This is a genomic window from Achromobacter sp. FW305-C-28, assembly GCF_058783235.1.
The window spans coordinates 279,880-336,446 of record NZ_JBYSYL010000002.1 but is presented as its reverse complement, the minus strand read 5'-3'; the positions used below and the strand labels follow the sequence as shown (position 1 = coordinate 336,446).

Below are 56,567 nucleotides of genomic sequence, written 5' to 3'. Positions count from 1 at the left end.
TCTGGCCCCAATCGACCATGCCGTTCAGCGCCAGGGTGTACGAGCCGCCCAGCGGGATGAAGTACTGCTGCTGACCGGTCAGCATGTAGTACTTCAGGTCCACCGTCGACATATCGCTCTTCAGGCGGGTATACGAACCCTTGGTCGGCGCCAGGGCGCTGTCGCGGGTGTCGTTGGACCAGCCGGCAGTGAAGATGACCGAGTTGGTCGAGTCGCCGTATTGATTGACGAACTTCTGGTAGGCCAGCGGCGAATTCGAGAACAGATCGATCTGGTTGCGCTCGAGGTTGGCGCCCAGGAAGATCCGGTCATATTCAGAGATCGGCACACCGAAGTTCATGCCCAGGCCCATGGACTTCACGCGGTAGTCGCCGTCGTTGTTGTTCCAGGGCTCGGTCACGCGGTAGTACGCGGACGTGGTGCGGCTGATGCCGTCCTTGGTCCAGTACGGGTCGGTGTGCGACAGCACCACGGCGCGGTTGGACTTGCTGGTGTTCAGTTGCAGCGTCAGGTTGGTGCCGCTGCCGAAGACGTTGTCTTCGCTGATACCGGCCGACAGAATGGCCTTTTCGGACGAGCCGTAGCCCACGCCCAGGTTGATCATGCCGGTGGGCTTTTCCTTCACGTCGACGTTGACGTCGACCTGGTCGGGCGAACCCGGCACGGGATCGGTCTTGACGTTGACGTCGCTGAAGTAGCCCAGGCGGTCGACGCGATCGCGGGACGTCTTGATGTCCTTGGCGTCGTACCAGGCGGCTTCCTGCTGGCGCATTTCGCGGCGCACGACTTCGTCGCGCGTGCGGGTATTGCCGCCGATCTGGATGCGGCGCACGTACACACGGCGGCTCGGGTCGACGTAGAACGTCAGGTCGGCTTCGTGCTTGGCGCGGTCCAGCTGCGGGTTCGGGTTGACGTTGGCAAAGGCGTAGCCCAGTTCACCCAGGTAGTCGGTGATGGCCTTGGCCGAGTCGTTGGCCTTGGCGGCCGAGAACGTTTCGTCGGGCTTGACCTTGACCAGGGCGTTGATTTCCTTGTCCAGGCCGATCAGGTTGCCCGCCAGCTTGACGCTGCGAACCTTGTAGGGTTCGCCTTCGTGCACGGTGATCGTGATGCGGATGTCTTTGCGGTCCGGCGAAATCGTGACCTGCGGCGGCTCGACCGAGAATTCCAGGTAGCCGCGGTCGAGGTAGAACGAGCGCAGGCGCTCGAGATCGCCTTCGAGCTTTTCGCGGGAATACTTGTCGGTGTCGGTGTACCAGGTCAGCCAGCCGGGCGTGGTCAGCTTGAACTCGTCGAGCAGGTCGCTTTCGGAGAAGGCCTTGTTGCCGACGAAGCGGATTTCCTGGATGCGCGCGACCGAGCCTTCGAACACGTCGAAGCTCACGCCGACGCGATTGCGCGGCAGCGGCGTGACGGTGGAAGTCACTTCAACGCCGTACTTGCCCTTGGACAGGTACTGCTGCTTGAGTTCGTATTCGGCGCGTTCGAGCATCGAGCGGTCGAAAATACGGCCTTCGGCGAAACCCACCTGCCCCAGCGACTTGGTGATGGCCTTGGAGTCGAACTCGCGCATGCCGTTGAAATTCACGGAGGCGATCGTCGGACGTTCCTGCACCACCACGACCACGACATTATTGTCGGTCTGGATCTGCACGTCGGTGAAGAAACCCGTGCCATAAAGGCGACGGATGGCCTCGGTGGCTTCTTCTTCGGTGAATTTCTCGCCGACTTTAACGGGGAGATAACCGAAGACGGTGCCGGCGTCGGTTCGTTGAATACCCTCTACGCGGATATCCCGCACGACAAAAGGGTCGAAGGCGTGGGCCATGCCTGGAAGCAGCAATGCGGCGATCAGACTCGGCACTATGCCCGGCAGTACACCCTTTTTGTGATGAAACATCCGGCGAAAAGACATCCTTGAGTATCCTCGGTCGTGCAAATGGCGGGGGATTTTATGCTAATTGGCGTTCAAGTAAATAAACGCGTGAAATCATTAAACAGCGCAAGCCCCATCAGGCTTGCCAATAAACCAATGCCTGCGCGCTGTCCGATATCGATCCATCGTGCGGGCGGAGGACTGCCCCGCACAATTTCGACGAGATAGTACAGCAGATGGCCACCATCCAGCATAGGAATAGGCAGCAAATTTAGTACGCCCAGGCTGATACTGATCAACGCGATATAGGCGATGTACGCAACAATGCCGATGCGGGCGGTCTGGCCGGCGTAATCGGCGATGGTGACCGGGCCGCTGACATTGCGCCAGGAAACGTCGCCCGTGACCATGCGGCCCATCATGCGCAGCGAGAACAGCGCGGTGTCCCAGGTGCGGACCGCGCCGCGCCACAGACTGTCGAACACGCCGTAGCGCACCGTTACCATAGGCACGTCGCCGCCCAGCTGGACGCCCAGGCGGCCGATGACCTGGCCGTTGACGGTTTCGGCTCGCGGGGTGACGTTGACGGTGATGTTGGCGCCATCGCGCGCCAGGGTCAGGGCCAGGACCTTGCCTGCGCTTTCCTGGATCTGCTTGACCAGCGCGCCGGTATCCGGCGTGGGCTGGCCGTCGACGGCCAGGATCAGGTCGCCCTGGCGCAGGCCGGCGGCCTGCCCTTCGCCGCCGTCGTTGACGACGCGCACGGCGGGCTTGGGCTGGGCCAGCCGGATGCCGGCGGCGGCGAGCGGGTCGCCCCCCGCCGGATCCATGGCATTGGCCGGCAGGGTCAGTTCGCGTTGCTGCGAGCCGCCGTTGGCGGTGCCGACTTCGACCTGGGTGCGGCCACCCGTGGCCATCAGGTCCATCAGGCGCCAGCGGGCGTCGGACCACGACGCCACTTCCTGGCCGTCGATGGAAAGGATGCGGTCGCCGGCGGCGAGGCCCGCACGCGCAGCCGGCGTATCGGCGGCGGGTTGGGCGATGACGGCGACGGGCTCTTCGGTGCCCGCCATGTTCAGGCCGGCATACAGAAAAACCGCAAGGATGAGATTGAAGATGGGGCCGGCGGCGACGATGGCGATGCGCTTGCCGACGGACTTGTTGTTGAACGCGCCAGCCGCTTCGGACGGGCTGGCGCCGGTCGGGGCTTCGTCCTGCATCTTGACGTAGCCGCCGAGCGGCAAGGCCGACACGGCCCACTCGGTGCCGTGCTTGTCGACGCGGCGCAGGATGACCTTGCCGAATCCGACCGAGAATCGCAGCACCCTGACGCCGCAAAGCCGGGCCACCCAATAGTGTCCCAGTTCATGGAAGATGATCAGGGAGCCAAGCGCGACGGCAAAGGCCAGCAGGGTGAAAAGCATCGAGGTCGGAAAATCCAGGAATCAGGGATTGCTGTGCGGGGGGTGGCCGTATTACGCCAAGCCCAGGTTGCCCGCGTAGACGCGCGCCGCAGCGTCCAGCGCCAGCACATCGTCGAGACTGCTGAGCGTAACAGATGATTGCCCCCCCTGCCACTCCAGGGTCGCCTCGATAACCCGAGGAATCCAGGTATAGGCCAGGCGGCCGGTCAGAAAGGCATCCACGGCCACCTCGTTGGCGGCGTTCAGGGCGATGCAGGCCCCCTGCCCCGCACGCAACGCGGCGAACGACAGCGCCAGGCAAGGGAAACGCGCCAGATCGGGTTTTTCGAAGTCCAGCCGGCCCAGGCGGGTGAGATCCAGGGGACCGACCCCGCTATCGAGCCGCTCGGGAAAGCCCAGGCCATAGGCAATGGGCGTACGCATGTCGGGCTGGCCCAATTGCGCCAGGATCGAACCGTCGGTGTACTCCACCATGGAGTGCACCACGCTCTGCGGGTGCACCACGACTTCGATACGGTCGGCGGGCATGGCGAACAGCCAGTGCGCCTCGATGACCTCGAGGCCCTTGTTCAGCATCGTGGCCGAATCGACCGAAATCTTGCGGCCCATGCTCCAGTTGGGATGCGCGCACGCTTGCGCCGGCGTGACGTCGTGCAGGTCTTCAAGGTCGCGCCCGCGGAACGGACCACCGGACGCCGTCAGCAGCAAGCGTCGCACGCCGGGGGCCGGCGCATCCGGCGCCCCTGCCCGGCCGGCATGCGGCATGCATTGGAATATCGCATTGTGTTCGCTGTCGATAGGCAGCAATTCGGCGCCGTTGTCGCGTATAGCCTGCATGAACAGCGAGCCCGCAGCCACCAGGGCTTCTTTATTGGCCAACAGCACCCGCTTGCCCGATCGGGCGGCGGCCAGGGCGGCGGGCAGGCCCGCAGCGCCCACGATGGCGGCCATGACGGAATCGCATTGCGTATCTGCTGCCGTATCGGCCAGGGCTTGCGCCCCCACGCGGATCTCGGGCATGGCCTGCCCGGCAGGCCAAGCGGCGACAAACTGCTTGCGGGCCTGGTCGTGCGGCACCACCACGACCGCGGCGCGGCTGGCCAGGGCCTGTTCGGCGAGCCGCTCCATGCGGCTGTAGGCGGACAAGGCATAGACCGCCAGGCGATCCGGGTGGCGGGCAATCACATCCAGCGTGCTTTCGCCGATCGAGCCGGTCGACCCCAGCACGACGACGCGTTGAAAAGCCGTCAAAACAAGACTCCAGACAAAAGTAGCGCGAACGGCGCAACAGGCAGGATAGCGTCGATGCGATCATAGACCCCGCCGTGACCGGGCAACAGCGTGCTGGAATCCTTGCGGCCCGCGCGGCGCTTGAGCAGCGACTCGAACAGGTCTCCGACGATGGACAGCACGCCCAGCAGCGCCGCAATGGGCAAGGCCAGCCAGAACGTCCAGCGCACCACCAGGGCATGGCCGAAGGTGCCATCCCACAGGCTGGACAAGCCGATCCAGACAACGGCACCCAACACCCCGGCAACAGCGCCGGCAATGGTCTTGCCCGGACTGACGCGCGGAGCCAGTTTACGCTTGCCGAACGCACGGCCCGCAAAATAGGCGGCGATGTCGGCGACCCACACCAGGGCCAGCAGCGACACCACGAAAACGGCCCCATGCGCCATGAACAGCTGTGCGAGCACCGCCCAGGCGACAAACGCGGCCGGCACTGAAAACACGGACCAGCCCAGACTGGCGGGCGGCGCGTCGGCACGCCCGCGGACCACGGCCACCACGGCGCCGACAAGCCAAACCAGCGCGACGGCGGGGGTCAGATAGCGCAAGATCCAGTCGGGGCTGGCCAGACCAGCAGGGTTGCCGCCCAGCCAGGCGGATGCCAGGGCCAGCATGGCCACGAACAGCAACACGGGAACGCCAACGGCGACCAGGGGTGAAGGCGGTTGCGGCAGCGTCAGGCGCAGCCACTCCCAGTTGGCGCAGGCGGCGGCCAGCGCCAGCAGGGCCACGAACCACCAGGGATTTGCACTGGCCATCGCGGCTGCCAGGACGGCGAGCAGGATGACGGCGGTAACGATACGCTGGCCCAACATATGACGGTCTCCTCGAGGTCGACTCAGGACTGCCGCTTGCAGGTCGCCGCAAGCGGACACAGCCGCATTATTTTGTGCCGCCCTCGGCGAGCTGGGCGCTGGTGCGGCCGAAACGGCGTTCGCGCGTCTTGTACCACTCGAAGGCCTCACGCAATTCATCGGCGCCGAAGTCCGGCCAGTAGCGGTCGGTGAAGTAGAACTCCGCGTACGCCATCTGCCAGATCAGGAAATTCGAGATGCGCTGTTCGCCACCGGTGCGGATGAACAGGTCGGGCTCGGGGGCCCAAGCCATGGAAAGGTGCCGTGCCAGGCGCTCTTCGTCGACCAGTTGCGGCTGCGTCGCCAGGCCTGGCTCGGCAGCCAGCATGGCGCGGGTGGCCTGCAGGATGTCCCAGCGGCCACCGTAGTTGGCCGCCACCGTCAGGTGCAGGCGGTCGTTGTGGGCCGTGCGGGCCTGGGCGGCGAAGATCAGCTCCTGCAGCCGGGGCTCGAAGGCGGACAGGTCGCCGATGACGTGCAGGCGCACGCCCTGCTCTTCCAGCTTGCCAATTTCGCGTTCCAGCGCCTGCACGAACAGCCGCATCAGCAGGGACACTTCTTCGGCGGGACGGCGCCAGTTCTCGGAGCTGAAAGCGAACAGGGTCAGGTAGCGCACGCCGGCGCGGCCGCAGGCCTCGACCACGCGCCGCACTGCCTGCACCCCCTTGGCATGTCCCGCGGTACGCGGCAGCAACCGCCGCGTCGCCCATCTGCCGTTGCCGTCCATGATGATGGCCACGTGCTCAGGAATGTCGCGGATGTCGGGAACCGCCTGGGTAGAACTGGTTGCCATGGATCTGGGGGTGGGAATACGGGGGGAAAAACCCGCGCCGTCCAGCCACCGCGCTCGAGCGAGCGCTGCGAGGCGATGGATGGGACGGCGCGAAGGCAAGAATCCTGGCGTCGCGGCGGACCATCAGGCCCACCGCGGCGATGCCAAGGATTATACGGTCATGATTTCCGCTTCTTTCTGGACGACCATCTTGTCGATCTCGACCACGTTGCGGTCGGTCAGCTTCTGGATGTCGTCCTGGGCGCGACGCTCGTCGTCCTCGGAGATTTCCTTGTCCTTGACCAGCTTCTTGAGCGAATCGTTGGCTTCGCGGCGCAGGTTGCGCACGGCGATCTTGGCGTCTTCGCCTTCGCTGCGCACGACCTTGGTCAGGTCACGGCGGCGCTCTTCGGTCAGGGCGGGCATCGGCACGCGGATGTTGTCACCCATCGAGATGGGGTTCAGACCCAGGTCCGATTCACGGATGGCCTTTTCGATCGGGCCGGACATGTGCTTCTCGTAGGGCTGCACGCTCAGGGTGCGGGCATCGACGAGGTTGACGTTGGCGACCTGGCCAACCGGCACGGGCGAACCGTAATACTCGACCTGCACGTGATCCAGGATGCCGGTGTGGGCGCGACCCGTGCGGATCTTGCCCAGGTTGGCCTTGAGCGTGTCAAGCGACTTGGCCATCCTGGCTTCGGCGGATTTGCGGATTTCTGCGGCGCTCATGGATTTTCCTTTTCTTTAAACGTGTACCAACGTGCCTTCGTCTTCGCCGCTGACGACGCGCTTGAGCGCGCCCGACTTATTGATCGAAAACACCTTGATCGGCAGCTTCTGGTCGCGGCACAGCGCAAACGCGGTGGCGTCCATGATTTCCAGACGACGGACAATTGCCTCGTCGAAGCTGATACGCGCATAGCGCGTGGCGGAGGGATCCTTGTTGGGATCCGCGCTGTAGATGCCGTCGACCTTGGTGGCCTTCAGCACGATCTCTGCGCCGATCTCGGCGCCGCGCAAGGCGGCCGCGGTATCGGTCGTGAAGAACGGGTTGCCCGTGCCCGCGGCGAAGATGACGACCTTGCCTTCTTCGAGGTAACGCAGGGCCTTGGGACGGATGTAGGGTTCGACGACCTGGTCGATGTTCAGGGCCGACTGCACGCGGGTATCGATACCCTTGTGCTTGAGCGCGTCTTGCAGGGCAAGCGCGTTCATGATGGTGGCCATCATGCCCATGTAGTCGGCGGTTGCGCGGTCCATGCCCTGCGCACCCGGGGCGACGCCACGGAAGATGTTGCCCCCGCCGATGACGATGGCGAGTTCGACGCCGGTAGCGGCGACTTCGGCGATCTCATCGGTCATGCGGACGATGGTGGCGCGATTGATGCCGAATGCATCATCGCCCATCAGCGCCTCGCCGGAAAGTTTGAGAAGAACCCGTTTGTATGATCTGCTGCTCATAGGTGATATCCCGAAGAACAATCCGACGAAAGTTTAAGACAAGAAGGGGAAATCCCCCACGCCGCACCCGCCAGGCGGGTTGGCGGCCCCAGGGCCAAAGGCACCTTGGGGCCGCGCGGCGCTGAAAAAAGGCCGGTCTAGAATAATCTAGCCCCGGCCTCTAAGCACTACCCTGGGGTCAGGCGCGGCCGGCGGCGGCAGCGGCAACCTCAGCGGCGAAGTCGCTGGTCTTCTTCTCGATACCTTCGCCGACGACGAACAGCACGAACTTGCTGATCGACGCGCCCTTGGCCTTGAGCATCTGCTCGACCGTGTGCTTGTCGTCCTTGACGAACGGCTGCGACAGCAGGGTCACTTCCTTCAGGAACTTGGCAACCGAACCGTCGACCATCTTGGCGACGATGTCAGCCGGCTTGCCCGATTCGGCAGCCTTCTGCTCGGCGACCGAGCGCTCGGCAGCGATGTCGGCCGGGTTGACGCCGTCGGCGTTCAGGGCCTTCGGCTTGGTCGCGGCGATGTGCATCGCCAGGTCCTTGCCCACTTCTTCGGCGCCGGCGTATTCCACCAACACGCCGATCTTGCCGCCGTGCACGTAGCTGGCCAGCGCGTTCGGGGTCTCGATGCGCTCGAAGCGGCGGATCGAGATGTTTTCACCGATCTTGCCGATCAGGGTGGTGCGGGTCGATTCGATGGTGCCTTCGCCGTAGGGCAGCGCCGACAGCGCGGCCACGTCGGCCGGGTTCTGCGTGGCGACCAGTTCGGCCAGCTTGTTCACGAAGCCGACGAAGTCGTCGTTCTTGGCCACGAAGTCGGTTTCGCAGTTCACTTCGATGACGGCGCCCTTCTTGGCGTCGGCGGAAATGAACAGGCCGATCAGGCCCTCGGCGGTGACGCGGGCGGCAGCCTTGCTGGCCTTGTTGCCCAGCTTGACGCGCAGGATTTCCTCGGCACGAGCCAGGTCGCCTTCGGCTTCCGTCAAGGCCTTCTTGCACTCCATCATGGGCGCATCGGTCTTTTCGCGCAGTTCCTTGACCAGGGCGGCGGTAATTTCAGCCATGTTAGCTCCAAATTTTGCTAAGACATGCCCCGGCGGGCCGGGGCAATGGTGTGATTCGATGGGACGTCCGCGAGTTGCGGATCGGGAAGATGGGAGCCCACCTTCGCACAGCCGGCGAGGCGGGGGCGTACCGGTTTTACGGGCCGCCCCCAGACACTAACCGCCGGACATGACAGCAGGCTCAGGCCTGGCTGTCCTGCACTTCGACGAACTCTTCCTGACCTTCACCGATTTCTTCGACCAGACCGTTCAGGTTCTGTTCGCGGCCTTCCAGCACGGCGTCGGCGATACCCTTGGCGTACAGCGCGATGGCCTTGGCCGAGTCGTCGTTGCCGGGGATGACGTAGTCGATGCCGTCGGGCGAGTGGTTGGTGTCAACCACGGCGACGACGGGGATGCCCAGCGTCTTGGCTTCGGCGATGGCGATCTTGTGGTAGCCGACGTCGATGACGAACATGGCATCGGGCAGACCGTTCATGTCCTTGATGCCGCCGATCGACTTGTTCAGCTTTTCCAGTTCGCGCTGGAACAGCAGGCCTTCCTTCTTGATCATGCGCTCGGCGCCGCCTTCGGCGACCACGGCTTCCATGTCCTTCAGGCGCTTGACCGAGGTCTTGACCGTCTTGAAGTTGGTCAGCATGCCGCCGAGCCAGCGGGCGTCGACGAAGGGCATGCCGCAACGAGCGGCTTCGGAGGCGACCAGCTCACGCGCAGCGCGCTTGGTGCCGACGAACAGGATGCTGCCGCCGCGAGCAGCCAGCTGCTTCACGAACTTGGTGGCTTCCTGGTACTTATCAACCGTCTTTTCCAGGTTGATGATGTGAATCTTGTTGCGATGGCCGAAGATGTAAGGGGCCATCTTGGGGTTCCAGTAGCGGGTCTGGTGACCAAAGTGGACACCCGCTTCCAGCATTTCGCGCATCAAAGACATAACTTTCTCCAAGGGTTGATTTCTTGCGCCGCACCTGCATCAGCCTCTGGCTGACACCCTGGGTGGTGTTGCGCGCGATTTCCCGCACCTGCGGGATGGACATCATTTTAACCGGGCCGGCCGATCACTGCCGCAATACTACGGCGTGGCCAGTTGCGCCTTGCGACGCCGCCTGTTTCACGCCTTCTACTACGCTGCCGCGATAAACCCAGACGGCCGCCACGACGAAGAACCTTGCACCACATGCCTGCATTGCGCTTTCCGACCCGCCAGGAGATTCCTGGCAGTTTCTTCAAGGCGCGCCCGGACCTGTTTTGTTGGCAGCGAAATCCAGTTCCTCGCGCCCTGGCCTTTCAGCCTGGCCGCGCATCAGCCACCGGGGCATTTCTTCAAGAACCGCAGGCAAAAAGCCAACGTTTCCAAGAACTTAAGCCGGCACCCACACCGAACCTGCATCGCCGCTCGAAAACACGACCCGGGTTTGCGAACACGCCGTGCCCGACACCTGCCGGCTTTCGCATCCAGACAATTTCGCGCAGCCCCCGCTTCGCACCTGCCCCGCCCATCTCCAGGAACCTGGCGGCCTGACCGAATTCGTATCGCAACCTTCGCTTGCGGTAAAAATCCAGGCCTGCCACCGATCTCGCTGGCGACAGCAGATAGGTGAAAATCAAAGAAAGATCGAAATTTGTCCAGGCGCATCTTGCCCTGGCACTTGCCGGGCGGGCTCTTGCCGCTACCCAGATTGCTCCCCAAAATTTTAGGGAAGCCTATAATTCTACTATTCTTTCAAGTAGACATTCAAGCGAGATTCGCCAGTTACCACATGGGCACCATTACCAATCCGGCCGACCTGGCCAAGATGCGCGCCGCCTGCCAGGACGCCGCCAAAGTCCTCGACTTCATCACCCCCTACGTGAAGCCCGGCGTCACCACCGGTGAACTGGACCGCCTCTGCCTGGAATACCTGACCGACGAGCTGAAAGTGAAGTCGGCCACGGTGGGCTACGCGCCCCCCGGCTACCCGCCCTTCCCCGGCGCCATCTGTACCTCGGTCAATCACCAGGTGTGCCACGGCATCCCCGGCGACAAGGCCCTGAAAAACGGGGACGCTCTCAATATCGACGTCACCATCATCAAGGATGGCTGGTTCGGCGATACCAGCCGGATGTACGCGGTGGGCGAGCAGTCGATCCTGTCGCGCCGCCTGACCGACATCACCTTCGAATGCATGTGGAAAGGCATCCAGCAGGTGAAAAACGGGGCCACATTGGGCGACATCGGCCACGCGATCCAGAAGCATGCCGAGGCCAACGGCTTTTCGGTGGTGCGCGAATTCTGCGGTCATGGTATCGGCCAGCGCTTCCATGAAGATCCGCAGGTGCTGCACTACGGCAAGCCGGGTACGGGCGTGAAATTGGTGACGGGCATGCTGTTCACCATCGAACCGATGATCAACGCCGGCCGCCGCGAGATCCGCCAGTTGTCCGACGGCTGGACGGTCGTGACCCGGGACCACAGTCTGTCCGCCCAGTGGGAGCATGCTGTCTGCGTCACCGACACGGGCTACGAAGTGCTGACCCTGTCGCCCGGCATGCCCCAGCCGCCTGCCTTCATTACCGAGCCCATCGTCATTCCCGCCGTCTGACCGGGCTGCTCTCCACCATGACCGCCGAAATCCTTACCTCCCTGCGCGAACGCATCCAGGAATCCCGGCGGGCCGCGGTGGCGCAGTTCCGCGAACACGAACGCCCCGACACGCTGCTGGGCGACCTGCGCCGCATCGTCGACGCGGCGCTGCGCGACCTGGTCAAGCACTGCCCGCTGCCGCTGGGCGCCTCACTGGCCGCCGTGGGCGGCTATGGCCGCGGCGAGCTGTATCCGCATTCCGACGTGGACCTGCTGATCCTCTTGCCCCACGTGCCCACCGCCGAAGACGAATCCGCCATCGAACGCCTGGTGGCCGCGCTCTGGGACCTGGGCCTGGAGCCCGGCCACAGCGTGCGCACCATCGAAGACTGCGAGCGCGAGGCCGATGCCGACATCACGGTGGAAACCGCGCTGCTCGAATCGCGCTGGCTGGCGGGCAGCCGCGTGCTGATGAGGAAATTCGACGCGGCCACCAAATCGCGGCTGGATCCGCGCGCGTTCTTTCGCGCCAAGCGCGTTGAAATGCAGCAGCGCCACGCCCGCTACCACGACACACCCTACGCGCTGGAACCGAACTGCAAGGAATCGCCCGGGGGCCTGCGCGACCTGCAGGTCATCCTGTGGATGGCACGCGCGGCAGGCTTTGGCAACAACTGGCGCGCGGTGGCCCAGGCCGGGCTGCTGACCTCGTCCGAGGCGCGCGACCTGCGCAAGGCGGAACAGGCGTTCAAGCGCCTGCGCATCGAATTGCACCTGCTGTCGAACCGCCGCGAAGACCGCGTCCTGTTCGACCTGCAACCGGCCCTGGCCGAGGTTTACGGCATCCATGCCACCGCCACGCGGCGCGGCAGCGAACTGCTGATGCAGCGCTATTACTGGGCCGCGCGCCTGGTGACGCAGCTGAACGGCATCCTGGTGCAGAACATCGAAGAACGGCTGTTTCCGCGCCCCGACAGCGATGCGCGCGACATCGACGACGACTTCCGCAACCTGCGCGACCGCCTGGACATCATTCGCGACGATGGCTTCGAGCGCAACCCGACGCTGCTGCTGCGCGCCTTCCTGGTAATGCAGCAGCACCCCGAGCTGACCGGCATGTCGGCCCGCACGCTGCGCGCCATCTGGCATTCGCGCCACCGCATCGACGCGCAGTTCCGCCGCAATCCGGTCAACCGCAAGCTGTTCCTGCAGATCCTGCAGCAGCCGCGCGGCATCGTGCACGAACTGCGCCGCATGACCATGCTGAACATCCTGCCGCGCTACCTGCCGGTGTTCCGGCGCATCGTCGGCCAGATGCAACACGACCTGTTCCATGCCTACACGGTGGACCAGCACACGCTGGCCGTGGTGCGCAACCTGCGCCGCTTCACGATGCCCGAGCACGCCCAGGAGTATCCGCTGGCCAGCCAGTTGATCGCCGGGCTGGACCGCCACTGGCTGCTGTACGTGGCGGCGCTGTTCCACGACATCGCCAAGGGCCGCGGCGGCGACCACTCCGAACTGGGCGCGCGCGAAGTGCGCAAGTTCGCGCAAGACCACGGCATGGAGCCCGAAGACACCCGACTGGTGGAATTCCTGGTGCGCCAGCATTTGCTGATGTCGGCCGTGGCGCAAAAGCGCGACCTGTCCGACCCGGCCGTCATCCAGGACTTCGCCGCCACCGTGAAAGACGAGCGCCACCTGACGGCGCTGTACCTGCTGACGGTGGCCGACATCCGCGGCACCAGCCCGAAGGTCTGGAATGCGTGGAAGGGCAAGCTGCTCGAAGACCTGTACAAGCTGACCCTGGCCGCCCTGGGCGGCGCCCACGCCGACGCCCACACGGTGCTGACCGAACGCAAGGAAGAAGCCGCCCGCCTGACGCGCCTGGCCGGGTTGCGCGACGACGCCCGCGAGGCTTTCTGGAACCAGCTGGACGTGGCGTATTTCCTGCGCCACGACGCCTCGGACATCGCCTGGCACACCCGCCACCTGTACCACCAGGTGGCGCCGGCCCAGGCGGTGGTGCGCGCCCGCCCCACCGAGCAGGGCGAAGGCCTGCAGATCATGGTGTACACCCGCGACGCGCCCGACCTGTTCGTGGCCATCTGCGGCTATTTCGACGCCAAGTCGCTGTCGGTGCAGGATGCGCGCATCCACACCACCCGCCACGGCTGGGCGCTGGACAGCTTCATCGTGCTGCTGCCCGAAGGCGCCAGCGATCTGCGGGCCCAGGCCACCCTCGTCGAACATGAACTGGCCGAGCGCCTGAAAGACACCCGGGCGGCACAGGCCCAGCCCAGCCGCGGCGGCTATTACGGCCGCGGCCGCCAGTCGCGCATGTCGCGGGTGTTTCCGATCATGCCGCAGGCCGAACTGCAGCCCGACGAACGCAGCACCTCGTGGCGCCTGTCGGTCACCGCGACCGACCGCCCCGGCCTGCTGCACGCCCTGGCGCGGGTCTTTGCCCAGCATGAAGTCAACCTGCTGATGGCCAAGATCATGACGCTGGGCGACCGGGTCGAAGACGTCTTCATCGTCGACGGCTCGGCGCTGGCGCGCCCGCGCAGCCAGATGCAGTTCGAACGCGACATCCTGGACGCGCTGGCCGGCGACGACGCGCGCCAGCAGGCGGCCTGACTCCCTGCCCGCACGCCGGCCGCCGCGGCCCCGTGCGGGCCGGCAACGGCCCCGCATCGCCAGACCGCCGCTGACCGCATACAATCCGGTTTTCGGCTTGGCGATGCCCTGCGATGGAGCTCAACGAATACTTGCGTGTCCTGGGTACCAGCTTCTTTTTCGCGCTGGCGACCTTGTTGCCATTCCTGAATCCGCCGGCAATCGCCCCCATCTTCCTGTCACTGACCGAAGGCGCGTCATCGGCCACCCGGACGGTGCTGGCCAAGCGGGTTGCCGTGAATGTCGGGCTGATGCTGATCGTGGCCATGGTGGCCGGCAACGTGCTGCTGAGCTTTTTCGGCATTTCGCTGTCGATCGTGCGGGTGGGCGGCGGCCTGCTGGTCATCGCCAGCGCCTGGCGCCTGGTCAATTCGCCCGACGCCGACACCGAACGCGTGGCCCGCATGGCCGAATCGTTCACCCCCGAAATGGCCAAGGCGCGGGCGTTCTACCCGCTGACCTTTCCCATCAGCTGCGGCCCGGGCTCGATCGCCGCGGCCATCACCGTGGGTGTGTCGCTGCGCGACCAGAACCACGTGCTGAGCCTGCTGCGGCTGGGCGGGTCGATTCCCGGCATCATCGTCGTGTCGCTGACGCTGTATGTGTGCCTGCGCTTTGCGGCGCAGATGCTGCACCGGCTGGGCGACAATGGCACCGCCGTGTTCATGCGCATGTCCGCCTTCATCATGCTGTGCCTGGGCGTGCAGATCTTCTGGGAAGGCTCGCGTGAACTGCTGCTGGGCGTGTTGCAGCAAGGCATGCAACCAATTCCGATTCCCAAGGCCTAAGCCCTGCCTGGTCCGCCGTCCCGGCGCGTCGCACCCCACCCGGGCTACCGCGACCGGGGCTTACCGTTTGAACCCTTAACGCAGAATCACCATGACTTCCCGCTCAGAACGCCTGCTTCGCCTGATCGCCCTCTTCTGCTTCGGCGCCGTGGGCATTGCCCTGATTTCCCAGTACGCCTTCGACATGCCGCCCTGCGCCTGGTGCGTGATGCAGCGCCTGATCTACCTGGTGATCGGCGTCATCGCCCTGGTGGGCGGCTTTGGCGGCGGCCGCGCGCTGACGCGTATCTGCGGCGGCCTGGCCGCCTTGCTGGCCGTCGCCGGCGTGGCAGCGGCGTGGTACCAGTACAGCGTGGCCGCCAAGATGCTGTCGTGCGACCAGACCTTCGCCGACCGCTTCATGACCGGCATTGGCCTGGATGGCAGCGTGCCCTGGCTGTTCGGCATCTACGCCACCTGCATGGACGCCGTGGTGCCGGTGCTGGGCATCGAGTACGCCCTCTGGAGCTTGGCGCTGTTCGTGATTCTGTTCTTCATGGCGCTGCCCGTCGTGTTCGGACGCGGCCGGCCGGGCGCCCTTTGAAGTACCTGACCGGCTACCCCGAATCGCTGTTGGCGCAGGCCCGCACGCTGCTCGACCAGGGCAAGCTGGGGCCGGCGCTCTTGGCCCGCTATCCCGGCGGCGCGCACGACGTGCGTACCGACCGGGCGTTGTACGACTATGTGGTGGACCTGAAGAACACCTATATCCGCAACGGCGCGCCGCTCAGCAAGATCGCGTTCGACAGCAAGATCCACGTGATCCAGCACGCGCTGGGCCAGCACACCTATATTTCGCGCGTGCAAGGCGGCAAGCTCAAGGCCAAGCACGAGATCCGCGTGGCCACGCTGTTCAAGGCGGTGCCCGAGCCATTCCTGAAGATGATCACGGTGCACGAACTGGCCCACCTGAAGGAAAAAGACCACAACAAGGCCTTCTACAACCTGTGCCAGTTGATGGAGCCGCACTACCACCAGTACGAGTTCGACCTGCGGCTGTACCTGACCCATCTTGAGGCCACGCGCCAGCCACTCTGGGATACCCCGGCGCAACAGGCCTGAAAAAAAATCGCCGCCCCTGGGGGCGGCGATTTGCATTGCGGCGCAGCCGCACAAGATCAGACGTCGTTGGCGGCGTAGCCCATGTTGAACTGCAGGCCGCTGGCGGCCTCGTCCTGGCCGGGTTCGGCACGCGACTGGCCCAGGCGAGCCAGGTATTCCGCGGTGATGTCGCCGGTGACGTATTCACCGTCGAAACACGAGGCCTCGAAGCGCGACAGCTTCGGGTTGATGTCGCGCACGGCCTGCTGCATGTCGTGCAGGTCCTGGTAGATCAGGCTGTCGGCGCCGATGGCGCGGGCGATTTCCTCGTCGCTGCGGCCGGTGGCGATGAGTTCGCTCTGCGTGGGCATGTCGATGCCGTAGACGTTGGGGAAGCGCACCGGAGGCGCAGCCGAGGCGAAATACACCTTGTTGGCGCCGGCAGCGCGCGCCATGTCGACGATTTCACGGCTGGTGGTGCCGCGCACGATGGAGTCGTCCACCAGCAGCACGTTCTTGCCCTTGAATTCCATGCCGATGGCATTGAGCTTCTGGCGCACCGATTTACGGCGCACGGCCTGGCCCGGCATGATGAAGGTGCGGCCGACGTAGCGGTTCTTGATGAGGCCTTCGCGGTAGTCCAGGTTCAGGCGTGCGGCCAATTGCATGGCGGCCGGACGCGAAGAGTCGGGAATCGGCATGACCACGTCGATATCGCCCAGGCGCATGTTGCGCGCGACCTTGTCGGCCAGGTATTCACCCATGCGCAGGCGGGCGTCGTACACCGACACGCCGTCGATCAGCGAATCAGGGCGGGCAAAGTAGACGTATTCGAAGATGCACGGCACCAGCTGGGGATTGTCGGCGCACTGGCGGCTGACGAAGCGGCCATCCAGGTCAATGAACACGGCTTCGCCCGGCTCGACGTCGCGCACGAAGGCAAAACCGCTGCCTTCCAGGGCTACGGATTCGGAGGCCACCATCCATTCGACGCCTTCGTTGGTTTCCTGGCGACCGATGCACAGCGGACGGATGCCGTTCGGATCGCGGAAGGCCAACAGGCCGTAGCCGGAGATCTGCGCGACCACGGCGTAGGCGCCGCGCACGCGCTTGTGCAGGGCCGACACGGCGCGGAAGATCGCGTCGTCGTCCAGGGACACGCCGTTGGCGGCAGACTGCAGCTCGTGCGCCAGCACATTCAACAGGACTTCGGAGTCGGAGTTGGTGTTGATGTGGCGGCGGTCGACGCGGTAGAGCGATTCGCGCAGTTCACGCCAGTTGGTCAGGTTGCCATTGGTGGCGAACATGATGCCGAACGGGGCATTGACGTAGAACGGCTGGGCTTCTTCTTCGCTGGCGCTGGAGCCGGCGGTGGGATAACGCACCTGGCCCACGCCGGACGTGCCCGGCAAGGCGCGCATGTTGCGCGTGCGGAATACGTCGCGCACCAGACCGTGCGCCTTGTACATATTGAACTGGTTGCCTTGCGACGTCGCAATGCCCGCGGCGTCCTGCCCGCGATGCTGCAACAGCAGCAAGCTGTCATAGAGCAGCTGGTTGACCGGCCCGCGCCCGATGACCCCTACGATTCCACACATGGTGACATTTCCTGGTTGATGTAAAGCTAATCAATACGGCAGCCAAGTCGCCAGGGACGGCGGCAGCCACGTCTTGATATGTTTGATGGCCTCGATGGCCGAATGCGAAAACATGGCGTCCTGCCACCACGGCTCTTGGGGCAACGGCGTATAGCCGGCGGCGGCGACCAGCGCCAGCACGATCAAGAGACCCCGGGCAAGACCGAACATGCCGCCCAGGCCGTGGTCGGCCGGGCCCAGTCCGGTGCTGCGGATCAAGGCGGCAAGCGTCATGTTGACCAACCCCACGCCGAGCAGCACGATAATGAAAACCACCGCGTACGAGACACCCATGCGCAGCAGCGTCGTTTCAATATAGGGCTCCAGCCAGGTATAGACCGTGGGGCCCCACCATATCGCGGCCACGAAGGCCAGCAGATAGGCAACCAGCGACAGCACCTCTTTGAGCAAGCCGCGCACCAGGCCCAGCACACCCGATACCGCCAGGATGGCCAGCACGACGAAGTCGAAGCCGGTCACTACTGGGCGGCGGCAATGAAACCGTTGTCGTAGCCCAGGGTGCGCAACCGCGCCTGGGCCGCCTGCGCCGCATCACGCGAGGGGAACGGCCCCACGCGCAGGCGGTACTGCTGCTTGCCCCCGATGGAAGCCTGCTCGACGAATGCATTGGTGACGCCGGCCTGGTGCAGCTTGTCCCGGCGCGACTGTGCGTCTTCGGACGTGGTGTAAGCGGCGATCTGCAGCACGAAATTGCCCTTGGCGGCAGCCGGCTTGGGCGCGGGCGTGGCGGCGGCGGGCGCCGAGCGCCCTTCCAGCAGCGCCAGCGCGCGGGCGCCGTCGTCGGAGCGGGTTTCAGGCTTGGGCGCGGCCGGCTTGGGCTCGGGCTTGGTTTCCGGCTTGGGCGGCGTGGACTGGGCCGTGCGCGGCGGCGTGACGGCCGGCGGCGTGACGACAGGCGGCGTCGTAGCCGGCGGCGTGGTCGCGGGCGGCGTGGGGGTCTGCGGCTGCGCCGACGTGACCGGCGGCGGCGTGGGAATATTGGGCGGCTCGTTGGGCGCGGAGCCCTGCGCCGCAGGCGTGGTGGCGGGCGCGGCGCCGGCCTGGGGTTCGCTTACCTGGGGCTGGAACGGCGTGTTGCGGTCCGGCACCCGGATGGGGATGTTGTCGGCAACGGGGACGGGCTGGGAATCCAGCACCATGGGAAGAATGATGACGGCCGCCAGCACCAGCGCGATGGCACCTGCCAGTCTGCGCCGAGCGCGTCCGCGCAGTTCCGCCGCCTGGACCTCGCTAGGCACCGCCGCCCGTTTGGAGGGCTGCGCCTGGTCGGCAGGATCTTTGCGATTGAAAAAACCCATGGGAGAGAATTCCTTGCCTACGTGTTTTTTGCTTACGCCTTGCGGCCCAGCGACTGCAAAACCGAGGCCACGGTGAGAAACGAGCCAAACACCACGATTCTATCATTCTCGCCCGCCCGTTCGCGCGCCGCGGCAAAGGCCAGCGCGGGGTCGGCGTACGCCGACACGCCTGGCGCCTGGCCCCCTGCGGGCGCGGCCGGCAAGGCCGCGGCGACCTGGTCGGCCAGGGCCTGGCCGGTGCCGCCGCGCGGGCCGGGCAGGCCGGCGCAGAACCAGTGGTCGACGCGCGCACCCAGCTTGGCCACGACGCCGGCCAGGTCCTTGTCGTTGAGCATGCCGAACACCGCGTAGGTGTAGGGATGGAAACCCATGTTGTCCAGGTTCTGGGCCAGCACGGCGGCGGCGTGCGGGTTGTGGGCCACGTCCAGGATGATCGTGGGCTGGCCCGGCAGGATCTGGAAGCGGCCGGGCAGCGATGCCTGCAAGAGGCCCTGGCGCACGGCCTGGGCCGGCACCGGCAGGCGGTCGCGCACGGATTCCAGCGCGGCCAGCGCGGCCGAGGCGTTCAGCAGCTGGTTGGCGCCGCGCAGCGCCGGGTACGCCAGTGCGCCGCGGCGTTGTTCGCGTCCGCCGTAAGCCCACTGCTGGCGGTCGCCGGAATAGTTGAAGTCGCGGCCGAACAGCCAGAGATCGGCGCCGATTTTCTCGACGTGGTCCAGCAGCGACTGCGGCGGCACGGGGTCGCTGCAGATGGCGGGCCGGCCGGCGCGGTAGATGTGGGCTTTTTCGAAGCCGATCTTTTCGCGGGTGTCGCCCAGCCAGTCGGTGTGATCCAGGTCGACGCTGGTGACGACGGAACAGTCGGCATCGATGATGTTGACGGCGTCCAGGCGGCCGCCCAGGCCGACTTCAAGCACCACGGCGTCCAGGCGCGACTGGGCAAAGAGACGCAGGATGGCCAGGGTGGTGAATTCGAAGTACGTCAGCGAGGTTTCACCCCGCGCGGCTTCGACAGCGACGAACTGTTCGATCAGGGCCGCGTCGGTGGCGATCTGGCCGTTGACGCGGGCGCGCTCGTTGAAATCGATGAGGTGGGGCGACGTGTACAGCCCGACCTTGTAGCCCGCGGCCAGCAGGATGGCTTCGAGCATGGCGCAGGTGGAGCCCTTGCCATTGGTGCCGCCCACCACGAACTTCACGCCGGACAGTTCCAGGTCCATGCGCTCGGCCACTTCGCGTACGCGGTCCAGACCCATGTCGATGGCCGTGGCGTGGATGGATTCCAGGTATTGCAGCCAGTCGGACAGGGTGGCGGAAGCGTCGGGCGTGCGGGCAGAAGGCATGTCGGGGTCGCAAAGGAAGTCAGCCTGCAATTTTACCAGTGCACGGCCCGTGTTTTCCCTAATCCCCCAGAGAGCGCAGCGGTATGTCCAAGGAAAAACCCCTTGCCGATGTTTTTTTCATACGTGAAAATAAATTCACATATGAAAATCTAAAAGGAAGAGACATGACGCAGCCAAAGACCCCGGCCTGGCTGGTCCGGGAAGCGGACGTTCCCGGCTACCACCCCGCCAACCATACCGGCACGCTGAATCGGCGGTTGATCGGTCCGGACACGGTGGGCGCGCGCGGCGTGGAGGTATTGCTGGGCGTGATAGACAAGGGCAAGGGTGCGCTACCGCACGCCCACCCGGGCATCGAGCAGGTCTGTTACCTGCTGTCGGGCACCGCCCGCGCGCAGGTGCAGGACGAATGGGCTGACATGGGCCCGGGCGACTGCTGCTATTTCCCGCCGGACATCCCGCACGTGTTCACCGTCACCAGCGACGAGCCCGCCCGCCTGCTGGTGATCTATACCCCGCCTTATGAAGAGTCCCCCGACCGCGTGATCCGGAATTTCCCGGCGGCCGACGCCTGAGGCGCCGCGCAGACCGCGGCGATTCAGCCCCCCAGATTCCCCCCAAGAAAACCAGGCAGCGGCCGCAGAGCCGCGCCCGGCATCCCCACCAGGAGACAACCCCATGCAAGCCCTGAGACTATTTGCCGCCCTGCTCGCCAGCGGTGCCACGCTGCTCGCGCAGCCCGCCGCACACGCCGCAACGGACTACCCCAACAAGCCCATCACCCTGATCGTGCCCTTCCCGGCCGGCTCGGGCACCGACGCGGTCGGCCGCATCTTCGGCGTCGAACTGTCGGCCATCCTGGGCCAGCAGGTGGTGGTGGAAAACAAGCCCGGCGCCAATGCCACCATCGCGGCCAGCTACGTGGCGCGGGCACGGCCGGACGGCTACACGCTGTTCGTCACCACCAATACCTCGCACTCGGCCGCCCCCTGGCTGATGAAGAACATTCCCTACGACCCGGTCAAGGATTTCACGCCGATCGCCCGCGGCGGCAACCTGCCGTTCATCCTGGTCGCCAACCCCAAGCGCCCCTGGAAGTCGGTGGCCGACCTGGTGGCCGATGCGCGCCAGCATCCCGGCCGCATCACCTACGCCAGCGGCAACAGCACCGGCATCGTGGCCGGCGCCACGCTGGCCAATCGCGCCAAGATCGACATCCTGCACGTGCCCTACAAGGGCACTCCGCAAGGCCTGACCGACGTGGTCGGCGGCCAGGTCGACTTCATGTTTACCGACCTGGCATCAGGCCTGCCGTTCGTGCAGTCGGGCCAGTTGCGCGCATTGGCGGTCTCCACCGCCGAGCGCAGCGCGATCGTGCCGGACCTGCCGTCCATGGCCGAATCGGGCGTGCCGGATTTCGACCTGAATTCCTGGAACGGCTATTTCGGCCCGGCCGGCATGCCGCCCGAGGTGGTGGCCAAGCTGAACGACGCCATCAAGCAGGTGGTTGCCAAGCCCGAGGTACGCAAACGCCTGGCCGGCCTGGGCTTTGACGCCTTTTCGAGCACCCCGGAAGCCTTCGCCCAATTCGTCGGCGAACAGCGCGACCTGTGGGGCAAGTTGATTCGCGACGCGGGGATCGAGCAGCAATGAAGCAAGCTTCGAATACGCCCGCAGGCGCAGGCGCGGGCCCCCTGGCCGGCGTGCGCATCCTGGACCTGAGTTCGGTGGTGATGGGGCCCTATGCCACGCAGGTGCTGGCCGACCTGGGCGCCGACGTCATCAAGGTGGAATCGCCCTTGGGCGACAACATGCGGGCGGTCGGCCCCATGCGCAACCCGGGCATGGGTCACCTGTACCTGCACCTGAACCGCAACAAGCGGTCGGTGGTGCTGGACCTGAAGACGCCGGAAGGCCGCGAAGCCTGCCTGCGGCTGGCCGAGAGCTGCGACGCCCTGCTCTTCAACATCCGCCCCCAGGCGATGGCCCGGCTGGGCCTGTCGTATGAAGCGGTGGCGGCGCGCAACCCACGCATCGTCTACCTGGGCGCCTATGGCTTCGGCGAGGCCGGCCCCTATGCCGGCCGCCCCGCCTATGACGACCTGATCCAGGGGCAGACCGGCATCGCCGCACTGTCGGCGCAGCAAAGCGGCGACGTGCCGCGCTATGCGCCGCTGACGCTGGCCGACCGCGCGGTGGGGCTGCACGTGGGCATCGCGCTGGTGTCGGCGGTGCTGCATGCCCGCGCCAGCGGCCACGGCCAGCAAGTGGAGATTCCGATGTTCGAAGGCATGGCGCACCTGGTGCTGGGCGACCACCTGGGCGGGGCCACCTTCGAGCCGCCGCTGGGCCCCACCGGCTATGCGCGCCTGCTGGCTCCGCACCGCCGGCCCTACGCCACCGCTGACGGCTACCTGTGCCTGCTGATCTACAACGACAAGCACTGGCGCAATTTCTTCGACCTGATCGGCCAGCCCGAGCTGGCCGACGACCCGCGCTTTTGCACCCATGGCGCACGGGCGGCGCATATCAGCGAGGTGTACGCCTTTGTCGCCGACGTGATCCGCACGCGGGAGACAAAGGCCTGGCTGACAGACCTGGCGCGCGCCGACATACCGGCCTCCCAGCTGTATACGGTGGACGACCTGCTGCAGGACGAACACCTGACCGCCACCGGCTTCGTGCAGGACGTGGACCACCCCACCGAGGGCCGCCTGCGCACCCCGGCCCCGCTCGGCCGCTATCAAGGCACGCCCACGTCCCTGCGCCGCCCGGCCCCCACGCTGGGCCAACACAGCCGCGAAGTGCTGGCCGAAGCCGGCTACGACGACGCCGGCATCGCCGCCCTGTTCGCCCACCGCATCACCCAAGACGGAACCGACTGATGGACTTTGCATTCACTCCCGACCAATTGGCGCTGCGCGACGCCGTGTCCCGCATCTGCGACCGCTACCCCGACGACTACTGGCTGGAACGCGACCGCGAAGGCGGCTTTCCCGAGCCGCTGCATGCCGACCTGGCGCGCGATGGCTGGCTGGGCATCGCCATGCCGCAGGAATACGGCGGCGCCGGCCTGGGCATGACCGAGGCCGCCCTGATGATGCAGACCATTGCGGCGTCGGGCGCGGGCTTTACCGGGGCATCCGCCGTGCACATGAACATCTTCGGGCTGAACCCCGTGGTGGTGTTCGGCAGCGACGAGCAGCGCGCCCGCTGGCTGGAGCCGCTGATCGCGGGCCGCGAAAAAGCCTGCTTCGCGGTGACGGAGCCGGACGCCGGGCTGGACACCACCAAACTGAGCACCCGCGCGGTGCGCGAAGGCGACGAATACGTGGTGCACGGCCGCAAGATCTGGATCTCGACCGCCCAGGTCGCCACCAAGATGCTGCTGCTGGCCCGCACCACCCCGCTGTCCGAGGTGGCCAAGCCGACCCAGGGCCTGTCGCTGTTCTATACGGACTTGAACCGCGACAAGATCGAGGTGCGCGAGATCGAGAAGATGGGCCGCAAGGCGGTCGACTCGAACATGCTGTTCATCGACGGCCTGCGCATTCCGGTGGCCGACCGCATTGGCGAAGAAGGCCGCGGCTTTGAATACATCCTGCACGGGCTGAACCCCGAACGCATCCTGATCGCGGCCGAAGCCGTGGGCATCGGCCGCGCCGCGCTGGACCGGGCGGTGAAGTATGCCGGCGAACGCACCGTGTTCGGCCGGCCCATCGGCCAGAACCAGGGCATCCAGCACCCCTTGGCGCAAGCCTGGATGCAGCTGGAAGCCGCCGACCTGATGGTGTTCAAGGCGGCCAGCCTGTACGACGCGGGCCAGCCCTGCGGCCCCGCCGCCAACGCCGCCAAGTACCTGGCGGCCGAGGCCGGCTACAACGCCTGCCAGACGGCCGTGATGACGCTGGGGGGCATGGGCTATGCCAAGGAATACCACGTGGAGCGACTGCTGCGAGAGAGCTTCATTCCGCGCATTGCGCCGGTCAGCCCGCAGCTGATCATGTGCTTCATTGCGGAAAAGGTGCTGGGGTTGCCCAAATCGTATTGAAGCTAGGACTGCTGTTCCAGCCCGGTGCACGCCGCCCGCAGGATGCGGGCGTAGTCTTCCTGGTGCGGTTCGATCCGGTAGATCGGGCCGCCCACCGAAATCGCATAGTGTTCGCCCGACAGCGTGACGGGCCAGGCGATGGCGCCGACGTCGGCGATGGATTCGCCGCTGTTCATGAACCAGCCGCGCTGGCGCGATTGGTCCAGGTCGCTCAGGACCGCCTCGCGCGTCACCAGCGTGCGCTCGTTGTAGCGCGTCAGCGGCGTCGCCCCCAGCAGGGCATCCCGGCCGGCGTCGTCCAACAGCGACATCAGGGCCTTACCCAGCGAATTGGCGTGTACGTCCTTGAACTCGCCTGCAACAGGCGCGTATCGGATCGTATGGGGCGAATCCAGCACATCCAGGTAGACCACCCTGCCGTCCTGCGTCAGCTTGGCGAACACGATGGTTTCTCGTGTTGCGTCCCTTAATTCAACCAGACTGGGATAGACGCGGTCCAGCACCGGATCGGCGCGCGCGATGCGCTGCGCCATCGCCAACAGGCGTCCGGTCGGGTAATAGCCCTGGCGACGGCCGGTTTCGTAGAGATAGCCCAGGCCGGTCAGGGTGCGGATCAGGGCCAGGCAACTGGACACCGGCACGTCGAGCAGCCGGGCCAACTCGGACAGCGGCAGCGCGCGCTTTTCGCGGGCGTAGGTTTCGATGATTTCTATGACTCGCAGCGCCGTCTTGACACTCATTGCCCGATCCGAACTGTTTAGCACGTGAAACATCCCGCCCGGCAGGGGGCTAAAGTTCCCCGCCAGGGTGCCGTTATCGTAGCTGAGAATTCCCTGAAAACAGCGCGTTCCTCCGAGACGCCCACCTCGCCGCTGGAGTGATCATGGCCGTAACCCCATTAGCCCCCGCAACGTTCGCGCCGGCGCCTGTCGCCGTGACGCCGGTCGTCGCCGACCCGTCCGTCACCGTCGCGCCGCCCGTAGCGAGCACCAACAGCGGGGGCACCGACTCCGCCACGTCCGAGCAGTCCAACTCGCAGAAGCTGCCGTTGGAAAAAGCGCTGGACGAGATCAACGACCAGATGAAGGCGTGGTCGACCCAATTGCAGTTCGAGATCGACCCGAACGTGCACCAGGTCGTGGTGTCGGTGGTGGACGCCAACACGGGGGACGTCATCCGCACCATCCCCAGCGAAGCCCTGCTCAAGATCGCCAAAATGATCGTGAACATGCAGGGAAATGGCATCAAAACCACGGCTTGATATGGCCCCGGATATTTTCTGATGTGCCCGTTTTGGCGCCATTCGATGACAGAACCATCGAATTAGGCCCGCCTTATGCCCTTACCCGGCCAATCGCCGGCACCCTATTTTTGACAGAATCGCATCGCTAGGAAGGAATTTCACATGGCCTCTATCACTAACCTCGGTTCGGTTTCCGGCTTGCCTCTGGAAAAGATCCTGTCGGACTTGCAGACGGCCGAGGACAAGAAGCTCTCGATCTATACGGATCGCGCGGCCAGCTACAAGACTCGTATCGACGCCTATGCGCAGCTGCAAAGCGCACTGGAAGCGCTGCAAAAGTCCGCTGGCGTGCTCGGCAAGACCGAGACGATGGCTGCTATCAAGGGAAGCGTCACCGGTGGCACCGCCTTGACGGCCTCGGTAGCCGCCGAGGGCGCCGTTGCGGGCCAATACACCATCGAAGTGAAAAACCTGGCGCGCGCGCAAAGCCTGCAATCGGACGCCGTGGCCGACCGCAGCGCCAAGCATGGCGATACCGGCACGTTCGAAATCGAACTGAGCGACGGCACCAAGCGCACCATCGACCTGAAGGGCGACACGTCACTGAATGGCATCGTCAAGGCCATCAACGCCGACGACAAATCCGGCCTGCGCGCTACCGTCATCAACGACGGCAATGGCAACAACTACCTGATGCTGACGGCCAAGGACACCGGCGTACAGGCATCGGTGAAGAACATCACCGTAACCGGCGATCAATCGCTCAAGGACATCCTGAGCTTCAGCACTGCGGCAGACGGCACCACCACCGGCATGACCAACACCAAGGCCGTCGACGCCGAGGTGATCATCAACGGCATCACGGTCAAGAGCGGCTCGAACAACGTTTCGAAGGCCATCGACGGCGTTACGCTGAACCTGACCGAGACGACCCCGGCCGACAAGCCGATCACCCTGAAACTGGAAGCCGACACGTCGGTCGCCAGCAAGGCGGTCCAGGATTTCGTCAAGACCTACAACGCGCTGCAGACGACGATCAAGAATCTGACGGCATTTGATGCCAAGGCGGCCACCAACCAGCCGCTGACCGGCGACGGCACCACGCGCTCGATCCAGTCGTCGATGTCGAATGCGCTGCAGGCAGTTCTCGGTGAAGGCGGAGTACGCTCCCTGGCCGACCTGGGTATCTCCACCGACCCGCAGTCGCGCCAGTTGAAACTGGACCAGACCAAACTGGACAAGGCTCTGACCGAGAGCCCCGCCGACGTCACCAAGCTGCTCACCGGCGATAACGGTCTGGCGAAAAAATTCGACGCCGCCTTCAAAGACGTGCTGGGCACCAACGGCTCGCTCAAGACGCGCACCGACGGCCTGACCAAGAGCATGAGCGATCTGGACGCGCAGCAAAAACGCGCCAAGGCCGCCAGCGATGCCGAAATCGACCAGATGCGCACCCGCTTCGTGGCGCTGGACAAGTTCTACATGCAAATGCAGACCACCGCCAACTACCTGACCCAACAATTTGCGGCGATGAACAAATCGAGCAAATAACCTGTAAAAGATGCATTAATGACTTACGCCGCCCGCCGTCCCACAGGGTCCCACTCTGTCCGCTCCTACGCCGATATCGGCCTGGAAACCCAGGTACTGGGCGCGACCCCAGAGCGGTTGATCACCCTGCTGTATCTGGGGGCCCGGGCGGCTATCGGGCAAGCGCGCATCCACATGCAGGAAGGCCGCATCGCCGAGCGCGGCACGGCCATCTCGAAAGCGATCAAGATCGTTGATGAAGGCTTGAAAACCGGGCTGAACATGGAGGCCGGCGGCGACATCGCCGCCAACCTCGCCCGGCTCTACGATTACATCGTCCGCACGTTGCTGATGGCGAATCTGAAAGCAGATCCCGAGCAGCTCGACATCGCCGACCGCCTGCTGGCGGACCTGGCCGAGGCTTGGCAGACTTCCATCGACCGGCCGGCTGGTGTTGCGCAGCCCTGATGGCCCATTCCACGATTTCAGCCAGCCATCGAACGCCCGAGATTTCCATGACGTCCCTTACCCAGTACTCCTCTCCCATCCTGGAACACTACCAGGAGATCGCTCTCATCACGGGCGAAATGCTGACGGCCGCCCAGGCTGGCGACTGGGATGCGGCAATGGTCCATGGACAGCAATACTGCGAGCTGGTCGAGCGACTGCGCGCCGCCGAACCCAAGGCGCCGCTGGACGAAGCCGGCCGCGCCATGAAGTACGACCTGCTGGTTCGCATCCTGGAAAACGATGCGCTGACGCGTGACCTGGCGCTTCCGCAACTGGCCCGGCTGGGCGAACTGCTCGGCCGCATGAAACGCCAGCAGACCCTGCTTTCAGCCTACGGCTACCAGGCGTCTGAAGAATGAGCGTAGGTCCCGCAGCACTCGGCAACGTCCTGGTGCAGCGGTTGGACGCCGTGCTCGGCACGACCATGTCCGCCGCGAACGCCAACCAGGTTTCGGGCGCGCGGCCCGATGCAGTCAGTCAGCCCGCCGGCCTGGATCGGCCCGGCTCGGCCGATGGCTCTACGCGCGACGCGCGGCAAGGCATCCAGACGGGCGGCGCCCGCGGCGACCGCCCGCCGACCGTTATCGACGCCAAGACCGCCGCCGCGCTGGCGCTGGCCGCACGCGGCCTGGTCACCAGCAGCGACACCACGGCATCGGCCCCGACGACGCTGGGCACCACCGCCCGCGCCATCCTGGCACTGCTGGCCCAGTACCCTGAAGCCGCACCCGCAGTCCAGGGCCGAGCCCCGCTCTGGACGGGCGAGGCGCCCGCCCAACCCGCCGGTACACCGGCACAGCCGGCCGCCGGCCAGCCCGCGGCGCAGCCACCCGCGCAGCCCGGCCAGCCGCCGGCGCAGCCGGGCAGCGCACCGCAAACGGCCCTGCCTGCCAGTACCGCGGCGGCCATGGCGGCCACAGCCGCCGCCGATCCCGCCGCAGACGCGCAAACCGCCGCCAAACCCGGCCGGCCCGCCGGCGCAGGGGATGCACCGACCGGCGCCAAGGGCGCCGACGCCACCCAACACGCCGCCCTGGCAGCGGCCGGCCCGTCGGCCCGCGCGTTGGGCCAGGCGCTGCGCACGGCCTTGCAGACCAGCGGCCTGTTCTACGAATCGCACCTGACCGACATGGTCTTCGGCCGCAGCAATCCAGCCCAGCTGCAACTCGAACCGCAAGCCAGGCTGACCAAGGCCGGCGTGCCGACGGACGCCGACACGGCCCGCCCGCGCGCCGACGCGCCGACCTCGGGCCGCGCCAGCGCCGATGCGCCGGCCACGCCGGGTTCGTCCAGCACGCCCGCGCCCGGCACCCCGGTCAGCGGCATCCACCAGGACCTGACCCTGCTGGTGCGCCAGCAACTGGACGTCCTGGCCAACCAGACCCTGACCTGGCAAGGCGAAGCCTGGCCCGGCACGCCGATGGAATGGGAAGTGGAACGCGAACCCTATGGCGGCGACCCCGATTCGGCCGTGCCCACCTGGGCCACCCGCCTGAAGCTGGACTTGCCGCGCCTGGGCCTGGTCGACGCCCGCCTGAACCTGGCCGGCGATCAGATCGTGCTGCAACTGGTGGCCCCGCACAGCGCCACGGAAATCAATGATTCGTCGGACCAATTGCGGGCGCGCCTGTTGGCGTCCGGCCTGACGCTCAGCCATCTGGTGGTGAACGTGGTGGATCCGCGTCCCGTCATGCCGACGGATTTCTGATGAGCCTCGTTCCACCCTCCGATACCGGCCCGAACGCCAACCGCAACGCGGCCGTCGCCATCTCCTACGACGAAAAAGACGGCGCCCCGCGGGTAGTGGCCAAGGGCTACGGCCAGTTGGCCGACACGATCGTGCGCGCCGCCGAAGAGAACGGGCTGTATGTGCATGAATCCCGCGAGCTGGTCGGCCTGCTGATGCAGGTGGACCTGGATTCGCATATTCCTCCCCAACTCTACGTAGCAGTGGCAGAATTGCTGGCCTGGCTGTACCGCCTGGAATCGCGCGACCTTCCCGACGCCGCGCCGCCTGCCTGACCCCATTTCCCTGAGGACGATCACCGTGTTGGATGCCAGCGATCCGGAATTCCTGCTTACGCGGCCGGAAGACATGCGCGCCGCGTTGTTTGAATTGACGCACCCCGACAGCCACATCCTGGTGCGCGACGCCGCCGACCGCGAGATGGCGGTGCTGGTGCTGGGTGCCGACAAGCAGACCCGCCAGTTCTTCTGGCGGCCGCGCGACTACGCCGGCGCCGACTTCGAACAGTCGGACAGCATGGGGCTGTTGAGCGGCACGACCTTTCATTTCCACGCCACCGCCTATGGCGGCGTGCAGATCCGCTTCCGGGTGCAGCGCCCCGAAGTGATCCATTTCGACGACGGCAGCGCCGCGCTGATGTCGCCGTTTCCCGACCGCCTGGCCCGCATCCAGCGCCGCAAGATGTTCCGCGCGTCGCTGGCCGCCAGCGTCGGCCGCTGCCAGGCCAGCTGGCGCCCTGCCCCCACGGACAAGCCCATCAGTTTTTCGGTGCGCGATATTTCGGTGGACGGCGTCGGCCTGCGGGTCGGCATGGCGGTGCAGGCCCTGCCCGAACGCGGCACGGTGCTGGAAGACGTGCAATTGGATTTCGGCGACCTGGGTCAGCTGAGCGCGCGCCTGGAAGTGCGCAACGTCTACCCGATTTCCGGCCAGCCCATGACCCAGGCGGCGAGCCCGGACGAGCCGGCGCCGGTCCATGTTTCCCTGACGGGCGAACCGCCCATGAGCCACCTGGGCGCGGTCTTCCTGGACCTGAATGCGCGCCAGGAAAACTGGCTGCAGCAAGTGGTCTGGCGGCTAGAGAAAACCGCAAGGTAGACCATGGATCCCCACGCTGCGCGTGGGGATTGACATTACACGGCCATCGACGAAATTTCCTTGTAGGCCGCGACGAGCTTGTTGCGGACCTGGACGGCCGTCTGGAAGCCGATGCTGGCCTTCTGCATGTCGATCATGACGTCATTGAGCGAGATGTCGGGGGCGCCCAGCTCGAAGGCTTTCGCCTGCGCCGATGCGGCGTTCTGGGCGCCGGTGACGCGGCGGATCGAGCGGTGCAACTCGGCGGCGAAACCATCGGGTTGAGCCACCGCCTCGCCGGCGGCCAGATTGCCGGTTTCCGCCTTGCTGACGACCGCGCGCATCTGCTGGAGCATGCTTTCGATGCCGGACAAGCCTGATACAGCCATTACGTTATTCCTTGCTGGTGGGACGACGCCAAAGATGCAAGGAGCGTAACCCCGGCGGCACGGCGCCATTGCCGATAAAAACCGCCAAAACACCCGATATTTCCACGAATGCGCCGGCCCGGCCGCCGCCGGGCGCACCGCGGTTCGGACCCGGGTCTCACCCTGTTGCGGACATAGGGGATAAGTAACGCCAAAAAACCGCTGTTTTCGACGATTGGGTTTGCTAACGCAGCAGCAATAATCCAGGCTCTCCCCAGACCAGAAGCACGTTGCATGTGTAATCTGCCCTACCCGAACATGAAGTCATTTTCCCTGCTCCGCGAAGCCAGCGGGAGCCGCCAATGAATCAGCAGGCTACCCTGAGCGCGTCGCTTCTGGCGAAGTTTCCCGTGTTGGAAAGGATCCGCGCGCTGCCCAAGCCCATTTTGCTGGGCGCGGCCGCGGCGCTTGTCGCGATCATTGTCGCCGTGGCGATGTGGAGCAGCGAGCCCAAGTACAAGGTGCTGTTCTCGAACCTGGACGACCGCGATGGCGGCGCCATCGTGACGGCCCTGGGCACCATGAACGTGCCTTACAAGTACAACGACACGGGCACCGCCCTGCTGGTGCCGGCCGACCGCGTCTATGACGCTCGTCTGCAGCTGGCCTCGCAAGGCCTGCCGCGCGGCGGTTCGGTCGGCTTCGAGCTGATGGACAACGCCCGCTTCGGCGCCAGCCAGTTCGCTGAACAGATCAACTACCAGCGCGGCCTGGAAGGCGAACTGGCGCGTTCGATCGAATCGATGCACACCGTGCAGCATGCCCGCGTGCACCTGGCCATGCCGCGCCAGTCGCTGTTCGTGCGTGAACGCCAACCGCCGACCGCCTCGGTGCTGTTGAACGTCTACCCGGGCCGCAGCCTGTCTGACGCCCAGGTTTCCGCCATTTCCTGGCTGGTCGCTTCCAGCGTGCCGGAACTGACCGCCGAGAACGTCTCGATCGTCGACCAGAACGGCCGCCTGTTGTCGTCGCCCCTGGGCGAAGGCCGCGGCATGGATGCCGACCAGATGCGCATGGTCCGCGAGACCGAACAGCGCACCGTCGAACGCATCCTGACCATCCTGAACCCGCTGGTCGGCCCGGGCAACGTGCACGCCCAGGCCAGCGCCGAAATGGATTTCGCGCGCCGCGAAGAAACTTCCGAGGTCTACCGCCCCAACCAGGAACCGGGCCAGGCCGCCGTGCGCAGCCAGCAGACCAGCGATTCGACCCAACGCGGCATCAATCCGGCGCAAGGCGTGCCGGGCGCCCTGTCGAACCAGCCCCCGGGCAACGCCCAGGCCCCGATCGCCAACCCGCCCCAGGCCCAGCCGCCCCGCCCCGGCCAGCCGCAGCAGCCAAACGCCCAACAGCAGCAGCAACAACAGCAGCAACAGACGGGCACCCAGGCCGCCGGCGGCAGCCTGAACGAGCGCCGCGACGCCACCACCAACTATGAAGTGGACCGCACGATCAGCCACATCAAGCAGCCCGTGGGCAACTTGAAGCGTCTGTCGGTGGCCGTGGTCGTGAACTACATCCGCGACAAGGATGGCGACCCCCAGGCCCTGCCGCCCGAAGAACTGAACAAGCTCACCAATCTGGTGCGCGAAGCCATGGGTTATTCCGAGAGCCGTGGCGATTCGCTGAACCTGGTCAACAGCCAGTTCAACGACGGCCCGCCGGCGCTGCCGATGTGGCGCGATCCGGAAATGATCTCGCTGTTCAAGACCATCCTGGCCTGGCTGGTGGGTGGCGTGCTGGCCCTGTGGCTGTATCGCAAGCTGCGCCGCACCGTGGGCGAGTACCTGTACCCGCCGGTGGATCCGGAAGTGGCCGAGGCCGAGCGCATCGAAGCCCAGCGCGAGGCCCAGGACCTGGCTCGCGCCAAGGAAACCGACCGCTACCAAGACAACCTGGACCGCGCCCGCACGATGGCGAACAAGGACCCGCGCGCCGTCGCGATGGTCCTGCGCACCTGGATGACCAAAGATGAAAAATGATTCCAAGCCCATGGACGGCATGACGCGCAGCGCCGTCCTGATGATGTCGCTGGGCGAAGACGCCGCGGCCGAGGTTTTCAAGTACCTGTCCGCCCGTGAAGTCCAGCAGGTCGGCGCCGCCATGGCCAGCCTGAAGCAGGTGACCCGCAACGACGTGGCCGTGGTGCTGGAGGAATTCCGCCAGGAAGCCGACCAGTTCATGGCCGTCACGCTGGGTTCGGACGACTACATCCGCACCGTGCTGACCAAGGCGTTGGGCAGCGACCGCGCCGCCGGCCTGATCGAAGACATCCTGGAAGCCGGCGAAGGCGGCAGCGGCATCGATGCCCTGAACTGGCTGGATCCGCACACCGTGGCCGAACTCATCGGCGACGAGCACCCGCAGATCATCGCGACGATTCTGGTGCACCTGGAGCGCGACCGCGCCGCCGGCGTGCTGGCGCTGTTGACCGACCGCCTGCGCAACGACGTCATGCTGCGCATCGCCACGTTCGGCGGCGTGCAGCCGGCCGCCCTGTCGGAACTGACCGAAGTGCTCAATTCCGTGCTGGCTGGCCAAGGCGCCAAGCGCAGCAAGATGGGCGGCGTGCGCACCGCGGCCGAGATCCTCAACATGATGAATTCGGCCGAAGAGGAAACCGTGGTCGCCAGCCTGCGCGAACGCGACAACGACCTGGCCCAGAAGATCATCGACGAGATGTTCGTGTTCGACAACCTGCTCGACGTCGAAGACCGCGCCATCCAGCTCATCCTCAAGGAAATCGACAACGACACCCTCATGGTCGCGCTCAAGGGCGCCCAGGAAGAGCTGCGCGCCAAGTTCCTGCGCAACATGTCCAGCCGTGCCGCCGAAATGCTGCGCGAGGACCTGGAAGCGCAAGGCCCGATCCGCATGTCGAAGGTCGAGACCGAACAGAAGAAGATCCTGCAGATCGCGCGCCGCCTGGCCGAAAGCGGCCAGATCGTGCTGGGCAACTCCGGAGACGACGCGTATGTCTGAAGCGGATACCGGCCAGTCGACGCTCATCTCGCGCAGTGCCGCCTGGCGGCGCTGGCAGATGCTGTCGTTCGACGAGCCGCCGCCCGTGGAAGTTGCGCCCGAACCGGAACCCGATCCGGGCCCCGATCCCGAAGTGGTGATGGCCCAGCTGCGCGCCGAGGCCATCGCCGAGGGCCGTGCAGAAGGTTTTGCGCAGGGCCACGCTGCCGGCCTGGAAGCCGGCCGCGCCGAAGGCCATGAAGCAGGCCTGGCCGCCGGGCGCGAAGCCGGCTATGCCGAAGGCCTGGCGCAAGCTCGTGAGCAAGGCGCAGAGGAAGCCCGGCAACTGCACGCCCTGGTCGAAGCCTGCGCCACGTCCATCGGCTCGCTCGAAGAAAAGATGGGCCAGAGCCTGTTGACGCTGGCGCTGGACATCGCCCAGCAGGTCGTGCGCACCACCCTGGGCACGCAGCCCGAGACCGTGGCCAGCGCCGTGCGCGAAGTGCTGCACATCAACCCGACTGCCGGTGGCCAGATGCGCCTGTGGGCCAACCCGGCCGACATCGAACTGATCCGCCTGCACCTGGCTGACGAACTGAAAGAAGGCCACTGGCGCGTGCTGGCCGACGAATCCATCGCCCGCGGCGGTTGCCGCGCCGAGACGCCGTTCGGCGATATCGACGCCACGCTGCAGACCCGTTGGCGCCGCGTAGCGGCCTCGCTGGGCCGCAACGTGAATTGGGAGGAGCCGGCGTGAGCGGCAGCCAGGCCCCCGCGCAGCCCGGCCAGGCGGCCGTGCCCGTGATCGACCGCTGGCAGACCCAGCTGGAGATCGGCTCGATCCGCGCCGCCTCGACCGACCCCTGGCTGGTCAGCGGCAAGATCACCCGCGCGACCGGCCTGGTACTGCACGCCACCGGCCTGCGCCTGCCCGTGGGCGCCGCCGCCCGCATCGAAATCGCGCGCGGCCATGACCACTGGGCCGACGCCGAAGTCGTCGGCTTCGACGGCCATACCCTGTACCTGATGCCGCAGGCCGATATTTCCGGCCTGCCGCCCGGCGCCCGCGTGGTGCCCGGCGAACCGCCGGTGCAGCGCCAGATTCCGCTGCCGCGCAAGGCCGAACTGAACGGCAACGCCAAACCCCAGCTGGGCCGCCACCTGCCGGTGGGCAACGCCCTGCTGGGCCGCGTGCTCGATGGCGCCGGCCGGCCGCTGGACGGCCTGGGCCCGCTGACCGGCGCGGAACTGGCGCCCCTGTCGGCCCAACCGATCAATCCGCTGTCGCGCGCCCCGATCGACACCGTGCTGGATACCGGCGTGCGTGCGATCAACGGTCTCCTGACCGTTGGCCGTGGCCAGCGCATGGGCTTGTTTGCCGGTTCCGGCGTGGGCAAGAGCGTGCTGCTGGGCATGATGGCCCGCTATACCAAGGCCGACGTCATCGTGGTCGGCCTGATCGGCGAACGCGGCCGCGAAGTGAAAGAATTCATCGAGCACAACCTGGGCCCCGAAGGGCTGGCCCGCTCGGTGGTGGTCGCCGCGCCGGCCGACGTGTCGGCGCTGCTGCGCCTGCAGGGCGCCGCCTACGCCACGCGCCTGGCCGAGCACTTCCGGGACCAGGGCCTGGACGTGCTGCTGATCATGGATTCGCTGACCCGCTACGCCATGGCGCAACGGGAAATCGCGCTGGCCATCGGCGAGCCGCCGGCCACCAAGGGCTATCCGCCGTCGGTGTTCGCCAAGCTGCCGATGCTGGTGGAACGCGCCGGCATGGGCGCGCCCGGCCCCGGCGGCAAAGCCGGTTCGATCACCGCTTTCTATACCGTGCTGGCCGAAGGCGATGACCAGCAGGACCCGATTGCCGACTCGGCGCGCGCCATCCTGGACGGTCACGTGGTGCTGTCGCGCCACCTGGCCGAGGCCGGCCACTACCCCGCTATCGACATCGAAGCCTCGATTTCCCGCGCCATGACCTCGCTGATTCCGCAACAGCAGTTCGCGGTCGTGCGCCGTTTCAAGCAGACGCTGTCGCGCTACCAGCGCAATCGCGACCTGATCGCCGTGGGCGCCTACGCCGCCGGCAACGACCCGCAGCTGGACGACGCCATCGCCCGCTATCCGCGCCTGGAAGCCTTCCTGCAGCAGGATATCGGCGAAAACGTCGGCTACGAGGATGCGGTCAACCAGTTGCGTGCAAGCTTTGAATTGAGGGACACCTATGCCTAGCCAACTGCCCCTGGACATGCTGATCAACCTGGCCAAGGAAAGCACGGACGAAGCCGCCCGCCTGCTTGGCCGGCTCAGCGCCGAACGCACCAACGCCGAACGCCAGCTCGGCATGCTGCAAGACTACCGCCAGGACTACCTGGAACGCCTGCAGCAGGCCATGACCACCGGCATGTCGGCCAGCGACTGCCACAACTACCAGCGCTTCATCGGCACCCTGGACGACGCCATCGGCCAACAGCAGAACGTGCTGCGCCAGGCCGACGAGAACCTGGCCAAGGGCCGCCTTTACTGGCAGCAGGAAAAACGCAAGCTCAATTCGTACGACGCCCTGGCGCAACGCGAAATGCGCGCGCAGGCCGTGGTGGAATCCCGCCGCGAGCAACGCGCCAATGATGAATACTCCGCCCGCCTGGTCCAGCGCCAGGCCGGGATGCACTAATTAGAGGAAGCCCGAGATGACCGCTCCCCTGCCCTTGCCCACCGTCGCGCCCGCCGCGCCGAATTCGATCGCCGACACGCTCGGCGCCAAGTCGTCCGCCGTCTCGTCCAGGAAGGGCCCGTCCTTCTCTGACGTGCTGGCTCAACAGCGCCCGAACCAGGCTGCCGATGCGCGCCCGGCCAACGGCAACAACGCCAAGACGCCGTCCAACAACGGCAAGACCACCAGCGATGCCGCCGGCAACGCCGAAAACGCCGCTGCCGGCGCGATCGACAACGCCGTGCAGACCGCCACCCAGGCCGAAGCCGGCGCGCTGGCCGTCGCCGCCGCGCAGCAACCGGTGACGCCGGTGGTGCTGCCGCAACAGACGCTGGAAATCGCCGCCCAGGCCGCCGAACAGGTGCAATTGGCGCGTGGCGCCGCCCAGGCCGCCGCGACCGCCGTCAACACCGGCGCCGCCGTGGTGCAGGCCGCGCTGACCGCCAACGACGCCGTGGCCACGCCGCGCGCGCCGGTGGCCGCCACCGCGCAACAGGCCGAGGCCGCCGCCGTGCAGGCCAGCCGCGACGCGCAAGTTGCCCTGCCGGTGGTCACCGCCGCCGTCAAGCCCGGCACGGCGCCGGCACCGGATGCAACGCAAGCCAAGGCAGCCCCCGCCGCCGATCTGCCGCGTCCCGCGCCCGAAGCCGCCTTGCCGCGCACCGCCACGCCGCGAGTCGCGGCCGACGCGGCGCCTGCCGCACCGCTGCACGCGCGCAACCAGGAAGAATCGAACGAGCCGGTGCTCAGCACCGCGCAGCAGTTCCAGGTGCCTCAGCACACGACCGCCCCGCAGGACCACCTGGCCCAGGCAATTGCCGCTGCCGTGCAGCGTCAGCAGCCCGCCCCGATCACCAACCCCGCCAGCGTCGCCGTACCGAATGTGCCGGTCGTCATGCAGGTGGCCACGCCCGTGGGCGGCACCCACTGGGGCACCGAACTGGGCCAGCAGATGGTGGTGATGAGCAACAACGTGCGCCAAGGCACCCAGACCGCCGAACTGCGTCTGGATCCGCCGGACCTGGGCCCCTTGCGCGTCAGCCTGAACCTGGCCGACGGCGTGGCCAGCGCCTCGTTCGTGTCGGCCCATGCGTCCGTGCGCCAGGCGATCGAAACCGCGATCCCGCAATTGCAGCAAGCGCTGGCGCAGGCCGGGATCTCGCTGGGCCAGACCAGTGTCGGCGAACAGACCGCGCAGCAGGAATTCGCGCAACAGAATGGCGGTGGATCGCAACGTCAAGGCGGCGGCAATGGCGCCGCAGTAGCCGATGGCGCGATAGATGGCCAGCCGGTGGCCGTGACGTCGCCGCGCAACGCCAATGCGTTGGTCGACACCTTCGCGTAACAATCCCGCGGCCCGCAGCCGGCAACGGTTGCGGGCGGTGCAGCAATAGCTTGAGATACGCGGCTTTCGCCCTGTTTTTCGCCTCCAAGACGGAGCGTGATTTCGGGCAGAATGCTTTCATCCACTAAGAATCCGTTTTCATCAGCGGCAAAACACGCATCGACACCGAGATGGCGACTTCCAAACCCACAACCATGCCGCCGCGCGGCCCGCTTCCGACACGCTCTGGCGGCATCGGCCGCATTCTTCGCCCGTTGATCATGATCCTGGTGCTGCTGCTGGTGGCCGCCGCCAGCGCGGGCGCGACCTGGTTCATCACCCAGCGCATGCAACCGCAAGGCGGCGCGCCGGTGCAACTGGGCGTGGGCCAGACTCCCGCCGGCCAACCGGGCCAGCCCGGCGCCGCGGGCCCGCAAGCCACGCCGACCACGTTCGTGGCCCCGCCGGCCACGCCGGCCGCCGTGCCCGCGCCGATCTTCGTGCCGATCGAAGCCTTCACGGTGACGCTGCAGAACGCCGACACCGAACGCATCATGCACGTCGGCCTGACGCTGCGCGTGAGCGACGAGCAGACCCGCGTGCGCCTGGAAAAGTACATGCCTGAAGTACGCAGCCGCATCCTGATGGTGCTGTCGTCGCAATCGCCCACCGGCGTGCAGACCCAACAAGGCAAGACCGACATGGCCAATGCCATCAAGCAAGCCGTCAACCGTCCGTTCTCGCCCCTGCCGGACGGCCAGTATGTCACCGACGTACTGTTCACGGCGTTCGTGGTGCAATAAGCATGGCCTACGAGGCGTTTCTTTCGCAGGACGAAGTCGACGCGCTGCTGGCCGGCGTCACGGGCGAGAGCGACAGCAAAAAGGAATCCGCGGGCGCGAGCGACGGCGCCCGCGCCTATGACCTGAGCTCGCCCGACCGCGTGGTGCGCCGGCGCATGCAGACGCTGGAGCTCATCAACGAGCGGTTCGCGCGCCAGATGCGCAGCGTGCTGCTCAACTTCATGCGCCGCAGCGCCGACATCACCGTCGGCTCGATCAAGATCCAGAAGTACGCGGACTTCGAGCGCAACCTGCCCGTGCCGAGCAACCTGAACATGGTCCAGATGAAGCCGCTGCGCGGCACGGCCCTGTTCACGTACGACCCGAACCTGGTGTTCCTGGTCATCGACAGCCTGTTCGGCGGCGATGGCCGCTACCACACGCGCGTCGAAGGCCGTGACTTCACCACCACCGAGCAGCGCATCATCCGGCGCCTGCTCAACCTGACCCTGGAAAGCTACGGCAAGTCCTGGGACCCCGTCTATCCGATCGAGTTCGACTATGTCCGCTCGGAGATGCACACCAAGTTCGCCAGCATCACCGGCAACAATGAAGTGGTGGTCGTCACCTCGTTCCATATCGAATTCGGCGCGACCGGCGGCGACCTGAACATCTGCCTGCCCTACTCCATGATCGAGCCGGTGCGCGACCTGCTCACGCGGCCGCTGCAGGAAACCACGCTGGAAGAAGTGGACCAGCGCTGGTCGCAGCAGCTGTCGCGCCAGGTGCGCAGCGCCGACATCGACGTGGTTGCCGAATTCGCGCGCATCCCGTCCAACATCCGCGAGCTGATGCGCCTGAAAGTCGGCGACATCCTGCCCGTGGATGTGCCGGAAACCGTCATCGCCAACGTCGACGGCGTACCGCTGATGGAATGCGGCTACGGCGTCTTCAATGGCCAGTACGCCCTGCGCGTGCAAAACATGTTTACCTACGATACCGAATCAAACGAGGCCCCCGACCATGACTGACAAGAACGAGCCCGGCACTGGCTCGTCCCCGGCCGACGACTGGGCCGACGCGCTCGCCGAACAATCCCGCGCCAATCCGCCCACCCAGGCGGATGGCCTGAAGCCCCAGGACGACTGGGCCGCCGCCATGGCTGAACAGACCGCCGCCACGCCGCCCGCGGCTGCCGCGCCGGCTGCCCCTGCGCCCGCACCCGCGGCGCCAGCCGCAGCCCCCGCGCAATCGGCGGCGCAATCGGTGTTCAAGCCCCTGGCCGGCAGCGCTGCCGGCACCGGCACCGACATCGACCTGATCATGGACGTGCCCGTCCAGCTGACGGTCGAGCTGGGCCGCACCCGCCTGACCATCAAGAACCTGCTCCAGCTGGGCCAGGGCTCGGTGGTCGAACTGGACGGCCTGGCCGGCGAGCCGATGGACATCTTCGTCAACGGCTACCTGATCGCCCAGGGCGAAGTGGTGGTGGTGGAAGACAAGTACGGCATCCGCCTGACCGACATCATCACCCCGTCCGAACGCATCAACCGCCTGAACAACCGGCGTTGACGCATTGTCCGCCATGAACGATTCCGCCCTGCTGCGCGTCATCATCGGCCTGGTGCTGGTGCTGGCCGCCATCCTGGCCGCGGCCTGGATGGCGCGCCGCGCCGGCCTCACGCAGCGCGGCGGCGGCAACCTGCTCAAGCAGGTCGCCAGCATGCCGGTGGGCGCGCGGCAGAGCATCGTCGTGGTCGAAATCGAAAACACCTGGCTGGTCGTGGGCGTGAGCCCCGGCCAGATCACCCCTCTGCATACCCTGCCCGCCGGCGAACTGCCCCAGGGCGCGCCGTTGCCCGCCGCCGCCTTCGCGGCCAAGCTGGGCCAGGCGCTCAAGCGCCGCTAGACGGCGCCCGCATTCCCCGAATCATGAGCTTGCCGACAAGCCCCCTTCCCCGCGCCCGCCGCAACATGCTGCCCCTGCTGGGCGCCGCCGCGGTGCTGGGCCTGGCCCTGTTTCCGGCTGGCGTCGTCGCCCAGGCAACCCTGCCCGCGCTGACCGCGACCCCGGGCCCGAACGGGTCCGAAACCTACTCGCTCAGCATGCAGACGCTGCTGCTGATGACGTCGCTGTCGTTCCTGCCGGCCGCGCTGCTGATGATGACGGGCTTCACCCGCATCATCATCGTGCTGGGTCTGCTGCGCAGCGCGATGGGCACGGCCATGTCGCCGCCAAACCACGTGCTGATCGGCCTGGCGCTGTTCCTGACCTTCTATACGATGTCGCCGGTGTTCGACAAGATCTACGCCGACGCCTACAAGCCCCTGTCCGAAGGCTCGATCCAGTTCGAGACCGCGGTCGAGCGGGCCGCTGGCCCGCTGCGCACCTTCATGCTGCACCAGACCCGCGAGAACGACCTGTCGCTGTTCGCCAACCTCGCCAAGCAGCCGGCGCTGGACGATCCGTCGCAGGTGCCGCTGCGCATCCTGGTGCCGGCGTTCATCACCAGCGAACTCAAGACCGCGTTCCAGATCGGCTTCACCATCTTCATTCCGTTCCTCATCATCGACCTGGTGGTGGCCAGCGTGCTGATGGCGCTGGGCATGATGATGGTGCCGCCGGTGACCGTGGCACTGCCGTTCAAGCTGATGCTGTTCGTGCTGGCCGACGGCTGGAACCTGCTGATGGGCTCGCTGGCCCAGAGCTTCTACCAATAGCCGGGGAATCGCCATGACCGCTGAAACCGTCATGACCATGACCTACCAGGCGATGAAAGTCGCGCTGGCGATGGCCGGTCCGCTCCTGGTCATCACGCTGATCGTCGGCCTGGTCATCAGCATTTTCCAGGCCGCCACCCAGATCAACGAAATGACGCTGTCGTTCATTCCGAAGCTGCTGGCCATGTGCGGCGTGCTGGTGCTGCTGGGCCCCTGGCTGATCGGCATCATGGTCGACTACATCCGCCAGCTCATCGGCCAAATTCCCGGCCTGGTGTCGTAGCGGCGCGCGCCGCCGGCCCCGGGGACGCGCCCACATGTTTTCCTTCACGATCGAACAGCTCAACGGCTGGATCGGCCAGTTCATCTGGCCGTTCGTGCGCATCCTGGCGCTGATCGGCACCGCTCCCCTCTTTTCCGAATCCACCGTGCCGGTCAAGGTCAAGGTCGGCCTGGCGTTCGTGCTGGCCGTGGCCGTCAGCCCGGCCCTGGACCCCGCGCCGCCCATCGCCCCGGGTTCGTTTGCCGGCCTGTGGATGGTGATGCAGCAGGTGCTGATCGGCATCGCCATGGGTTTTTCCATGCGCCTGGTGTTCGCCGCGGCGCAGACGGCCGGCGAATTCGTCGGCCTGCAGATGGGCCTGTCGTTCGCGTCGTTCTTCGACCCCAGCACCGGCGCCAACACGGCCGTGCTGTCGCGCCTGTTCAACATCGTGGCGATGCTGACCTTCCTGGCGCTGGACGGCCACCTGCTGGTGCTGGCCGCGCTGGTGCGGTCATTCGACACCCTGCCCGTGGCGGCCATCCAGCTGCACCAGAACGGCTGGGGCGTGGTGGTGGAATGGGGCAAGACCGTGTTCGTGTCGGGCCTGCTGCTCGCGCTGCCGCTGATCTGCGCACTGCTGACCATCAACTTGGCCATGGGCATCCTTAACCGTGCCGCGCCGCAGCTGTCGGTGTTCTCCGTGGGCTTTCCGGTCAGCCTGATCGTGGGCGTGGTGCTGCTGACCGTGGTGCTGCCCAACTCGGGCCCGTTCCTGGAGGCCCTGTTCGAGTCTGGCCTGTCGACGATGAGCCGGGTGGCCGACGCCTTGGCGGGACGCTAGCGCTGCCTGCTTCGGGCATGAAAAAGCCGGCCACGATGGGCCGGCTTTTTGTTGGGCGGACCGGCCGAAGCCGGCCTCGCCAATATCATTGCTGTCCGGTCAGGCGGAACACGCGGATCGTCTCGCGCAGCGCGCCCGACTGATTGCCCAGCTGCAGTACCGCGCCGCCCAGTTCCTGCACCAGGGCCGTGTTCTGCACCGTCATCACATCCATCTGCGAGACCGCGGTGTCGACCTGCTCGATGCCGCTGGACTGTTCCTGCGACGCCTGCGAGATCTCGCCGATGATGTCGGTCACGCGGTGCACGGCGGCCACGATCTCTTCCATGGTGGCGCCCGCCTGTTCGGCCTGGGCCGAGCCTTCGGTGACGCGATCGACCGAATCCTCGATCAGGCCCTTGATCTCCTTGGCGGCCTGCGCGCTCTTTTGCGCCAGGCTGCGCACTTCGCCCGCCACCACCGCGAAGCCCTTGCCGGACTCGCCGGCGCGTGCCGCTTCCACGGCCGCATTCAGCGCCAGGATGTTGGTCTGGAACGCGATGCCTTCGATGATGCTGACGATGTCGACGATCTTGCGCGAGCTGTCGGAAATGCCGTGCATGGTATTGACCACCTGTCCCACCGCCACGCCGCCGCGCCGCGCCACGTCCATGCTGCTGGCGGCCAACTGATTGGCCTGACGGGCATTGTCGGCGTTCTGGCGCACGGTGGACGTCAGCTGTTCCATGCTGGCGGCCGTCTGCTGCAGCGATGCGGCCTGGCCTTCGGTGCGGCCGGCCAGCTCCTGGTTGCCGCGTGCAATGTGCACGGCCGCCTGTGTCGTGCCCTCGATGCCGCGATAGACGTCCTGGGCAATGCCGACCAGGCTCTTGCGCATGACTTCCAGCGAGAACTTCAAGCTGCCGATCTCGTCGTCGGAATCGGCCACGATCTGGGTCGTCAGGTTGCCGGCAGCGACCTGGCGGGCCATGTTGGCCGCGTCCACCATCGGTTCCAGCAGCGAGCGCGACAGGCTCCAGCCCAACGCGAAGATGCCGACCACGCCCAGCGCCAACAGGCCGCAAGCCAGGCCGGCGCCGGTGGCATCCAGCGTGTCCCAGTTGGCGCGCAGGCCGTAGGCGCCCGCCGCCACCACGATGCCGGACGACAGCATGGCATGGCGGAACATGCGGCTGCGCACGCTGCGCTTGAACGGAAAGGCCAGCAGGTCCAGGCTGCGGCGCCAGCCGGCCCGCACCGGGCGGCCGCGCACGATCCGAACGCCGCGAGCATGGCCTTCGCGGATGCGCGCGTACAGTTCCTCGGCCATCTCGACCTGGTCGTCGCTGGGGCGCACGCGCACCGACGAATAGGCCACGACCTCGCCGTTCTCGACGATGGGCGTGGCATTGGCCAGCACCCAGTAGTAGCCCCCGTCCTTGCGGCGGTTCTTGACCAGGCCCAGCCACGACTCGCCAGCTTCCAGCGTCTGCCACAGGTCTTCGTAGGCCTCGGGCGGCATGTCCGGATGGCGCACGATGTTGTGCGCCTTGCCGATCAGTTCTTCGCGGGAAAAGCCGCTGACTTCGATAAAAGCCGGATTCGCGTAAACGATGCGGCCCTTGGTATCGGTGCGCGAGATCAGGTACTGATCCTCGCGCAGCTTGGTTTCCACATTGTTGACTGGAAGGTTCACGCGCACAGCTTGTCTCCGGTTTACATCATATAAAGCCACGACCTGTACACCGGCCAGGTTTCAGGCGTTATTGCCATTAACGACAGTATTTTCGAAAACTTAACGGCCAATAGCTTTCGCCCCGACGGCCGCGAACGGGCGCCGGGGCGAAGATGCCGATCAGCGGCCCGAGCGAGCCGCCGCGGATCAGTCCTGCGTCAGCGTCGGGGCCTGGTAGCCGCCCAGTTGCTGCGCCGGCACTTCGATCACTTCGCCGGCATTGATCTTGAAGACGGCCACGGCCTCGGACAGGCGATGCGCCTGTTCCTGCAGCGAGCCGGCCGCGGCAGCAGCCTCTTCCACCAGCGCCGCGTTCTGCTGCGTCACCTCATCCATCTGCGACACGGCACGGTTGACCTGGTCAATGCCGCTGGACTGCTCCTCGGACGCCGCCGAGATCTCGCCCATGATGTCCGTCACGCGCTTCACCGACGCCACGATTTCCTGCATCGTCGCCCCGGCGCGTTCGACCTGTTGCGAACCGGCGCCCACCTTGGTCACCGAGTCCTCGATCAGGCCCTTGATTTCCTTGGCCGCCTGGGCGCTGCGCTGCGCCAGCGAGCGCACTTCGCCCGCCACCACCGCAAAACCCTTGCCCTGCTCACCGGCACGGGCCGCTTCCACGGCCGCGTTCAGCGCCAGGATGTTGGTCTGGAAGGCGATGCCGTCAATGACCGACACGATTTCCGAGATCTTGCGCGAGCTGGCCGAAATGCCCTGCATCGTGTTGACCACCTCGGCCACGGCGGAACCGCCACGCTCGGCCACGTCCGACGCGCTCGCGGCCAGCTGGTTGGCCTGGCGGGCGTTGTCGGCGTTCTGCTTCACGGTCGACGCCAGTTCTTCCATCGAGGCCGCCGTTTCTTCCAGCGAGGCTGCCTGCTCTTCGGTACGGCTGGACAGGTCGGTGTTGCCGGCCGAGATTTCGCGCGAACCCACCGTGATCTCGTCCACACCGCGACGCACCGTGGCCACCGTGCGGGTCAGGCTTTCCTGCATGCGCTTGAGCGCGGCGAACAGTTGGCCGATTTCGTTGTGCGAACGCACCTCGACGCGGCTGGTCAGGTCGCCTGCGGCGATCTTGTCGAAATGCTGGCCGGCTTCCACCAGCGGGCGCACCACCAGGCGGCCGAACAGCACGCGGCAGAACACCATCAGCAGCAGCGCCAGCCCGACGGCCACGCCTACCGCGATCATCGCGCGGTTGAAGTTGGTCTCGGCCTGGTCGATCGTGGCCTGCTGCTGGTCGGAAATGTACTTGCCGAACTCGTTGATGGCCTCGATGAACGCGGCGCTGCGCGGCGTGCCGTATTCATTGTTGACCATGTAGAACGTGGAGTAGTCTTCGCTGCGCAGGGCCTCGACCATGGTGTCCACGCCGTCATCGATGTACGAACGGTAGCGGCGCACCAGGTTCATGGACAGCTGGCGACCGGTGTCGTCCTGCAGCATGTTCTTCTGGAAATCGGCGAAGCGGCTGCGCACGCCAGTCAGGAGATCGGTCGCGCCCTTCAGGGCTGCCGCGGCGTCACGGGCCGAGTTCTCGCCGCTGCCCCAGCCGGATTCCTGCAGGTGGCGGGCCGCGACCATCAGGCTGACGCGGGCGCGCAGCATGTCGCTGTTGATGACTTCGACCTGCTTGGAACGCTCGGTCAGCGCATTGACCTCGCGGATGGATTCATAGTTGTGCTGCAGGAAGAACGCAGCCAGGCCGCCCACCGCTGCGATCAGCACCGCAAAGAACGCCATGACCCACAACAGCATCGTGCCGACGCGGGCATCGCGCAGCCTGAGTTTGCGTTTGACCTTGGGCGCACGCGCGGCCTTTTTCTTGCCGACCTTGCCGGACTTCGCACCGGTTTCCAGACTCGCTTCCATATTCTTTCCCCATCCCTCAGGAACTGCTCTGACCAAATGAAAAACCACCCCGGCGCGCCGTCCTTGCAGAACGGGCGCGCATCAGGGCGACGTACACCCCGGCCTGGACCGGGGCGCTCTCCGCGGGAAGCCGGGGCCTACAGCCCCTGGCGCGTCGATTCGGGCGGCGCAGCCGGTACCGGTATGACGATCGTTTCCACCTGGGGAGCCGGTGCGGGCTGCTGCGCCCATTCCTGACCGGGGTCAGGCATGGGCGCGGGGCCCAGCAGTTTCTGGCGTTCCCAGGGTTCCAGCAGAATATTGGTGCTGTCGACAAGGCGCATCAGCCGGCCATCCGGGCCGAACTGCAACAGCGCCTCCTTGCGGCTGTACAGGCCGTCGGGGACAAACGTGATCTTGAAGGACCAGAGGGCGAGGAAGGTGCCATCGGTCTGCTTGTAGAACTTGTCGGGCGGGGCCGTGAGCGCCCGCGAGGCCTGTTCAAGCGTCGTCTGCCCCGGCGTCAGGGTAGACAGCTTGCCGGGGTCGAAGTTGTGCCCGGTCGCGGAACAGCCCGCGATCAGCGCCGCAATCGCCGCGGCAGCCAGAAGATGTAGATAGCCTCGCATACCTGCCCGTTTACCGGTCGCAACCGGCGTCAAAAAGATTCCCAATCGTCGTCTGACGGCGCCTGGCGGCGCGTGGCCGCCGGGGCCGGCTTGGCCTCGTTCGCGGCCGCAGCCGGACGCGGCGCCGGACGCCGCAACGGCCGGGCAGCACTGGCTGCTTCGGCCTGGGCCGGCTTGGCGCGTGCCGGTGCGGGCGCGCTGTGGGCCAGACGCGCCGCGGGCGGCGCCCTGCGCGCAGCCGGCGCAGCGGCGGCGATCTTTGCCTGCGGCGCCGGTTCGGCGGGTTGCGCCGCGGGGGCCGCCACCCGCGGCGCGCTGCGCTGCTGGGCCAGTTGGCGAGCCGGCACGTCGATCACACCGCCTGCATTGATCTTGAACACGGCCACGGCCTCGACCAGGCGCTCGGCCTGTTCCTGCAGCGAGCCTGCCGCGGCCGCAGCCTCTTCCACCAGCGCCGCGTTCTGCTGCGTCACTTCGTCCATCTGCGACACCGCGCGGTTGACCTGGTCGATGCCGCTGGACTGCTCTTCGGACGCTGCCGAGATCTCGCCCATGATGTCCGTCACGCGCTTCACCGACGCCACGATTTCCTGCATCGTCGCCCCGGCGCGTTCGACCTGTTGCGAACCGGCGCCCACCTTGGTCACCGAGTCCTCGATCAGGCCCTTGATTTCCTTGGCCGCCTGGGCGCTGCGCTGCGCCAGCGAGCGCACTTCGCCCGCCACCACCGCAAAGCCCTTGCCCTGCTCGCCGGCACGGGCCGCTTCCACCGCCGCGTTCAGCGCCAGGATATTGGTCTGGAAGGCGATGCCGTCAATGACGGACACGATTTCCGAGATCTTGCGCGAACTGGCCGAAATGCCCTGCATCGTGTTGACCACTTCGGCCACGGCAGAGCCGCCACGTTCGGCCACGTCCGACGCGCTGGCGGCCAGCTGATTCGCCTGCCGGGCGTTGTCGGCATTCTGCTTCACGGTCGAGGCCAGTTGCTCCATCGAGGCCGCGGTTTCTTCCAGCGAGGCTGCCTGCTCTTCCGTACGGCTGGACAGGTCGGTATTGCCAGCCGAGATCTCGCGCGAACCCACGTTGATCTCGTCCACGCCGCGGCGCACGGCCGATACCGTGCGCGTCAGGCTTTCCTGCATGCGCTTGACAGCAGCCATCAGTGCGCCGATCTCGTTGGTGGAATTGACTTCCACGCGCGTGGTCAGGTCACCGCCCGCGATACGATCGAAACTGTCGCTGACCTGGCGCAGCGGCCGCAATACGACCCGGTTCATGAACAGGAAAGCGCCCAGCGACACCAACAGGATCACGACCGCCAGGGCGATGTAGACATACGTCATCACCGCGGCCTGCGAACGCGATGCCGCAACCTGCTCTTCGCTATAGGTATTGATGGTGGCGGCGAACTCGGTCAATTGCTTGGAAAAGGCGCCGCTTGCGGCTGCCGTCTTGGTGTTCTTCAGGCTCAGGTATTCGGCGTTGTCGCCCCGGTCCAGCGCGGCCAGCATCGCTTGCAAGCCGTCGGCAAAGCCATTGAACGAGGTCAGTAGCTGGCCTTCGGCGGTACGGCCGATGTCGGTCATCTTCGGAATGGCCTTGAAGCTGTCCAGCTTCTTCTTGGCATCGGTCATCAGCTGCTGCACGGTGCGGGTGTTTTCCGCCGCACCCGCCTTGTCGCCCGCCGCGCGTTGCGCCGCGGCCAGATCGGCGCGAATGGTCGCGCGCAGCATCTGCACGTAGGCGTCCTTGATCAGATTGCTCTGCTGCACGCTCAAGCTGTCCAAGGCGTTGATCGCCTCGGTGTTGGACTGCATATTGCTCCAACCCAGCGCAATGGCAACCAGTGCGGCCACGGCAACGGCCAATTGGGCAAGCATCAAGCCCGTGCGCACCTTCAGATTGCTAAACATTTTCCGATAGTTCCGGTGGTCGTCCGGGCGGCGCTTCATGTGCCGCCCCAACGTAAAAGGGTGTGTTCTCTACGACCTGTTCAAGACGCCGACAGCCTTGCCGTCAGAAGGACTCCCAGTCATCGTCCGCGGGCGGCGCGCGGCGGGAGGCCGCCGGCGAAGGCTTGATCGGCTTGGCATCGGTCGCGTCGGCAGTCTTGACGACCGGGCGGCGCAGCGGACGCGCGGCCGTGGCGCCACTATTGGCCGTAGGCTTGGCGCGGGCCGGTTGCGCCAGACGCGGCGCCGGCGCTGCAGCAGGCTTGACGGGCGCGGGCGCGGGGTCGGCCGCCGGCTTCGCAGCCGCCTCGGACGCGGGCGGCGGCGCTTCGGCAGGTGCCGGGGCGGCGGCCACGCGCGGCGTGCTGCGCGGCTGGGCGGCCAGCGAGCGGGCCGGCACGTCGATCACCTGGCCGGCATGGATCTTGAACACGGCCACGGCCTCGGCCAGGCGCTGCGCCTGCTCCTGCAGCGAGCCAGCCGCGGCAGCAGCCTCTTCCACCAGCGCCGCGTTCTGCTGCGTCACCTCATCCATCTGCGACACGGCACGGTTCACCTGGTCGATGCCGCTGGACTGCTCTTCGGACGCCGCCGAGATCTCGCCCATGATGTCCGTCACGCGCTTCACGGACGATACGATTTCCTGCATCGTGGCCCCGGCGCGTTCGACCTGCTGCGAACCGGCGCCCACCTTGGCCACCGAATCCTCGATCAGGCCCTTGATTTCCTTGGCCGCCTGGGCGCTGCGCTGGGCCAGCGAGCGCACTTCGCCCGCCACCACCGCAAAGCCCTTGCCCTGCTCGCCGGCACGGGCCGCTTCCACGGCCGCGTTCAGCGCCAGGATGTTGGTCTGGAAGGCGATGCCGTCAATGACCGACACGATTTCCGAGATCTTGCGCGAGCTGGCCGAAATGCCTTGCATCGTGTTGACCACTTCGGCCACGGCGGAACCGCCGCGTTCAGCCACGTCCGATGCACTCGCGGCCAGCTGATTGGCCTGCCGGGCGTTGTCGGCATTCTGCTTCACGGTCGAGGCCAGTTGCTCCATCGACGCCGCGGTTTCTTCCAGCGACGCCGCCTGCTGTTCGGTGCGGCTGGACAAGTCGGTGTTGCCCGCGGAGATTTCACGCGAACCGACATTGATCTCGTCCACGCCACGGCGCACCGATGCCACGGTACGCGTCAGGCTTTCCTGCATGCGTTTGATGGCGCCGAACAGCTGGCCGATTTCATTGTTGCTACGGACGTCGATGCGGCCCGTGAAATCGCCACCCGAGATCTTCTCGAAATGATCGCTGGCTTCGTGCAGGGGACGCAGCACCGTGCGGCTGATGAAAATCCAGCATCCCACCGCCAGCAGCAACGCAATCGCCAGCAAGGCAATGGTGACCATGCGCGAGATCTTATGGTCGGCTTCGGCTTGCACCGCCAGTTCGTCGGTGCGCTTGTCGATGAAGCCCAGGTAGGCATCGACGGCTTCGCGGAATTTGGTGTTGACGTTGCTGGCCGCGTCGTTCAGGTTCAGGTAGTCCTGGATGGCCATGCTGGCCAGCGCAGCTGACTGGCGCTTGAGCACGCCGTCGTATTCCTTGAGCGCGGCGTCCACGGCCTGCAGCAGCGGCTCGGTGCCGGGCAATTGCGGCGTCTTGCGGAAGGCGTCCATCATCTTGAACGCATCCTGCATCAGGCCATCCGAACGCTTGGCCTGCTGGGTTGCCTGTTCGGTCTTGCCTTGCTGCATGTCCATCAACGACGTCGACAGCAACAGCCGCGCGCGCAGGAAGATGGTGTATGCGCGGTTCAGCGGTACCGCCTGGTCCGAATACGCGCTATTGATCTGTTCCAGCTTGTCGTTGCTGGAATTCAACCCCATCCACGCCACGCCATTGGAGATGAACATGGCGCCCGTGAAGAGCAACAACACCAGAACTATGCAGGTGCGAACTTTCAAATTGACAAGCATGAAATATCCGAGCGTTATGCAGCGTGAAACGACAAATTTCCTACCCTGCACGCACACACGGACGCTCCGGCTCTGCACCGGAAGCGTCCGCAAGGGCGCAACTTGCCGCGCCTTCCCGGCGCGGCCTATGGACTCACCGCATTACTTGCGGCTGAACAGGCTGGAGCCCTGAATGGTCATGAACGCGGCCGAAGCGGCCTGCAGCGCCACCTGGCGCAGCGCCAGCTGGCTGGCGCCCGAGTAGTAATCCAGGTCTTCCAGGTCCGACAACGACTTGGAATACGACAAGCCCTTCTGGACACCTGTGCCGTCCAGCGCTTCCAGTTCGTTCATGCGGGCGCCGACCGACGCCGCGACCGTCTGCACGTTGTCGTAGGTGTTGGACAGTTTCTTGTTGGCCGTGGCCAGTTCATTGGTCAGCTTGGCCAGGGCCACTTCGTCGCCTGCAATCGGCGAATCCAGCGTCTTGATCAGGTTGTCCAGCGTGTTGAACATGTCGACGTTGGCGGACTGCATGCTCTCGACATCGATCACGTCGCCGTTCTGCGGCGTACCCTTGACCGTCACTGCCACGCCGCCAAAATCGATCGACGAATCCGGCTTGTAGGGGGTCGGCACGGCCGGCGGCGCCGGGTTGATGACGGGCGGGACCGGCGGATTGGCGTTGGGCGAGGTCGTGATGACGCGATAGCCCATGTTGCCCGTCGCGGGGTCCGATTCAAATTGCAGGCTGAAATTCTTGCCAATATTGGGGCTGCCCGGCGTGACCGACACCGTGCTGAACTGCGCGGTGCCCTTGTTGGCCGAGGCAGCGGTGCTGACGTAGCCCTGCGAGCCCGGATTGGCGCGATTGAAGATGTCGCTGCCGATGTCGCTGGTGGACATCTGGCGCGACTGGTCGACCTGCACGGTGCGCTCGCCGGTGGCGCCGCTGTAGACGATCTTGCCGTTGGCGTCCTGGGCGTACGGAATCACGCCGCCCTGGTAGCCGGAGAACAGGTACTGGCCGTTGCCGTCGGTGCTGTTGGCCAGACCCAGCAGCGCGTCGCGGGCGCTCTTGAGGGCCGTGGACAGGGCCTGGCGGTCGCTGTCGGCGAAGGTGCCGTTACCGGCCTGCACGACGCGGGTACGCACGTCGGCCAGCGCTGTCGTGATCGAATCCAGGATGTTGTTTTCCTGGCCCAGATTGGTCTTGGCCGTACCGCGGTTCAGCGAGTACGTCGAGTTCATGCTCTGCGTCTGTGCGACGTTGATCGCCAGCGACGCCGACAGCGGGTCGTCGGCGGGCGTCAGGAACTTCTTGCCGCTGCCCACCTGTTCGACCAGGCGGTTCATGTCGGATTCCTGAGAAAGAACGCCCTTCAGGCCGTTCGAATACATCATGGAGGTGCTCAGGCGCATGGGGAAGCTCCGAAATTTTCTTTATGAGTCACGAGTCAACGGTCCGATCAGCCGCGCAAACCCAGCAGCGTGTCGAACAACGTGCTTGCTACGTCGATGATGCGAGCGCTTGCCTGGTATTGCTCCTGGTAGAGCGACAGGCTTACGTATTCTTCGTTCAGGTTCACGCCCGACACGGCTTGCTGCGCTTCCAGCTTCTGCGTGATGAGGTTGGCCTGGGCGGTGGCGGCCGACTTGATCTGCTGCGTCTGCACGCCGACGGTGTTGACCACCTGCGAGAACATCTCGTTGATGCTCATCGTGCCGTGGCCCAGCACCTTGGCCGTCTGCAGCTGCGCCAGTTTCAAGGCGTTCTTGCCGTTGGCGTCGCCGCCAGTGGCATCGGCCGCGGCGATTTTGTTCGGATCGGTGATCAGCACGTTGATGTCGCGGGCGGCGTCGCGGGTAGGCGACAGCGACCACTTGTCGCCAGCCTGGGGCGGTGCATCGATCGTCAGGGTGACGCCCATTTCGGCGTCCAGGTTCAGGGTCGCGGTCGGCGGGGTGCCGTTGGCCGGGCCGTTGTACACCTGGGTGCCTTCCGGCAGGCGCGTCACCATGTAATTGGTGCCGTCAAACGTGATGTCGTAGTCTTTGGCGTTGATGTTGTTCACGTTGGTGAACGTGCCGCTGATCTGCGCACCGCTCTTGTTATTGGCGTTCGGCACGCCCTGGGGCTTGCCCACGCTGAAGAAGTCGGTGCCAGGGTTGCCGGCGGTGTCCAGGCCCTGCTTGTGCTGGTCGTTGAACGACAACGCCAGGCCTACGGCCATCTGGCCCAGCTGGGCCTGCATCACGTCCAGCGAGGTGGCGCGAAACTGCAACAGACCGCCCAGCTTGCCGCCGGTGACCTCGGAATCGTTCAATTCCACCGACACGGTCTTGCCGCCCGAACCGGCCGGCAGCGTGTAGGCGATGACGGTACGGCTCACGTCCTTGGACGAGGACACCGCTTGCAGCGGATAGATGGTCTGGCCCGACAGCAGCGCCTGGCCGCCCGAGGCCAGCGAGATATTGATCTTGTCGCCCTGCTCGTAGGTGGTCACGCCGATCAGCTGGTTCAGCTCCGACACGGCCTGGTCGCGCTGGTCCATCAGGTCGTTGGGCGGATTGCCGCCGGCCTTGGCTCGAGCGGTCGAAATCTGCGTGTTCAGGTCGTCGATGCGGGTCAGGTAGCTGTTGACCTGGTCTACGGTCGTGGAGATCTGCGTGTTCAGGCCCAGGCGCTGGTTCTGCATCTCCTGGTAGGCCGAACGGATCTGGGTGGCCATGCTGTTGGCCTTGCCCAGCAAATCCTGACGCGCAGCGGGATCCGCCGGCTTGCTGGCCACGGTGTTCATGCTGGTGAAGAAATTGGACAGGCCCGGGGCAATGCCCACGGTGCGGTCGGCAAACAGGTTGTTCACCTGCGACACCTGGTCGAACTGGGCCTGCAATTGGGCGCCGCTGCCTTGCGCGCCAACCAGCTGCTTGTACAGAAAGCTGTCGTAGCTGCGCACGACGGTGTCGACCTGCACGCCGCGACCGATGTAGCCGTTGCTGGTGGCCTGGGCGCCAGCCGACGAAATCATGACGCGCTGACGGTTGTAACCGACCGTGGTGGCATTGTTGATATTGTGGCTGGTGGTGGCCAGGCCTGCCTGGGACGCGTTCAGCCCGCCCAATGCCAATTTATACAGATTCATGCTGACAATGCCCCGTATGTAACCGCAACTGATATGTCTGGATACCTGCTTAACGGCAGCAGATGGTCCAAATTTAGAGTCCTTCCAACATCTGGCGAGAAATATCCACCTTGGCGGCGGCTCCTCGCAGCTGGCCCATGACACCGATCAATTTCTGCGCGTACTGCGGGTCGGTGGCGTAACCGGCGGCCTGGATGCGGCGCGCGGCCTCGACTTCGTTGCGCGCCTGGGTCACGCTTTCATAGCGCGGGCTGTTGCCGATCAGACGGGCGTAATCCGCAAAGGATTCTTCGTACGACGCATAGGCGCGGAAGGGTTGCGTCACCTTTTTCGCGACACCGTCTTCGTATTCGGTGGTGAGCACATTGACGACCTTGCCCTTCCAGCTGGCGCCCGCCTTGATGCCGAACAGGTTGTAGCTGGTGCTGCCGTCCGGGTGCTTGATCTCGCGCTGGCCCCAACCCGATTCCAGGGCCGCCTGGCCCATGATGAGGCGGGCCGGCACGCCGCTTTGTTGCGAGGCCAGGTTGGCCGCGCGCGACATCTTCGAGACGAAATTGATGACGTGTTCGGGCGCGCCCTCGGCCGCGGCCAGGGCCCGGTCGCTGGCGCGGTTGTTGCGCATCACGTCCATCAACGCCGACACCTCGCGCGAGCTGCCGGTACGGAAATCGAAATCGGCGCCCTGCCCCAGGTTCTTGACCGCGTCGGCCGACAGGTCGCCCGGCTTGCCCTGCTGCATCTGCGCCAGGATCGACTTCGACAGGCCGATGCCCGGGGTGGCCAGGTGCAGCGCCAGCTGCTCGTCGGCCATCGATTGCAGCATCTGCGTCTGCTGCGAGTCGAACAAGCCCTCTTTGGGCGTGGCTTCGCGCATGCGCTTGAGCATCATCTGCAGGAACAGGGCCTCGAACTGCTTGGCAACCTGCTTTTGCTGGTCGGTGCCGGGGCCGTCGGGATCGCGGGTCACGTCGCGCTTCAGGTCCGACAGGCGCCCCATGTCGAACACGGAGTCCTGGCGGCTGCCCACGCGCGCGGCGTCGTTGGTATAGGCCATGGCGATCAGATGATCTCGAGTTCGGCGCGCAGCGCGCCGGCGCTCTTCATGGCCTGCAGGATCGCCAGCAGGTCCTGCGGCGTGGCGCCCAGGGCGTTCAGGCCCTTGACCACGTCAGCCAGGTTGGCGCTGGTGGTCACGCGCTGCAAGGAACCGTTGTCCTGGCGCACTTCGATCTGGGTGTTCGGCACCACCACCGTCTGCCCTTCGGTGAAGGGCGTGTCCGGTTGCGACACCTGGTTCTGGCGGTTGATGATGACCGACAGGTTGCCATGGGCCACCGCGGCCTCTTCGATCATGACCGTGCGGTTCATGACGACTGAACCGGTGCGGGCGTTGATGATGACCTTGGCCACCGTCGGCGCGCGCGTCACCTGCAGGTCTTCGATCTGCGACAGGAAGCGGGCCTGCGAAGCCTGTTCCATCGGGCTGCGCACCTGCACCACCCGGCCGTCCAGCGCCGTGGCCGTGCCCTGGCCGAACTTGCGGTTCAGCGCCGCCACCACGTTCTGGGCGGTGCCGAAGTCGGTGTTATTCATTTCCAGGTAGATGTAGCCGTCGCGGGCGAAGGTGGTCGGCACGCCGCGCTCGACGATCGCGCCGGCGCTGATGCGCCCGCCGTTCAACTGGTTGATCTGCACGCTGGAGCCGCCCGCCGACGCGCCCGCGCCACCGACCAGGATATTGCCCTGGGCGATGGCGTAGACCTGGCTGTCGGCGCCCTTGAGCGGGGTCATCAGCAAGGTGCCGCCGCGCAGGCTCTTGGCGTTACCCATGGACGACACCACCACGTCCAGTGTCTGGCCGGGCCGCGCAAAGGCCGGCAAGGTGGTGGTGACCATCACGGCCGCCACGTTCTTTAACTGCATGTTGCTGCCGGCCGGCACGGTGATGCCCAGCTGCGACAGCATGTTGGTCAGGCTCTGCTGCGTGAACGGCGTCTGGCGCACCTGGTCGCCGCTGCCGTCCAACCCCACCACCAGGCCATAGCCGATCAGCTGGTTGCCGCGCACGCCCTGGATCGACGCCAGGTCCTTGAGCCGCTCGGCGTGCGCCGCCGACGCGCCGGCCAACAGGCCGGCTGCCACGCACACGCGGGCCAGCAGGGACAGCAAGGCGGAAATCGGAGTGGGTTGTTTCATGGTCAGAACGGCGAAGCGATCAGGAAGAAGCGTTGCAGCCAGCCCATGGTCTGGACTTCGTCCATGACGCCCTTGCTGCGGTATTCGATGCGGGCGTCGGCCACCTGGGTGGACGACACGGTGTTCGTTCCGGTGATCGAGCGCGGATCGACCACGCCCGAGAAGCGCACGTATTCGCTGCCCCGGTTGATGGCGATCTGCTTTTCGCCGGCCACTTGCAGGTTGCCGTTGGACATCACGCCCACCACGGTGGTGGTGATGGTGCCGGTGAACGCGTTGTTGGCCGTGCTGTCGCCCTTGCCCTGGGACACGTTACCGCCCTTGGCATCCAGGTTCAGGTTGGCGTTGGCCCAACTGTCCATGAAGGACGGCGCGGCGGCGATGCCCAGGTTGGCATTGCCGCTGCGATTGGTGTTGGTGGCCACGTTCTTGGAGGCATTCGTCTTTTCGTTGAGCACGATGGTGACGATGTCGCCGACGTTGCGCGGCCGGCGGTCCTCGAACAGCGGATAGTTGCCGTAGGTCGTGGGCTGGTAGATCGAGCCCGTGGGCTGCGCCATGGGCATCGGCGGCGGCGGCGGCGCCGCCGTCGTCGGCCCGGTCACGATGGGTTCGGGCGGAATCATGGCGCAACCGGCCACCAGCAAAGCCAGGGCCGCACTCGAAACCAGGCGCAGGACAGACATGGGCATCACAGTTGGGTCAGGCGGGCCAGCATTTCGTCCGAGGTCTTGACGGCCTTGCTGTTCATTTCGTAGGCGCGCTGGGTCGTGATCATGTTGACCAGTTCCT

Annotated in this window: 55 protein-coding genes (2 of these 55 only partly in view); 29 read left to right on the top strand and 26 right to left on the bottom strand. The window is 66.0% G+C overall.

From position 1 onward, the window contains the following. The 9 genes from bamA to rpsB form a co-directional block, all read right to left on the bottom strand. On the bottom strand, positions 1-1,915 hold the 5' portion of the coding sequence (gene bamA, locus AC3WMR_RS06480) for an outer membrane protein assembly factor BamA (protein ID WP_025138837.1). Its footprint begins 431 nt before the window's first position; the window shows 1,915 of its 2,346 coding nt (coding positions 1-1,915); the start codon lies at positions 1,913-1,915; its stop codon lies beyond the left edge, outside the window. A 53-nt stretch (positions 1,916-1,968) separates the two neighbouring features. Next, complete coding sequence (gene rseP, locus AC3WMR_RS06475; protein ID WP_492263720.1) at positions 1,969-3,300, bottom strand: RIP metalloprotease RseP; 1,332 nt, start codon at positions 3,298-3,300, stop codon at positions 1,969-1,971. A gap of 51 nt (positions 3,301-3,351) precedes the next feature. Next, positions 3,352-4,551, bottom strand: a complete 1,200-nt coding sequence (locus AC3WMR_RS06470; protein WP_492263721.1) for a 1-deoxy-D-xylulose-5-phosphate reductoisomerase — start codon at positions 4,549-4,551, stop codon at positions 3,352-3,354. Next, a complete protein-coding gene (locus AC3WMR_RS06465; protein WP_492263722.1) occupies positions 4,548-5,405 on the bottom strand; it encodes a phosphatidate cytidylyltransferase in 858 nt (285 codons plus the stop codon). The genes AC3WMR_RS06470 and AC3WMR_RS06465 overlap by 4 nt, the downstream gene beginning before the upstream one ends. Positions 5,406-5,472: 67 nt before the next feature. Next, positions 5,473-6,237, bottom strand: coding sequence for a polyprenyl diphosphate synthase (gene uppS / locus AC3WMR_RS06460; protein ID WP_492263723.1), 765 nt, complete (start codon positions 6,235-6,237; stop codon positions 5,473-5,475). A 150-nt stretch (positions 6,238-6,387) separates the two neighbouring features. Next, positions 6,388-6,948, bottom strand: coding sequence for a ribosome recycling factor (gene frr, locus AC3WMR_RS06455; RefSeq protein WP_025138842.1), 561 nt, complete (start codon positions 6,946-6,948; stop codon positions 6,388-6,390). 15 nt (positions 6,949-6,963) lie between these two features. Next, positions 6,964-7,680 (bottom strand): UMP kinase, encoded by a 717-nt coding sequence (gene pyrH / locus AC3WMR_RS06450; protein ID WP_025138843.1) that lies wholly within the window; start codon positions 7,678-7,680, stop codon positions 6,964-6,966. A gap of 178 nt (positions 7,681-7,858) precedes the next feature. Continuing rightward, on the bottom strand, positions 7,859-8,737 hold the full coding sequence (gene tsf / locus AC3WMR_RS06445; protein ID WP_025138844.1) for a translation elongation factor Ts: 879 nt from the start codon (positions 8,735-8,737) through the stop codon (positions 7,859-7,861). A 181-nt stretch (positions 8,738-8,918) separates the two neighbouring features. Further along, complete coding sequence (gene rpsB / locus AC3WMR_RS06440; protein ID WP_492263724.1) at positions 8,919-9,668, bottom strand: 30S ribosomal protein S2; 750 nt, start codon at positions 9,666-9,668, stop codon at positions 8,919-8,921. Between the two features lie 826 nt (positions 9,669-10,494). Between rpsB and map the strand changes: the two genes are divergently transcribed. The 5 genes from map to AC3WMR_RS06415 all read left to right on the top strand — a co-directional run bounded on the left by map (position 10,495) and on the right by AC3WMR_RS06415 (position 15,865). Then, positions 10,495-11,316, top strand: coding sequence for a type I methionyl aminopeptidase (gene map / locus AC3WMR_RS06435; protein WP_492263725.1), 822 nt, complete (start codon positions 10,495-10,497; stop codon positions 11,314-11,316). Between the two features lie 17 nt (positions 11,317-11,333). Continuing rightward, entirely contained in the window at positions 11,334-13,937 is a 2,604-nt protein-coding gene (locus AC3WMR_RS06430; protein ID WP_175194331.1) for a [protein-PII] uridylyltransferase, read from the top strand. Between the two features lie 113 nt (positions 13,938-14,050). Then, positions 14,051-14,764, top strand: coding sequence for a MarC family protein (locus AC3WMR_RS06425; protein WP_025138848.1), 714 nt, complete (start codon positions 14,051-14,053; stop codon positions 14,762-14,764). A 91-nt stretch (positions 14,765-14,855) separates the two neighbouring features. Continuing rightward, positions 14,856-15,347 carry a disulfide bond formation protein B gene (locus tag AC3WMR_RS06420; RefSeq protein ID WP_492263726.1) on the top strand — a complete coding sequence of 164 codons (492 nt, stop codon included), beginning with the start codon at positions 14,856-14,858 and terminating at the stop codon, positions 15,345-15,347. Next, positions 15,344-15,865 carry a M48 metallopeptidase family protein gene (locus AC3WMR_RS06415; RefSeq protein ID WP_492263727.1) on the top strand — a complete coding sequence of 174 codons (522 nt, stop codon included), beginning with the start codon at positions 15,344-15,346 and terminating at the stop codon, positions 15,863-15,865. Before AC3WMR_RS06420 ends, AC3WMR_RS06415 begins: the two co-directional genes overlap by 4 nt. A gap of 56 nt (positions 15,866-15,921) precedes the next feature. Here the strand turns inward: AC3WMR_RS06415 and purF are convergent, their stop codons facing one another. From purF to folC, 4 genes are read right to left on the bottom strand one after another with little or no spacing between them, the layout of a single operon-like run. Further along, entirely contained in the window at positions 15,922-17,442 is a 1,521-nt protein-coding gene (gene purF / locus AC3WMR_RS06410) for an amidophosphoribosyltransferase (RefSeq protein ID WP_492263728.1), read from the bottom strand. A 30-nt stretch (positions 17,443-17,472) separates the two neighbouring features. After that, positions 17,473-17,961, bottom strand: a complete 489-nt coding sequence (locus AC3WMR_RS06405; protein ID WP_025138852.1) for a CvpA family protein — start codon at positions 17,959-17,961, stop codon at positions 17,473-17,475. Continuing rightward, complete coding sequence (locus AC3WMR_RS06400) at positions 17,961-18,800, bottom strand: SPOR domain-containing protein (protein WP_492263729.1); 840 nt, start codon at positions 18,798-18,800, stop codon at positions 17,961-17,963. Before AC3WMR_RS06400 ends, AC3WMR_RS06405 begins: the two co-directional genes overlap by 1 nt. 32 nt (positions 18,801-18,832) lie before the next feature. Next, positions 18,833-20,143 carry a bifunctional tetrahydrofolate synthase/dihydrofolate synthase gene (gene folC / locus AC3WMR_RS06395; RefSeq protein WP_492263730.1) on the bottom strand — a complete coding sequence of 437 codons (1,311 nt, stop codon included), beginning with the start codon at positions 20,141-20,143 and terminating at the stop codon, positions 18,833-18,835. Between the two features lie 164 nt (positions 20,144-20,307). On the opposite strand from folC, the gene AC3WMR_RS06390 reads away from it, so the two are divergent. From AC3WMR_RS06390 to AC3WMR_RS06375, 4 genes are all read left to right on the top strand, one after another. Continuing rightward, positions 20,308-20,718 carry a cupin domain-containing protein gene (locus AC3WMR_RS06390; protein WP_492263731.1) on the top strand — a complete coding sequence of 137 codons (411 nt, stop codon included), beginning with the start codon at positions 20,308-20,310 and terminating at the stop codon, positions 20,716-20,718. A 103-nt stretch (positions 20,719-20,821) separates the two neighbouring features. Then, entirely contained in the window at positions 20,822-21,796 is a 975-nt protein-coding gene (locus AC3WMR_RS06385; protein WP_492263732.1) for a Bug family tripartite tricarboxylate transporter substrate binding protein, read from the top strand. Continuing rightward, a complete protein-coding gene (locus AC3WMR_RS06380) occupies positions 21,793-23,028 on the top strand; it encodes a CaiB/BaiF CoA transferase family protein (protein WP_492263733.1) in 1,236 nt (411 codons plus the stop codon). The genes AC3WMR_RS06385 and AC3WMR_RS06380 overlap by 4 nt, the downstream gene beginning before the upstream one ends. After that, positions 23,028-24,194 carry an acyl-CoA dehydrogenase family protein gene (locus tag AC3WMR_RS06375; RefSeq protein WP_492263734.1) on the top strand — a complete coding sequence of 389 codons (1,167 nt, stop codon included), beginning with the start codon at positions 23,028-23,030 and terminating at the stop codon, positions 24,192-24,194. Before AC3WMR_RS06380 ends, AC3WMR_RS06375 begins: the two co-directional genes overlap by 1 nt. Before the next feature lie 2 nt (positions 24,195-24,196). Here AC3WMR_RS06375 and AC3WMR_RS06370 read toward each other — a convergent pair whose 3' ends face one another. Then, entirely contained in the window at positions 24,197-24,934 is a 738-nt protein-coding gene (locus tag AC3WMR_RS06370; protein ID WP_492263735.1) for an IclR family transcriptional regulator, read from the bottom strand. Positions 24,935-25,077: 143 nt separating this feature from the next. On the opposite strand from AC3WMR_RS06370, the gene AC3WMR_RS06365 reads away from it, so the two are divergent. The 7 genes from AC3WMR_RS06365 (at position 25,078) to AC3WMR_RS06335 (ending at position 30,322) form a co-directional block, all read left to right on the top strand. Continuing rightward, positions 25,078-25,455 (top strand): flagellar protein FlaG, encoded by a 378-nt coding sequence (locus AC3WMR_RS06365; protein ID WP_492263736.1) that lies wholly within the window; start codon positions 25,078-25,080, stop codon positions 25,453-25,455. A gap of 144 nt (positions 25,456-25,599) precedes the next feature. Then, positions 25,600-26,988, top strand: coding sequence for a flagellar filament capping protein FliD (fliD, locus tag AC3WMR_RS06360; RefSeq protein WP_492263737.1), 1,389 nt, complete (start codon positions 25,600-25,602; stop codon positions 26,986-26,988). 18 nt (positions 26,989-27,006) lie between these two features. Further along, positions 27,007-27,435 (top strand): flagellar export chaperone FliS, encoded by a 429-nt coding sequence (fliS, locus tag AC3WMR_RS06355; protein ID WP_492263738.1) that lies wholly within the window; start codon positions 27,007-27,009, stop codon positions 27,433-27,435. A gap of 47 nt (positions 27,436-27,482) precedes the next feature. Beyond that, complete coding sequence (locus AC3WMR_RS06350) at positions 27,483-27,836, top strand: flagellar protein FliT (protein ID WP_025138863.1); 354 nt, start codon at positions 27,483-27,485, stop codon at positions 27,834-27,836. Beyond that, positions 27,833-29,185 (top strand): flagellar hook-length control protein FliK, encoded by a 1,353-nt coding sequence (gene fliK, locus AC3WMR_RS06345; RefSeq protein ID WP_492263739.1) that lies wholly within the window; start codon positions 27,833-27,835, stop codon positions 29,183-29,185. The genes AC3WMR_RS06350 and fliK overlap by 4 nt, the downstream gene beginning before the upstream one ends. Further along, entirely contained in the window at positions 29,185-29,499 is a 315-nt protein-coding gene (locus AC3WMR_RS06340; protein ID WP_051593634.1) for an EscU/YscU/HrcU family type III secretion system export apparatus switch protein, read from the top strand. Before fliK ends, AC3WMR_RS06340 begins: the two co-directional genes overlap by 1 nt. Before the next feature lie 25 nt (positions 29,500-29,524). Next, positions 29,525-30,322 carry a flagellar brake protein gene (locus AC3WMR_RS06335; protein WP_492263740.1) on the top strand — a complete coding sequence of 266 codons (798 nt, stop codon included), beginning with the start codon at positions 29,525-29,527 and terminating at the stop codon, positions 30,320-30,322. A gap of 35 nt (positions 30,323-30,357) precedes the next feature. Here the strand turns inward: AC3WMR_RS06335 and fliE are convergent, their stop codons facing one another. Beyond that, a complete protein-coding gene (gene fliE, locus AC3WMR_RS06330) occupies positions 30,358-30,690 on the bottom strand; it encodes a flagellar hook-basal body complex protein FliE (protein ID WP_025138867.1) in 333 nt (110 codons plus the stop codon). Positions 30,691-31,031: 341 nt separating this feature from the next. Here fliE and fliF point away from each other — a divergent pair, with 341 nt between their 5' ends. The 13 genes from fliF (at position 31,032) to fliR (ending at position 42,333) form a co-directional block, all read left to right on the top strand. Then, positions 31,032-32,711 carry a flagellar basal-body MS-ring/collar protein FliF gene (gene fliF, locus AC3WMR_RS06325; protein WP_492263741.1) on the top strand — a complete coding sequence of 560 codons (1,680 nt, stop codon included), beginning with the start codon at positions 31,032-31,034 and terminating at the stop codon, positions 32,709-32,711. Beyond that, entirely contained in the window at positions 32,701-33,711 is a 1,011-nt protein-coding gene (fliG, locus tag AC3WMR_RS06320) for a flagellar motor switch protein FliG (RefSeq protein ID WP_025138869.1), read from the top strand. The genes fliF and fliG overlap by 11 nt, the downstream gene beginning before the upstream one ends. Then, complete coding sequence (fliH, locus tag AC3WMR_RS06315) at positions 33,704-34,447, top strand: flagellar assembly protein FliH (RefSeq protein WP_492263742.1); 744 nt, start codon at positions 33,704-33,706, stop codon at positions 34,445-34,447. Before fliG ends, fliH begins: the two co-directional genes overlap by 8 nt. Beyond that, the gene (gene fliI, locus AC3WMR_RS06310) at positions 34,444-35,919 is read left to right on the top strand and encodes a flagellar protein export ATPase FliI (RefSeq protein WP_025138871.1); all 1,476 of its coding nucleotides are present in this window, start codon (positions 34,444-34,446) and stop codon (positions 35,917-35,919) included. Before fliH ends, fliI begins: the two co-directional genes overlap by 4 nt. Then, positions 35,912-36,361, top strand: coding sequence for a flagellar export protein FliJ (fliJ, locus tag AC3WMR_RS06305; RefSeq protein ID WP_492263743.1), 450 nt, complete (start codon positions 35,912-35,914; stop codon positions 36,359-36,361). The genes fliI and fliJ overlap by 8 nt, the downstream gene beginning before the upstream one ends. Positions 36,362-36,377: 16 nt before the next feature. After that, a complete protein-coding gene (locus tag AC3WMR_RS06300; RefSeq protein ID WP_492263744.1) occupies positions 36,378-37,745 on the top strand; it encodes a flagellar hook-length control protein FliK in 1,368 nt (455 codons plus the stop codon). A 170-nt stretch (positions 37,746-37,915) separates the two neighbouring features. Then, positions 37,916-38,527, top strand: a complete 612-nt coding sequence (gene fliL / locus AC3WMR_RS06295; RefSeq protein WP_263912445.1) for a flagellar basal body-associated protein FliL — start codon at positions 37,916-37,918, stop codon at positions 38,525-38,527. 2 nt (positions 38,528-38,529) lie between these two features. Then, positions 38,530-39,537 carry a flagellar motor switch protein FliM gene (fliM, locus tag AC3WMR_RS06290; protein ID WP_025138875.1) on the top strand — a complete coding sequence of 336 codons (1,008 nt, stop codon included), beginning with the start codon at positions 38,530-38,532 and terminating at the stop codon, positions 39,535-39,537. After that, positions 39,530-40,078, top strand: coding sequence for a flagellar motor switch protein FliN (gene fliN / locus AC3WMR_RS06285; protein WP_025138876.1), 549 nt, complete (start codon positions 39,530-39,532; stop codon positions 40,076-40,078). Before fliM ends, fliN begins: the two co-directional genes overlap by 8 nt. A 13-nt stretch (positions 40,079-40,091) precedes the next feature. Continuing rightward, on the top strand, positions 40,092-40,415 hold the full coding sequence (gene fliO, locus AC3WMR_RS06280; RefSeq protein WP_025138877.1) for a flagellar biosynthetic protein FliO: 324 nt from the start codon (positions 40,092-40,094) through the stop codon (positions 40,413-40,415). A gap of 23 nt (positions 40,416-40,438) precedes the next feature. After that, positions 40,439-41,227, top strand: a complete 789-nt coding sequence (fliP, locus tag AC3WMR_RS06275; protein WP_492263745.1) for a flagellar type III secretion system pore protein FliP — start codon at positions 40,439-40,441, stop codon at positions 41,225-41,227. Between the two features lie 13 nt (positions 41,228-41,240). Beyond that, positions 41,241-41,510, top strand: coding sequence for a flagellar biosynthesis protein FliQ (gene fliQ, locus AC3WMR_RS06270; RefSeq protein ID WP_175135941.1), 270 nt, complete (start codon positions 41,241-41,243; stop codon positions 41,508-41,510). A gap of 34 nt (positions 41,511-41,544) precedes the next feature. Beyond that, positions 41,545-42,333, top strand: coding sequence for a flagellar biosynthetic protein FliR (gene fliR, locus AC3WMR_RS06265; RefSeq protein WP_025138880.1), 789 nt, complete (start codon positions 41,545-41,547; stop codon positions 42,331-42,333). A gap of 85 nt (positions 42,334-42,418) precedes the next feature. Here the strand turns inward: fliR and AC3WMR_RS06260 are convergent, their stop codons facing one another. From AC3WMR_RS06260 to flgG, 11 genes are all read right to left on the bottom strand, one after another. After that, positions 42,419-44,014, bottom strand: coding sequence for a methyl-accepting chemotaxis protein (locus AC3WMR_RS06260; protein WP_492263746.1), 1,596 nt, complete (start codon positions 44,012-44,014; stop codon positions 42,419-42,421). A gap of 180 nt (positions 44,015-44,194) precedes the next feature. Then, positions 44,195-45,925 (bottom strand): methyl-accepting chemotaxis protein, encoded by a 1,731-nt coding sequence (locus tag AC3WMR_RS06255; RefSeq protein WP_492263747.1) that lies wholly within the window; start codon positions 45,923-45,925, stop codon positions 44,195-44,197. Positions 45,926-46,062: 137 nt separating this feature from the next. Continuing rightward, positions 46,063-46,533, bottom strand: coding sequence for a hypothetical protein (locus tag AC3WMR_RS06250; protein ID WP_492263748.1), 471 nt, complete (start codon positions 46,531-46,533; stop codon positions 46,063-46,065). Between the two features lie 29 nt (positions 46,534-46,562). Further along, positions 46,563-48,449 (bottom strand): methyl-accepting chemotaxis protein, encoded by a 1,887-nt coding sequence (locus tag AC3WMR_RS06245; protein ID WP_492263749.1) that lies wholly within the window; start codon positions 48,447-48,449, stop codon positions 46,563-46,565. Between the two features lie 103 nt (positions 48,450-48,552). Beyond that, the gene (locus tag AC3WMR_RS06240) at positions 48,553-50,451 is read right to left on the bottom strand and encodes a methyl-accepting chemotaxis protein (protein WP_492263750.1); all 1,899 of its coding nucleotides are present in this window, start codon (positions 50,449-50,451) and stop codon (positions 48,553-48,555) included. A gap of 141 nt (positions 50,452-50,592) precedes the next feature. Next, positions 50,593-51,852, bottom strand: coding sequence for a flagellar hook-associated protein FlgL (gene flgL, locus AC3WMR_RS06235; protein ID WP_492263751.1), 1,260 nt, complete (start codon positions 51,850-51,852; stop codon positions 50,593-50,595). A gap of 47 nt (positions 51,853-51,899) precedes the next feature. After that, positions 51,900-53,576 carry a flagellar hook-associated protein FlgK gene (gene flgK / locus AC3WMR_RS06230; RefSeq protein ID WP_025138887.1) on the bottom strand — a complete coding sequence of 559 codons (1,677 nt, stop codon included), beginning with the start codon at positions 53,574-53,576 and terminating at the stop codon, positions 51,900-51,902. A gap of 73 nt (positions 53,577-53,649) precedes the next feature. After that, a complete protein-coding gene (flgJ, locus tag AC3WMR_RS06225) occupies positions 53,650-54,633 on the bottom strand; it encodes a flagellar assembly peptidoglycan hydrolase FlgJ (protein WP_492263752.1) in 984 nt (327 codons plus the stop codon). 5 nt (positions 54,634-54,638) lie between these two features. Beyond that, entirely contained in the window at positions 54,639-55,775 is a 1,137-nt protein-coding gene (locus AC3WMR_RS06220; RefSeq protein WP_025138889.1) for a flagellar basal body P-ring protein FlgI, read from the bottom strand. A 2-nt stretch (positions 55,776-55,777) separates the two neighbouring features. After that, positions 55,778-56,467 (bottom strand): flagellar basal body L-ring protein FlgH, encoded by a 690-nt coding sequence (locus tag AC3WMR_RS06215; RefSeq protein ID WP_492263753.1) that lies wholly within the window; start codon positions 56,465-56,467, stop codon positions 55,778-55,780. Next, on the bottom strand, positions 56,467-56,567 hold the 3' end of the coding sequence (gene flgG, locus AC3WMR_RS06210) for a flagellar basal-body rod protein FlgG (protein ID WP_006394443.1). 685 nt of this gene lie beyond the right edge of the window; the window shows 101 of its 786 coding nt (coding positions 686-786); its start codon lies off the right edge, out of view; it ends in the stop codon at positions 56,467-56,469. Before flgG ends, AC3WMR_RS06215 begins: the two co-directional genes overlap by 1 nt.

Excerpts from the sequence above, each read along its gene's own strand:
- rseP (WP_492263720.1), bottom strand. The coding sequence starts at position 3,300 with ATGCTTTTCACCCTGCTGGCCTTTGCCGTCGCGCTTGGCTCCCTGATC.
- AC3WMR_RS06465 (WP_492263722.1), bottom strand. The coding sequence starts at position 5,405 with ATGTTGGGCCAGCGTATCGTTACCGCCGTCATCCTGCTCGCCGTCCTG.
- uppS (WP_492263723.1), bottom strand. The coding sequence starts at position 6,237 with ATGGCAACCAGTTCTACCCAGGCGGTTCCCGACATCCGCGACATTCCT.
- frr (WP_025138842.1), bottom strand. The coding sequence starts at position 6,948 with ATGAGCGCCGCAGAAATCCGCAAATCCGCCGAAGCCAGGATGGCCAAG.
- pyrH (WP_025138843.1), bottom strand. The coding sequence starts at position 7,680 with ATGAGCAGCAGATCATACAAACGGGTTCTTCTCAAACTTTCCGGCGAG.
- tsf (WP_025138844.1), bottom strand. The coding sequence starts at position 8,737 with ATGGCTGAAATTACCGCCGCCCTGGTCAAGGAACTGCGCGAAAAGACC.
- rpsB (WP_492263724.1), bottom strand. The coding sequence starts at position 9,668 with ATGTCTTTGATGCGCGAAATGCTGGAAGCGGGTGTCCACTTTGGTCAC.
- map (WP_492263725.1), top strand. The coding sequence starts at position 10,495 with ATGGGCACCATTACCAATCCGGCCGACCTGGCCAAGATGCGCGCCGCC.
- AC3WMR_RS06430 (WP_175194331.1), top strand. The coding sequence starts at position 11,334 with ATGACCGCCGAAATCCTTACCTCCCTGCGCGAACGCATCCAGGAATCC.
- AC3WMR_RS06425 (WP_025138848.1), top strand. The coding sequence starts at position 14,051 with ATGGAGCTCAACGAATACTTGCGTGTCCTGGGTACCAGCTTCTTTTTC.
- AC3WMR_RS06420 (WP_492263726.1), top strand. The coding sequence starts at position 14,856 with ATGACTTCCCGCTCAGAACGCCTGCTTCGCCTGATCGCCCTCTTCTGC.
- purF (WP_492263728.1), bottom strand. The coding sequence starts at position 17,442 with ATGTGTGGAATCGTAGGGGTCATCGGGCGCGGGCCGGTCAACCAGCTG.
- AC3WMR_RS06400 (WP_492263729.1), bottom strand. The coding sequence starts at position 18,800 with ATGGGTTTTTTCAATCGCAAAGATCCTGCCGACCAGGCGCAGCCCTCC.
- folC (WP_492263730.1), bottom strand. The coding sequence starts at position 20,143 with ATGCCTTCTGCCCGCACGCCCGACGCTTCCGCCACCCTGTCCGACTGG.
- AC3WMR_RS06390 (WP_492263731.1), top strand. The coding sequence starts at position 20,308 with ATGACGCAGCCAAAGACCCCGGCCTGGCTGGTCCGGGAAGCGGACGTT.
- AC3WMR_RS06385 (WP_492263732.1), top strand. The coding sequence starts at position 20,822 with ATGCAAGCCCTGAGACTATTTGCCGCCCTGCTCGCCAGCGGTGCCACG.
- AC3WMR_RS06380 (WP_492263733.1), top strand. The coding sequence starts at position 21,793 with ATGAAGCAAGCTTCGAATACGCCCGCAGGCGCAGGCGCGGGCCCCCTG.
- AC3WMR_RS06375 (WP_492263734.1), top strand. The coding sequence starts at position 23,028 with ATGGACTTTGCATTCACTCCCGACCAATTGGCGCTGCGCGACGCCGTG.
- AC3WMR_RS06370 (WP_492263735.1), bottom strand. The coding sequence starts at position 24,934 with ATGAGTGTCAAGACGGCGCTGCGAGTCATAGAAATCATCGAAACCTAC.
- AC3WMR_RS06365 (WP_492263736.1), top strand. The coding sequence starts at position 25,078 with ATGGCCGTAACCCCATTAGCCCCCGCAACGTTCGCGCCGGCGCCTGTC.
- fliD (WP_492263737.1), top strand. The coding sequence starts at position 25,600 with ATGGCCTCTATCACTAACCTCGGTTCGGTTTCCGGCTTGCCTCTGGAA.
- fliS (WP_492263738.1), top strand. The coding sequence starts at position 27,007 with ATGACTTACGCCGCCCGCCGTCCCACAGGGTCCCACTCTGTCCGCTCC.
- AC3WMR_RS06350 (WP_025138863.1), top strand. The coding sequence starts at position 27,483 with ATGACGTCCCTTACCCAGTACTCCTCTCCCATCCTGGAACACTACCAG.
- fliK (WP_492263739.1), top strand. The coding sequence starts at position 27,833 with ATGAGCGTAGGTCCCGCAGCACTCGGCAACGTCCTGGTGCAGCGGTTG.
- AC3WMR_RS06340 (WP_051593634.1), top strand. The coding sequence starts at position 29,185 with ATGAGCCTCGTTCCACCCTCCGATACCGGCCCGAACGCCAACCGCAAC.
- fliE (WP_025138867.1), bottom strand. The coding sequence starts at position 30,690 with ATGGCTGTATCAGGCTTGTCCGGCATCGAAAGCATGCTCCAGCAGATG.
- fliF (WP_492263741.1), top strand. The coding sequence starts at position 31,032 with ATGAATCAGCAGGCTACCCTGAGCGCGTCGCTTCTGGCGAAGTTTCCC.
- fliG (WP_025138869.1), top strand. The coding sequence starts at position 32,701 with ATGAAAAATGATTCCAAGCCCATGGACGGCATGACGCGCAGCGCCGTC.
- fliH (WP_492263742.1), top strand. The coding sequence starts at position 33,704 with ATGTCTGAAGCGGATACCGGCCAGTCGACGCTCATCTCGCGCAGTGCC.
- fliJ (WP_492263743.1), top strand. The coding sequence starts at position 35,912 with ATGCCTAGCCAACTGCCCCTGGACATGCTGATCAACCTGGCCAAGGAA.
- AC3WMR_RS06300 (WP_492263744.1), top strand. The coding sequence starts at position 36,378 with ATGACCGCTCCCCTGCCCTTGCCCACCGTCGCGCCCGCCGCGCCGAAT.
- fliL (WP_263912445.1), top strand. The coding sequence starts at position 37,916 with ATGGCGACTTCCAAACCCACAACCATGCCGCCGCGCGGCCCGCTTCCG.
- fliM (WP_025138875.1), top strand. The coding sequence starts at position 38,530 with ATGGCCTACGAGGCGTTTCTTTCGCAGGACGAAGTCGACGCGCTGCTG.
- fliN (WP_025138876.1), top strand. The coding sequence starts at position 39,530 with ATGACTGACAAGAACGAGCCCGGCACTGGCTCGTCCCCGGCCGACGAC.
- fliO (WP_025138877.1), top strand. The coding sequence starts at position 40,092 with ATGAACGATTCCGCCCTGCTGCGCGTCATCATCGGCCTGGTGCTGGTG.
- fliP (WP_492263745.1), top strand. The coding sequence starts at position 40,439 with ATGAGCTTGCCGACAAGCCCCCTTCCCCGCGCCCGCCGCAACATGCTG.
- fliQ (WP_175135941.1), top strand. The coding sequence starts at position 41,241 with ATGACCGCTGAAACCGTCATGACCATGACCTACCAGGCGATGAAAGTC.
- fliR (WP_025138880.1), top strand. The coding sequence starts at position 41,545 with ATGTTTTCCTTCACGATCGAACAGCTCAACGGCTGGATCGGCCAGTTC.
- AC3WMR_RS06255 (WP_492263747.1), bottom strand. The coding sequence starts at position 45,925 with ATGGAAGCGAGTCTGGAAACCGGTGCGAAGTCCGGCAAGGTCGGCAAG.
- AC3WMR_RS06250 (WP_492263748.1), bottom strand. The coding sequence starts at position 46,533 with ATGCGAGGCTATCTACATCTTCTGGCTGCCGCGGCGATTGCGGCGCTG.
- AC3WMR_RS06245 (WP_492263749.1), bottom strand. The coding sequence starts at position 48,449 with ATGTTTAGCAATCTGAAGGTGCGCACGGGCTTGATGCTTGCCCAATTG.
- AC3WMR_RS06240 (WP_492263750.1), bottom strand. The coding sequence starts at position 50,451 with ATGCTTGTCAATTTGAAAGTTCGCACCTGCATAGTTCTGGTGTTGTTG.
- flgL (WP_492263751.1), bottom strand. The coding sequence starts at position 51,852 with ATGCGCCTGAGCACCTCCATGATGTATTCGAACGGCCTGAAGGGCGTT.
- flgK (WP_025138887.1), bottom strand. The coding sequence starts at position 53,576 with ATGAATCTGTATAAATTGGCATTGGGCGGGCTGAACGCGTCCCAGGCA.
- flgJ (WP_492263752.1), bottom strand. The coding sequence starts at position 54,633 with ATGGCCTATACCAACGACGCCGCGCGCGTGGGCAGCCGCCAGGACTCC.
- AC3WMR_RS06220 (WP_025138889.1), bottom strand. The coding sequence starts at position 55,775 with ATGAAACAACCCACTCCGATTTCCGCCTTGCTGTCCCTGCTGGCCCGC.
- AC3WMR_RS06215 (WP_492263753.1), bottom strand. The coding sequence starts at position 56,467 with ATGCCCATGTCTGTCCTGCGCCTGGTTTCGAGTGCGGCCCTGGCTTTG.